The 57,531-nt window shown below is 58.0% G+C and carries 53 protein-coding genes (2 of these 53 cut by a window edge); 13 read left to right on the top strand and 40 right to left on the bottom strand.

What is annotated here, in order from left to right; genetic code table 11:
• The 26 genes from ACYZUA_RS02525 to rpmH all read right to left on the bottom strand — a co-directional run.
• Positions 1-844, bottom strand: partial view of an MFS transporter gene (locus tag ACYZUA_RS02525; protein ID WP_461961954.1) — the 5' portion only. 359 nt of this gene lie to the left of the window's left edge; 844 of the gene's 1,203 nt are visible here — the first part of the coding sequence; it begins with the start codon at positions 842-844; its stop codon lies beyond the left edge, outside the window.
• Positions 844-2,094: an ATP-grasp domain-containing protein gene (locus ACYZUA_RS02520; protein ID WP_461961953.1), complete on the bottom strand. Its 1,251-nt coding sequence runs from the start codon at positions 2,092-2,094 to the stop codon at positions 844-846. The genes ACYZUA_RS02525 and ACYZUA_RS02520 overlap by 1 nt, the downstream gene beginning before the upstream one ends.
• Positions 2,095-2,107: 13 nt before the next feature.
• On the bottom strand, positions 2,108-3,079 hold the full coding sequence (locus tag ACYZUA_RS02515; protein ID WP_461961952.1) for a proline dehydrogenase family protein: 972 nt from the start codon (positions 3,077-3,079) through the stop codon (positions 2,108-2,110).
• 4 nt (positions 3,080-3,083) lie between these two features.
• Entirely contained in the window at positions 3,084-4,148 is a 1,065-nt protein-coding gene (locus tag ACYZUA_RS02510) for a fatty acid desaturase family protein (RefSeq protein ID WP_046044932.1), read from the bottom strand.
• 246 nt (positions 4,149-4,394) lie between these two features.
• Complete coding sequence (locus ACYZUA_RS02505) at positions 4,395-5,111, bottom strand: helix-turn-helix transcriptional regulator (RefSeq protein ID WP_046044931.1); 717 nt, start codon at positions 5,109-5,111, stop codon at positions 4,395-4,397.
• A gap of 500 nt (positions 5,112-5,611) precedes the next feature.
• Entirely contained in the window at positions 5,612-7,444 is a 1,833-nt protein-coding gene (gene glmS, locus ACYZUA_RS02500; protein WP_461961951.1) for a glutamine--fructose-6-phosphate transaminase (isomerizing), read from the bottom strand.
• Position 7,445: 1 nt separating this feature from the next.
• Positions 7,446-8,222, bottom strand: a complete 777-nt coding sequence (locus ACYZUA_RS02495; RefSeq protein WP_461961950.1) for a DeoR/GlpR family DNA-binding transcription regulator — start codon at positions 8,220-8,222, stop codon at positions 7,446-7,448.
• A 224-nt stretch (positions 8,223-8,446) separates the two neighbouring features.
• Complete coding sequence (glmU, locus tag ACYZUA_RS02490) at positions 8,447-9,814, bottom strand: bifunctional UDP-N-acetylglucosamine diphosphorylase/glucosamine-1-phosphate N-acetyltransferase GlmU (protein WP_461961949.1); 1,368 nt, start codon at positions 9,812-9,814, stop codon at positions 8,447-8,449.
• Positions 9,815-9,930: 116 nt separating this feature from the next.
• Positions 9,931-10,356 (bottom strand): F0F1 ATP synthase subunit epsilon, encoded by a 426-nt coding sequence (locus tag ACYZUA_RS02485; protein WP_033059677.1) that lies wholly within the window; start codon positions 10,354-10,356, stop codon positions 9,931-9,933.
• 45 nt (positions 10,357-10,401) lie between these two features.
• Entirely contained in the window at positions 10,402-11,781 is a 1,380-nt protein-coding gene (atpD, locus tag ACYZUA_RS02480) for a F0F1 ATP synthase subunit beta (RefSeq protein WP_461961948.1), read from the bottom strand.
• Positions 11,782-11,808: 27 nt separating this feature from the next.
• The gene (gene atpG, locus ACYZUA_RS02475) at positions 11,809-12,669 is read right to left on the bottom strand and encodes a F0F1 ATP synthase subunit gamma (RefSeq protein ID WP_461961947.1); all 861 of its coding nucleotides are present in this window, start codon (positions 12,667-12,669) and stop codon (positions 11,809-11,811) included.
• Positions 12,670-12,719: 50 nt separating this feature from the next.
• Complete coding sequence (gene atpA, locus ACYZUA_RS02470; protein ID WP_033059681.1) at positions 12,720-14,264, bottom strand: F0F1 ATP synthase subunit alpha; 1,545 nt, start codon at positions 14,262-14,264, stop codon at positions 12,720-12,722.
• A gap of 21 nt (positions 14,265-14,285) precedes the next feature.
• Positions 14,286-14,822, bottom strand: coding sequence for a F0F1 ATP synthase subunit delta (locus ACYZUA_RS02465; RefSeq protein ID WP_008155712.1), 537 nt, complete (start codon positions 14,820-14,822; stop codon positions 14,286-14,288).
• Between the two features lie 12 nt (positions 14,823-14,834).
• The gene (locus ACYZUA_RS02460; RefSeq protein ID WP_008027535.1) at positions 14,835-15,305 is read right to left on the bottom strand and encodes a F0F1 ATP synthase subunit B; all 471 of its coding nucleotides are present in this window, start codon (positions 15,303-15,305) and stop codon (positions 14,835-14,837) included.
• A 56-nt stretch (positions 15,306-15,361) separates the two neighbouring features.
• Positions 15,362-15,619 (bottom strand): F0F1 ATP synthase subunit C, encoded by a 258-nt coding sequence (gene atpE / locus ACYZUA_RS02455; protein ID WP_002555987.1) that lies wholly within the window; start codon positions 15,617-15,619, stop codon positions 15,362-15,364.
• A 133-nt stretch (positions 15,620-15,752) separates the two neighbouring features.
• A complete protein-coding gene (atpB, locus tag ACYZUA_RS02450) occupies positions 15,753-16,622 on the bottom strand; it encodes a F0F1 ATP synthase subunit A (RefSeq protein WP_347803508.1) in 870 nt (289 codons plus the stop codon).
• Between the two features lie 16 nt (positions 16,623-16,638).
• On the bottom strand, positions 16,639-17,046 hold the full coding sequence (locus tag ACYZUA_RS02445; RefSeq protein ID WP_111448179.1) for a F0F1 ATP synthase subunit I: 408 nt from the start codon (positions 17,044-17,046) through the stop codon (positions 16,639-16,641).
• Positions 17,047-17,193: 147 nt separating this feature from the next.
• Positions 17,194-18,066, bottom strand: a complete 873-nt coding sequence (locus ACYZUA_RS02440) for a ParB/RepB/Spo0J family partition protein (protein ID WP_008027541.1) — start codon at positions 18,064-18,066, stop codon at positions 17,194-17,196.
• Between the two features lie 9 nt (positions 18,067-18,075).
• Positions 18,076-18,873 (bottom strand): ParA family protein, encoded by a 798-nt coding sequence (locus ACYZUA_RS02435; protein WP_008155709.1) that lies wholly within the window; start codon positions 18,871-18,873, stop codon positions 18,076-18,078.
• Positions 18,874-18,891: 18 nt separating this feature from the next.
• The gene (rsmG, locus tag ACYZUA_RS02430) at positions 18,892-19,536 is read right to left on the bottom strand and encodes a 16S rRNA (guanine(527)-N(7))-methyltransferase RsmG (protein WP_008155708.1); all 645 of its coding nucleotides are present in this window, start codon (positions 19,534-19,536) and stop codon (positions 18,892-18,894) included.
• Entirely contained in the window at positions 19,533-21,431 is a 1,899-nt protein-coding gene (gene mnmG, locus ACYZUA_RS02425; protein ID WP_461961946.1) for a tRNA uridine-5-carboxymethylaminomethyl(34) synthesis enzyme MnmG, read from the bottom strand. The genes rsmG and mnmG overlap by 4 nt, the downstream gene beginning before the upstream one ends.
• 550 nt (positions 21,432-21,981) lie before the next feature.
• Positions 21,982-23,352, bottom strand: a complete 1,371-nt coding sequence (gene mnmE, locus ACYZUA_RS02420; protein ID WP_461961945.1) for a tRNA uridine-5-carboxymethylaminomethyl(34) synthesis GTPase MnmE — start codon at positions 23,350-23,352, stop codon at positions 21,982-21,984.
• Between the two features lie 79 nt (positions 23,353-23,431).
• Entirely contained in the window at positions 23,432-25,117 is a 1,686-nt protein-coding gene (gene yidC / locus ACYZUA_RS02415) for a membrane protein insertase YidC (protein WP_461961944.1), read from the bottom strand.
• Between the two features lie 2 nt (positions 25,118-25,119).
• Positions 25,120-25,365, bottom strand: a complete 246-nt coding sequence (gene yidD / locus ACYZUA_RS02410; RefSeq protein ID WP_074872215.1) for a membrane protein insertion efficiency factor YidD — start codon at positions 25,363-25,365, stop codon at positions 25,120-25,122.
• Positions 25,358-25,759, bottom strand: a complete 402-nt coding sequence (rnpA, locus tag ACYZUA_RS02405; RefSeq protein WP_031319201.1) for a ribonuclease P protein component — start codon at positions 25,757-25,759, stop codon at positions 25,358-25,360. Before rnpA ends, yidD begins: the two co-directional genes overlap by 8 nt.
• A 16-nt stretch (positions 25,760-25,775) precedes the next feature.
• A complete protein-coding gene (gene rpmH / locus ACYZUA_RS02400; protein WP_003213577.1) occupies positions 25,776-25,910 on the bottom strand; it encodes a 50S ribosomal protein L34 in 135 nt (44 codons plus the stop codon).
• Positions 25,911-26,477: 567 nt separating this feature from the next.
• Here rpmH and dnaA point away from each other — a divergent pair.
• From dnaA to gyrB, 4 genes are read left to right on the top strand one after another with little or no spacing between them, the layout of a single operon-like run.
• The gene (dnaA, locus tag ACYZUA_RS02395; protein WP_461961943.1) at positions 26,478-27,998 is read left to right on the top strand and encodes a chromosomal replication initiator protein DnaA; all 1,521 of its coding nucleotides are present in this window, start codon (positions 26,478-26,480) and stop codon (positions 27,996-27,998) included.
• Between the two features lie 39 nt (positions 27,999-28,037).
• Positions 28,038-29,141, top strand: a complete 1,104-nt coding sequence (dnaN, locus tag ACYZUA_RS02390; RefSeq protein WP_008155702.1) for a DNA polymerase III subunit beta — start codon at positions 28,038-28,040, stop codon at positions 29,139-29,141.
• Between the two features lie 20 nt (positions 29,142-29,161).
• The gene (gene recF, locus ACYZUA_RS02385; RefSeq protein ID WP_461961942.1) at positions 29,162-30,265 is read left to right on the top strand and encodes a DNA replication/repair protein RecF; all 1,104 of its coding nucleotides are present in this window, start codon (positions 29,162-29,164) and stop codon (positions 30,263-30,265) included.
• Between the two features lie 5 nt (positions 30,266-30,270).
• The gene (gene gyrB / locus ACYZUA_RS02380; RefSeq protein ID WP_074872220.1) at positions 30,271-32,688 is read left to right on the top strand and encodes a DNA topoisomerase (ATP-hydrolyzing) subunit B; all 2,418 of its coding nucleotides are present in this window, start codon (positions 30,271-30,273) and stop codon (positions 32,686-32,688) included.
• A gap of 72 nt (positions 32,689-32,760) precedes the next feature.
• Here the strand turns inward: gyrB and ACYZUA_RS02375 are convergent, their stop codons facing one another.
• Positions 32,761-33,480: a response regulator transcription factor gene (locus tag ACYZUA_RS02375; RefSeq protein ID WP_095126813.1), complete on the bottom strand. Its 720-nt coding sequence runs from the start codon at positions 33,478-33,480 to the stop codon at positions 32,761-32,763.
• 796 nt (positions 33,481-34,276) lie between these two features.
• Here ACYZUA_RS02375 and ACYZUA_RS02370 point away from each other — a divergent pair.
• Complete coding sequence (locus tag ACYZUA_RS02370) at positions 34,277-35,206, top strand: FecR family protein (RefSeq protein WP_461963855.1); 930 nt, start codon at positions 34,277-34,279, stop codon at positions 35,204-35,206.
• Between the two features lie 18 nt (positions 35,207-35,224).
• Positions 35,225-37,537, top strand: coding sequence for a CHASE2 domain-containing protein (locus tag ACYZUA_RS02365; RefSeq protein WP_461961941.1), 2,313 nt, complete (start codon positions 35,225-35,227; stop codon positions 37,535-37,537).
• A 182-nt stretch (positions 37,538-37,719) separates the two neighbouring features.
• Here ACYZUA_RS02365 and ACYZUA_RS02360 read toward each other — a convergent pair whose 3' ends face one another.
• The 4 genes from ACYZUA_RS02360 to glyQ all read right to left on the bottom strand — a co-directional run bounded on the left by ACYZUA_RS02360 (position 37,720) and on the right by glyQ (position 42,129).
• Positions 37,720-38,499 (bottom strand): lysophospholipid acyltransferase family protein, encoded by a 780-nt coding sequence (locus ACYZUA_RS02360; protein WP_461961940.1) that lies wholly within the window; start codon positions 38,497-38,499, stop codon positions 37,720-37,722.
• 81 nt (positions 38,500-38,580) lie between these two features.
• A complete protein-coding gene (gmhB, locus tag ACYZUA_RS02355; protein WP_461963853.1) occupies positions 38,581-39,120 on the bottom strand; it encodes a D-glycero-beta-D-manno-heptose 1,7-bisphosphate 7-phosphatase in 540 nt (179 codons plus the stop codon).
• Positions 39,121-39,124: 4 nt separating this feature from the next.
• The gene (glyS, locus tag ACYZUA_RS02350; protein ID WP_461961939.1) at positions 39,125-41,179 is read right to left on the bottom strand and encodes a glycine--tRNA ligase subunit beta; all 2,055 of its coding nucleotides are present in this window, start codon (positions 41,177-41,179) and stop codon (positions 39,125-39,127) included.
• Entirely contained in the window at positions 41,176-42,129 is a 954-nt protein-coding gene (gene glyQ, locus ACYZUA_RS02345; protein WP_322219828.1) for a glycine--tRNA ligase subunit alpha, read from the bottom strand. The genes glyS and glyQ overlap by 4 nt, the downstream gene beginning before the upstream one ends.
• Positions 42,130-42,210: 81 nt before the next feature.
• On the opposite strand from glyQ, the gene ACYZUA_RS02340 reads away from it, so the two are divergent.
• On the top strand, positions 42,211-42,768 hold the full coding sequence (locus tag ACYZUA_RS02340; RefSeq protein ID WP_461961938.1) for a DNA-3-methyladenine glycosylase I: 558 nt from the start codon (positions 42,211-42,213) through the stop codon (positions 42,766-42,768).
• Positions 42,769-42,808: 40 nt separating this feature from the next.
• Complete coding sequence (locus tag ACYZUA_RS02335; protein ID WP_309677107.1) at positions 42,809-43,696, top strand: lysophospholipid acyltransferase; 888 nt, start codon at positions 42,809-42,811, stop codon at positions 43,694-43,696.
• Positions 43,697-43,826: 130 nt separating this feature from the next.
• On the opposite strand, the gene ACYZUA_RS02330 is transcribed toward ACYZUA_RS02335, so the two are convergent.
• The 5 genes from ACYZUA_RS02330 to def form a co-directional block, all read right to left on the bottom strand.
• Entirely contained in the window at positions 43,827-44,138 is a 312-nt protein-coding gene (locus ACYZUA_RS02330) for a tetratricopeptide repeat protein (RefSeq protein ID WP_461961937.1), read from the bottom strand.
• Between the two features lie 160 nt (positions 44,139-44,298).
• Positions 44,299-45,672: a Trk system potassium transporter TrkA gene (gene trkA, locus ACYZUA_RS02325; protein ID WP_461961936.1), complete on the bottom strand. Its 1,374-nt coding sequence runs from the start codon at positions 45,670-45,672 to the stop codon at positions 44,299-44,301.
• 22 nt (positions 45,673-45,694) lie between these two features.
• Positions 45,695-47,005 carry a 16S rRNA (cytosine(967)-C(5))-methyltransferase RsmB gene (gene rsmB / locus ACYZUA_RS02320; protein WP_461961935.1) on the bottom strand — a complete coding sequence of 437 codons (1,311 nt, stop codon included), beginning with the start codon at positions 47,003-47,005 and terminating at the stop codon, positions 45,695-45,697.
• On the bottom strand, positions 47,002-47,961 hold the full coding sequence (fmt, locus tag ACYZUA_RS02315; RefSeq protein WP_461961934.1) for a methionyl-tRNA formyltransferase: 960 nt from the start codon (positions 47,959-47,961) through the stop codon (positions 47,002-47,004). The genes rsmB and fmt overlap by 4 nt, the downstream gene beginning before the upstream one ends.
• Positions 47,962-48,018: 57 nt before the next feature.
• Positions 48,019-48,525: a peptide deformylase gene (def, locus tag ACYZUA_RS02310; RefSeq protein WP_027926190.1), complete on the bottom strand. Its 507-nt coding sequence runs from the start codon at positions 48,523-48,525 to the stop codon at positions 48,019-48,021.
• 172 nt (positions 48,526-48,697) lie between these two features.
• On the opposite strand from def, the gene ACYZUA_RS02305 reads away from it, so the two are divergent.
• The 3 genes from ACYZUA_RS02305 to ACYZUA_RS02295 all read left to right on the top strand — a co-directional run bounded on the left by ACYZUA_RS02305 (position 48,698) and on the right by ACYZUA_RS02295 (position 51,515).
• Positions 48,698-49,723 (top strand): LysM peptidoglycan-binding domain-containing protein, encoded by a 1,026-nt coding sequence (locus ACYZUA_RS02305; RefSeq protein WP_461961933.1) that lies wholly within the window; start codon positions 48,698-48,700, stop codon positions 49,721-49,723.
• 79 nt (positions 49,724-49,802) lie between these two features.
• Positions 49,803-50,903, top strand: coding sequence for a DNA-processing protein DprA (dprA, locus tag ACYZUA_RS02300; RefSeq protein ID WP_461961932.1), 1,101 nt, complete (start codon positions 49,803-49,805; stop codon positions 50,901-50,903).
• 54 nt (positions 50,904-50,957) lie between these two features.
• The gene (locus ACYZUA_RS02295; protein ID WP_461961931.1) at positions 50,958-51,515 is read left to right on the top strand and encodes an L-threonylcarbamoyladenylate synthase; all 558 of its coding nucleotides are present in this window, start codon (positions 50,958-50,960) and stop codon (positions 51,513-51,515) included.
• 112 nt (positions 51,516-51,627) lie between these two features.
• Here ACYZUA_RS02295 and ACYZUA_RS02290 read toward each other — a convergent pair whose 3' ends face one another.
• Entirely contained in the window at positions 51,628-52,605 is a 978-nt protein-coding gene (locus tag ACYZUA_RS02290; protein ID WP_461961930.1) for an NADPH:quinone reductase, read from the bottom strand.
• Between the two features lie 171 nt (positions 52,606-52,776).
• Between ACYZUA_RS02290 and hemF the strand changes: the two genes are divergently transcribed.
• Together hemF and aroE are read left to right on the top strand one after the other, a co-directional pair.
• Positions 52,777-53,691 carry an oxygen-dependent coproporphyrinogen oxidase gene (gene hemF / locus ACYZUA_RS02285; RefSeq protein ID WP_461961929.1) on the top strand — a complete coding sequence of 305 codons (915 nt, stop codon included), beginning with the start codon at positions 52,777-52,779 and terminating at the stop codon, positions 53,689-53,691.
• 13 nt (positions 53,692-53,704) lie between these two features.
• The gene (gene aroE, locus ACYZUA_RS02280) at positions 53,705-54,526 is read left to right on the top strand and encodes a shikimate dehydrogenase (protein WP_461961928.1); all 822 of its coding nucleotides are present in this window, start codon (positions 53,705-53,707) and stop codon (positions 54,524-54,526) included.
• 110 nt (positions 54,527-54,636) lie between these two features.
• On the opposite strand, the gene ACYZUA_RS02275 is transcribed toward aroE, so the two are convergent.
• From ACYZUA_RS02275 to betC, 3 genes are all read right to left on the bottom strand, one after another.
• The gene (locus ACYZUA_RS02275) at positions 54,637-56,205 is read right to left on the bottom strand and encodes a SulP family inorganic anion transporter (protein WP_461961927.1); all 1,569 of its coding nucleotides are present in this window, start codon (positions 56,203-56,205) and stop codon (positions 54,637-54,639) included.
• 263 nt (positions 56,206-56,468) lie between these two features.
• Positions 56,469-57,389 carry a choline ABC transporter substrate-binding protein gene (gene choX / locus ACYZUA_RS02270; protein WP_461961926.1) on the bottom strand — a complete coding sequence of 307 codons (921 nt, stop codon included), beginning with the start codon at positions 57,387-57,389 and terminating at the stop codon, positions 56,469-56,471.
• Between the two features lie 16 nt (positions 57,390-57,405).
• Positions 57,406-57,531 carry the final stretch of a choline-sulfatase gene (gene betC, locus ACYZUA_RS02265; protein WP_461961925.1) on the bottom strand. Its footprint extends 1,389 nt past the window's final position, so only the last 126 of its 1,515 coding nucleotides appear in the window; its start codon lies off the right edge, out of view; the stop codon is at positions 57,406-57,408.

Raw genomic sequence — 57,531 nt, 5'->3', positions numbered from 1 at the left:
ACCGGGTGCTCGACAGGTGCGACATCCGCTGGTTGATCGGCACTTCGAATAGAATCACCAACAGTGCATTGATGAAAAAGATGATACCGACGTAGTACGCCGGCAATTCGGTGTAATTGATGATGTAGGCCGACAGAAAAGTCGGCGGCAGCGCATAGGCAATGTGCACCGGCAATGCCGCCAGCAAAATCACCAGCAAGCGCGAACGCTCATGCAATGTGCTCTCCGGCAACCCATTGCCCTTGCTGACGACCGCAGCCCCTTGAGTCGCCGGCACCGCACGCCCGAACTGCAGGCAGGCGACGAAGGCCACCAGGGACAACGCCGCGTTGATGTAAAATACCGCGTCGGCGTTACTCAGGAAAATCAGGCTGCCCAGCAGTGGCCCGATCGCCATGCCGATGTTGATCGCCAGGCGGTTGCAAGAGAACGCCACTTTGCGCGACTCACTACTGCTGTGGCTGACTGTTTCGGAGAACGTCGCGGGAGTAAATGCCTCGTAGCACCCCCCCCATAGAAACGACAGCACAAACAGCACCGCGGTGTTATCCACCGACGGGATGATCAGCAGCAGCAGCGCGTTGAGCAACAACGAACCGAGGATCACCCGATTGGCGGAACACCGCTTGATCACCCCGCCGATGATCAAGTCCACAAACAATGCACCCGCGCCATAAACGCCCACCAGCAAACCTGCGGTGCCCGCCGATACGGCGTGCTGATGAATCAGGTACGCCGCATAGAAAGGGAACGCCATGGTGCCCATGCGGAACACCAGGGTGATCAGGAACAGCAACTGCAAGCGAGCGCTGAGCCCGCGCAATGCGCGATAAGTGCCCATCATCAGCGGATCACGTAGACGTTGTCTTTGTTCTGGCGGATCAGCTCGTAATCCTGGTCGATATCGCGCTGGCTCTCCGATACCAGGAACACCCGCAGCGGGCTGCTGAGCAGGTCCACGGTCCTTTTCATCAGTTTGCCGGCCTTGTATTTGACGCTCAGCTTATGCACCGAGGGCAGCCCCTCGATCAGGTGGATGGCCTCTTCATTGAAGCCGGTAACCTCACCTTGCAGCGTGGTGTCGGTGTTGATGACGCAAGCTTCCTTGAGCTTGTGGTAGCGCTTGCCAGCGTAGTTTGCCTTGAACGCCTCACCGTCGCAGTACGCCAGGTAGGTAAGCTGTGCCTGGTTGCCGCCCAGGCTGATGTCATGGAACTTGGGTTCCATGTTGCCGTTCAAGCGAGCACCGACTTCCACCAGCGCGGGGCCGGCTTCGGTGAGGATCACTTCCGAATGGGCCGGGCCGTTATTGATACCCAACGCCTTGAGCACCTGCACGATATAGTCCACCAGCACGTTGGCCTCGGCACTGTCCGGGGCAATCAGCACGTCGCGGTCGTAAATGTTCTTGCCGCCGCTGATTTCGCGCTTCACGTAGCGCCAGATCCCACAGACGTAGGCCTGCCCATCACGGCTGACGGTATCGACGATGTACTCCGGGCCTTTGAGGTAGGACTGGCAAAGAATCTCGGTATTGGCCAGGCCGAAGATATCCAGGTTGGACACCACTTCCTCACAAGCACGCTTGACGTCTTCGGCGTTGTGGCAGATCGAAACCCCGTCGGTCGAGGCCGAGCTCAGCGGCTTGATCACGCAGGGAAACACTTGGCCGGCCTCTACCCAGGCCAGCAGCTCGGCGGGGTCCGACGATTTGATCTGGCGTGCCGTCAACAGGCCCGCGGCGGCGACTTTTTTGATCATTTCAAACTTGTCGCGGCGAGCGCGTGAGCCAGCGCTGCCGTTGGAGGTGGACAATTGCAACTGTTCACTCAAGTAGTCGGCAAATGGCACGCCAGGCTCCTGGCCGGCAATGACGGCGACTACGTTGAATTCACGCAGACGTCGCACGATTTCTTCGGCATTGTCGTTGTATGCCAAATTGTGCTCGAACTCCGACAGGTTCGGCCCGAGCATGCTCGGCATCAACTCGGGGGTGCTCTGTACATGGATCAGGCTGAAACCGGCATCCCGGAAATATTGCGGCAGGAAATTACCGCTCGAGTAGACATCCACCAACGCGACGTACTGCTTCATAAGAATGTCCTTTTCAGTAATGAGTGGCGGTTTCAGAGGCCCGTGGCGAAGCCACGTCATCCAGCGCCAGGAAAATGTTCTGCGGAAACTCAGCCACACGGTGCAGCAGATGCAAGTACCAGTTGGTGCCATACACTGCCGATACCCGGGCCCTGACCTGGCCTTGGTCTTTTACCGCCTTGATCAGTTCAGGGCGCACGCCGTGGAGCATCTCCAGCTCGCCGCGGTTGGCGATGTGGCTGGTGAGGATTTCTTCAATCAGCAACGGGTCCTGGGTCGCGAAAGCAAACTGCCCACGGCCGCCATTGATCCGGTCCAACAGCCCCAGGTAACGCTCGTTGAGGGCCTGACCACGGGGCAAAGCAATCGCGGCAGGCTCAGCATAGACGCCTTTGACCAGGCGCACTTTGCAGCCGGTTTCCAGGACCGCCCCCAGGTCATCCGGGGTTCGGTTCAACTGCGCCTGCAGGGTGATCCCCACGTTGGGGAAGCGCCCGCTCAGTTGCAGGAAGATATCGAGGATCGAATCCGTCCATTGGGAGCGCTCCATACTGATGATCACACCCACATTCTTGTCGGCCGCATGGGTCAGGATCTTCGAGCAGTTCTCGATCGCCAGTTCCCGGGAAATGATAGTGCCGACGTTAGACAGGTCGAACCCCAGTTGAGGTGGTTCGCCGAGCTTGGGATGCTGCACGATCAAGTCGATCAGCTTCAGGTATTCGTCGGTTGCAGTGGTCACTTCGGCCAACGTAGTCGCTTCCTCGCCGACGAACTCGACACCCGTGCGATAGCCTTTTCCCAACAGGGCAGCCAGCTTGTCGAGCATCTCCAGGCGGTCTTCGGAAATGATGTAGCGAAGGGCTGCAGGACGCAGGAAATCACGCAGCGTCTCGCTGGCCAGGAACAAGTCACGATAGGTCTTGTTCGCCGCCAGTTTCTTCAGGGCCAGGGTAGCCAGCAAGCTGTTATCAGTAGTGTTCATGGCGTTAAACCCCGGAAGCCTGGTTGAGCATGCGACGTGCGAAACTCGAATCGTCGCCTTGATTGACAATCTTGTGGGCACGGAACTTGGCCGCGTAACTGAGCAGGGTCTCTTTATGGCGGCTATGCCGGTCGCGAGTAAAAATACCGGCCCACATGTTGTCCCAGCGCGCGTACTCAGGGTGTGACATCAGCAGCTTGTGTGCCTTGCGCATATTCCAATGGGGTATCGACGGGTGCAGGTGGTGCACAAGGTGATAGTTATCGTCATGGCGACCAAAAAAGAAGTTTTCCAGCACGTTGCCTTTACGGTTACGGGTCAGCAAGAGCTTATCGGTCTCTACGGCAGGCAGCGGATAATGCTCGGCGAGTTCGATGATCCAGCCTACGGCGACGGCGGTGGTGAATAGCGGTACCAGCCAGAACAGCACCAGTTCAGCGACCACGCCAAACCAGACGGCCACCGCCAGAATCACCGCCCAGTAGGCCCACATCACCCTGCGTTCATTGCGGATGCGGGGGTCCTGGCCCTGGACCCGGTCCTTGACCACGTACTTGATGTACTGAAGGGTCCTGTAGCCGGACAGCGCCATCACCACGTTTTTCAAGAAAAACTCATGCTCGCTCTGTTGCAAGTCGTATAGGCCGCATTTGAGATGAAAATTGTAGTCAGGGTCTTTTTCCGGATGCCCCAAGTGCACATGATGGTTCTTGATGTGCGATGTGCTGTAGGACTGATACAGGTGGAAAACCATGTAGCCCGAGAGAAATGTACCGGCGAACCAGTTAATCGCACGGTTTTTCGCCAAGACCTTGTGGGTTGACTCGTGTAGCACGTTCGTCAGGGCACGTTGGGTGGTACCGATCAGAAATAGCGAAAGCGGATAGAACCAGTAGCTGACACCCAGGGACAGGTAGATGGCAAAGACGATGATTGCGTAGTCCTTACCCAGCGCTATGGCCCAGTGATAGTTATCCTTCTTGCACAGATGCTTGAGCATTCCGAAGGTTTCACGGGAAATACCCGCAGCGTATTCGCCAACAGGCCCTTTGTTTTTATCGACCAGCATAATCACTCCATAATTAAGCGGCACGCTGCAACACCAGGCTCATTGCTGGGCTAAGGTTTTTTCAGGTGTTGCGGCTATTGTTTTTTTGCCTGAGCTAGACTCATCGGCTGCAAAAAAACTAAAGCACCGCTTGATCGCGAACAAGCTGCCCTTTTAGACAGGTAGGGCCAAATCACGCGCGCACGCACGCCAGCCGGTAAAAATTCACCGGCTGGCGTGGCATTGGCAGATGGGAGTGCCTGCTGATCAGGCCTGTTCGCGGATGTAGCCCAGTTGCAAGGCTTTGCGAATTGCGGACTTTCCGTTGGTGACATCCAACTTGCTGAAGATATTCTTCATATGGAACTTGACGGTGCGCGGGCTCATTGAAACCAAGAGCGCTATTTCGTTATAGGTCTTGCCCAGGCTGGTCCAGGACAACACCTCCGTTTCCCGAGGCGTGAGTACAGTTTCCTGTAAAACTGGGGCGCGCACGGCTACGTCGCTTTCCAAGGCCTCGTCGTAGACCGAGACCAGCAGCATCTGCAGCTCACTTTTGTTAGCCAGCACTCTCTCGCGAAACTGCTGGTGTTCGCCGAAGCTGCACAGGTTGAGGATGGAATAAAAACCCCGATTGCCATGCACGATAAAACTGGCTCCCTCACCGACGGGTGCACAGGGCCCCGGCACCGGGACCGCTTCTGCTGCGGGCGCGAGAATGTTTTCATCGCTCCAGAAAAACGGTTTTATGCGGCGCTTGGACAAAGACAGTAATTGACCGCGTTGGTAGAAGTCATCCGCAGAGTCACCGCGGTCCAGCGCATCGGGATAATTGGTGATGATTTCCGCTTCATCCAGCGTCGGCCCACACTGATAAACCTCGAAATGCCCAAGGCCACGTCTGCTCAGCTCGGCATCGAGCAATTGGTGCACGTCGACGGATTGCATGGGCGCGTTGTTATTGGTTGGACTATCGCTTCGCATGAATATCATCCCTGATAAGTGACAACGACGGAGGCTAGCGATCTGGCGGAGGCGCTTTAATCCTGAAGCGCCTCATCAGAGTCGACCCGCGCTGTAGGAAATTTCCCAAATCAAAGGCAAGAATGAAACATGCCCTACCAGCCTTGTCCAGTGCTGCTTCCGACAAGGAGCCGACAGTGGGCAGGCGAGGCCCGTTCTGGTCCCCTTCTGGCTTGTAACTACCTTCGAGCGCATTGGCTTGCGAGGTGACGATTGAACCTGGCTCATCTGGCTAACCGGACTACCTAAATGACGTGGCAGTGCCCCGGGAGGAGCATTGCTGATAGAGAGGAGGGATCCCACGCTGCCGAGTCGCAGCACAGGGTATTAAGAATCACAACCTCACAAAAAGATTGTGAACCTCATTGACGATTGCGGTTGCTTCCCCGACGTAGGGAAGCGACCGCAACCGTGACAACCTTTATTTATTGCAGACAAATGTTCCATCACCTGTGGATAACTTATTCCACCGTCACCGACTTCGCCAGATTCCGTGGCTGGTCAACGTCGGTGCCTTTCAACACGGCAACGTAATACGAAAGCAACTGCAGCGGAATGGTGTAGAGAATCGGCGACAGGATGTTGTGGATGTGTGGCATTTGCACAACGTGCGTGCCTTCGCCATTGGTCATGCCGGCCTGCTCGTCTGCGAAGACGATCAGCTCGCCGCCACGGGCGCGGACTTCCTGGAGGTTGGATTTCAACTTCTCCAGCAGTTCGTTGTTCGGTGCCACGGTGACCACTGGCATGTCGTTATCCACAAGCGCCAACGGACCGTGTTTCAGCTCGCCGGCCGGATAGGCTTCGGCGTGGATGTAGGAGATTTCCTTGAGCTTGAGCGCCCCTTCCATCGCCACCGGGAATTGCGCGCCACGACCGAGGAACAGCGTGTGGTTTTTCTCGGCGAACAGTTCGGCGATTTTTTCGACGGTGCCGTCCATGGCCAGGGCTTCGCCGAGGCGGGCTGGCAGACGACGCAGTTCTTCAACCAATGTGGCTTCGACGCCGTTGGCCAACGTGCCTTGAACCTGACCCAAGGACAGGGTCAACAACAGCAGACCGACCAGCTGTGTGGTAAAGGCTTTGGTCGAGGCCACGCCGATTTCGCGACCGGCCTGGGTCAGCAGTGTCAGATCGGATTCACGCACCAAGGAGCTGATGCCGACGTTGCAAATCGCCAGGCTGGCGAGGTAACCCAACTCTTTGGCGTTACGCAGGGCAGCCAGGGTGTCGGCGGTTTCGCCGGACTGGGAGATGGTCACGAACAGGGTGTCGGCCTGCACCACCACCTTGCGGTAGCGGAATTCGCTGGCAACTTCGACCTGGCAAGGGATGCCGGCCAGTTCTTCGAGCCAGTAACGGGCAACCATGCCGGCGTGGTAACTGGTGCCGCACGCGACAATCTGCACGTTACGCACTTTGGCGAACAGCTCGGCCGCCTGTGGACCGAACGCTTGCACCAGCACTTGATTCTGGCTAATGCGACCTTCCAGGGTGCGCTGCACCACGGCCGGTTGCTCGTGAATTTCCTTGAGCATGTAGTGGCGGTATTCGCCCTTGTCGGCGGCTTCGGCACCATCGCGGTACTGCACCGACTCACGTTCAACCACCTGGCCGCTAACGTCCCAGATCTGCACGCTGTCGCGGCGAATTTCGGCGATATCCCCTTCTTCCAGGTACATGAAACGGTCAGTGACCTGGCGCAGGGCCAACTGATCGGAAGCCAGGAAGTTTTCACCCATGCCCAGACCAATGACCAGCGGGCTGCCGCTGCGGGCGGCAACCAGACGATCCGGTTGCTGAGCATTGATGACCGCCAGACCGTAAGCACCATGCAGCTCTTGCACGGTCGCTTTCAGGGCTACTGTCAGGTCGGGTTGCAGCTTGAGTTTCTCATGCAGCAAATGCGCGATGACTTCAGTGTCGGTGTCCGAGGTGAACACGTGACCCAAGGCTTTCAGTTGCTCGCGCAGGGCTTCGTGATTCTCGATGATGCCGTTGTGCACCACCGCCAGATCACCCGAAAAATGCGGGTGAGCGTTGCGCTCGCACGGCGCACCGTGAGTGGCCCAGCGGGTGTGGGCAATACCCAGGCGGCCGACCAGCGGTTCTTCGGCCAACGCCATTTCCAATTCACTGACCTTGCCCGGGCGACGCAGGCGCTCAAGCTTTTGGTCATGGGTATAGACCGCTACACCTGCACTGTCATAGCCACGGTATTCCAGGCGTTTCAGGCCTTCGAGCAAGATGGCGGTGATATTACGTTCTGCGACTGCGCCGACAATTCCACACATGCTATTTCTCCTGATTGACAGCCGCGAGAATCAAGTTGATTCCGCGGGCCTGAATCTGATCCCGTGCCTCGAGCGGCAAGCGATCATCGGTAATAAGGGTATGGAAGCTGCTCCAGGGCAGCTCCAGGTTGGGGATCTTGCGGCCGATCTTGTCGGCCTCCACCATGACAACCACTTCCCGGGCGACTTCAGCCATGACTCGGCTCAGCCCCAACAGTTCGTTGAAGGTGGTGGTACCGCGAACCAGGTCGATGCCGTCGGCACCGATGAACAACTGGTCGAAATCGTAAGAGCGCAGGACCTGCTCGGCCACCTGCCCCTGAAAGGACTCGGAATTCGGGTCCCAGGTACCGCCGGTCATCAACAGCACCGGCTCATGCTCAAGTTCGCTCAAGGCATTGGCGACATGCAAGGAGTTGGTCATCACGACTAGGCCCGGTTGCTGGCCGAGTTCCGGAATCATCGCCGCCGTGGTGCTGCCACTGTCGATGATGATTCGCGCATGCTCGCGAATCCGCTCAACGGCGGCGCGAGCGATGGCCTGTTTGTATTTGGACACCGGCTGACCAAGGTCGGCCACCAGCTCTTGAGGCAGGGTGATCGCTCCGCCATAGCGGCGCAACAGCAAACCGTTGCTCTCTAGCGCCGCGAGATCCTTGCGGATCGTAACTTCCGACGTTTCGAAGCGCTTTGCGAGCTCATCCACACTGACTTCGCCCTGCTCATTGAGCAAGGCGAGGATGTTGTGACGGCGTTGAGGTGTATTGCGTTTCGACATGGCTGTTAAGTTTCGATTCGAAAGATAGCGGAAGCAATCAAAACCTATCGACGAAACTTCGTCAAGGGTGGGGCGATAAAAAGACCTGTGGATAAAAGCATCGCGGGCAAGCCTTGCTCCTAGTTTTAGGTTGTTCACATAAATGTGTGAACGACGCTGACCTGTAGGAGCATGGCTTGCCCGCGAAGGCGATCTCAAGACCGCCGCATGAGCTTGTGGATAACTCAGCTCTTCTTGATTTTCTCAGGCCGCTTCCAGCCATCGATATTCTTCTGCCGCGCACGGCCCACGGCCAACTGCGCGTTATCCACATTCTGCGTAATGGTCGAACCAGCAGCAGTGGTTGCACCGGAAGAGATATCCACAGGCGCTACCAACGAGTTATTGGAGCCGATGAACACATCTTCACCCAGCACGGTTTTCCACTTATTGGCGCCATCGTAGTTGCAGGTAATGGTGCCCGCGCCGATGTTGGTACGCGCGCCAATCTCGGCATCACCCAGATAGGTCAAATGACCGGCCTTGGCGCCTTCGCCCAAGTGAGCGTTTTTCAACTCAACAAAGTTACCCACATGGGCGCGTGCTTCCAGCACAGTACCTGGACGCAAACGAGCGAACGGGCCGGCATCGCTGCCTTCGCCGAGAACTGCGCCTTCGATGTGGCTGTTAGCCTTGATCACCACACCTTTGCGCAAGGTACTGTCCTTGATCACACAGTTCGGGCCGATTACCACGTCATCCTCGATAACGACCTTGCCTTCGAGGATCACGTTGATGTCGATCAGCACGTCGCGGCCGACGGTGATTTCACCGCGCACATCAAAACGAGCCGGGTCACGCAGGGTCACGCCTTGAGCCATCAAACGACGGCCGGCGCGCAGCTGATAGTGACGCTCAAGCTCGGAAAGCTGCTTGCGATCGTTAGCGCCCTGCACTTCCATGGCGTCATGCGGTTGCTCGGTGGCCACCACCAGACCGTCGCTCACCGCCATGGCGATCACGTCGGTCAGGTAGTACTCGCCTTGGGCGTTGTTGTTCGAGAGACGGCTCATCCAGCCAGCCAACTGCGCGAACGGCAGCGCCAGAATGCCGGTGTTGCCTTCAGTGATCGCACGTTCGGCTTCGTTGGCGTCTTTCTGCTCGACGATGGCAGTCACTTTGCCGTCAGCGTTGCGGACGATGCGGCCATAGCCGGTTGGGTCGTCCAGTTCGACTGTCAGCAAACCAAGTTGCTGCGGCGCTACTTGCTTGAGCAGACGCTGCAGGGTCTCGACTTCGATCAATGGCACGTCACCATAAAGAATCAGGACGGTGTCGGACTCAATAAAAGGAACCGCTTGAGCTACCGCGTGGCCAGTCCCAAGCTGTTTGTCCTGCAGGACGAAATTAAGATCATCAGCCGCCAGACGCTCACGCACTGCATCGGCGCCATGGCCAATCACTACGTGGATGCGCTTTGGATCAAGTTGCCGGGCGCTGTGGATAACATGGCCGAGCATCGAGTTGCCGGCAATCGGGTGCAGTACTTTCGGCAGTGCCGAACGCATGCGAGTGCCTTGACCAGCAGCGAGGATAACGATTTCTAAAGACATGACTGGCTACCAATCCTGGGTGGTCAGCGGCTGCGACCAGGTTATGAATATCTAAAAAGAAAAAAGGGTAGCCGAGGCTACCCTTTTTAATCAATCGCACAACAAGTAGTGGCCTATTAGTGGCCGAACTTCTTGCGGATCTGCTGGACGGTGCGCAGCTGAGCTGTAGCCTCGGCCAGACGTGCGGCGGCAGAACCGTAATCGAATTCTGCACCACGGTCATGCAAGGCCTTCTCGGCAGCCTTGACGGCTTCCTGAGCGGAGGCTTCGTCCAGGTCGGCAGCACGTTGCACAGTGTCGGCAAGTACCTTGACCATGTTCGGCTGAACCTCGAGGAAACCGCCGGAGATGTAATACACCTCCTCTTCCCCGCCCTGCTTGATCAGGCGGATCGGGCCCGGCTTGAGATTAGTGATCAGCGGCGCGTGACCCAGGGCGATACCAAGATCACCCAGTGCACCGTGCGCAACCACCATCTCGACCAGGCCGGAGAAGATTTCCCCTTCCGCGCTGACGATATCGCAATGGACTGTCATAGCCATCTGATTGCCTCAACCTAAATTAGCGCCCGTTGCCGGGCGCCGGGATTACAGTTTCTTGGCTTTCTCGATCGCTTCTTCGATGCCGCCGACCATGTAGAACGCTTGTTCTGGCAGGTGGTCGTAGTCACCGTTGAGGATGCCTTTGAAGCCAGCAATGGTGTCTTTCAGGGAAACGTATTTACCCGAAGCACCGGTGAAGACTTCAGCCACGAAGAACGGCTGCGACAAGAAACGCTGGATCTTACGAGCACGGTTTACCAACTGCTTGTCGGCTTCCGACAGCTCGTCCATACCCAGGATCGCAATGATGTCCTTCAGTTCTTTGTAACGCTGCAGAACATACTGTACGCCGCGAGCGGTGTCGTAGTGGTCCTGGCCGATTACGTTCGGGTCCAGCTGGCGCGAAGTCGAGTCGAGTGGATCGACCGCTGGGTAGATACCCAGGGAAGCGATGTCACGGGACAGAACGACGGTGGCGTCCAAGTGGGCGAAAGTGGTCGCTGGCGACGGGTCAGTCAAGTCATCCGCAGGTACGTATACCGCTTGGATCGAGGTGATCGAGCCGTTTTTGGTCGAAGTGATACGCTCTTGCAGAGTACCCATCTCTTCGGCCAGGGTCGGCTGGTAACCTACTGCGGAAGGCATACGGCCCAGCAGTGCGGATACTTCAGTACCGGCCAGGGTGTAACGATAGATGTTGTCGACGAACAGCAGAACGTCGTTACCTTCGTCACGGAACTTCTCGGCCATGGTCAGGCCGGTCAGTGCTACGCGCAGACGGTTACCCGGCGGCTCGTTCATCTGACCGTAAACCAGTGCCACTTTGTCCAGAACGTTGGAATCCTTCATCTCGTGGTAGAAGTCGTTACCCTCACGAGTACGCTCACCCACACCGGCGAACACGGAATAACCGCTGTGCTCGATGGCGATGTTACGGATCAGTTCCATCATGTTTACGGTTTTGCCTACACCGGCACCACCGAACAGACCGACTTTACCACCCTTGGCGAACGGGCAAACCAGGTCGATAACCTTGATGCCGGTTTCCAGCAGGTCGTTGCCGCCAGCTTGTTCAGCGAAGGTTGGCGCAGGACGGTGAATGCCCCAGCGCTCTTCGGTGTCAATCGGGCCAGCTTCGTCGATCGGGTTGCCCAGTACGTCCATGATCCGGCCCAGGGTCGCTTTACCGACCGGTACGGAGATGGCTGCGCCAGAGTCGTTGACTTCCAGACCGCGCTTCAAGCCTTCGGTGGAACCCATCGCAATGGTACGAACCACGCCGTCGCCCAGCTGTTGCTGAACTTCCAGAGTGGTCCCTGCCGCGCTTTGTACCAACAGTGCGTTGTAGATGCTCGGTACGCTGTCGCGTGGAAATTCCACGTCGATAACGGCGCCGATGATTTGAACGATACGTCCGCTACTCATAGCTGGATCCTCTGAATATTTGAACCGTTAAACCGCGGCAGCGCCGCCGACGATTTCCGAGATCTCTTGGGTGATCGCAGCCTGACGCGCCTTGTTGTAGACCAGCTGCAAATCGCTGATCAAATCACCGGCGTTGTCGGTAGCGTTCTTCATCGCGATCATCCGCGCAGCTTGTTCAGCCGCGTTGTTCTCGACCACCGCCTGGTAGACCTGCGACTCGACGTAGCGGACCATCAAGCCGTCAAGCAGCTCTTTGGCATCCGGTTCGTAGAGATAGTCCCAGTGGTGCTTGAGTTCTTGATCTGCGGTTGCCACCAGTGGAATCAACTGCTCCACGGTAGGCAATTGCGTCATGGTGTTGACGAACTTGTTGGACACCACGGACAGGCGATCAATACGGCCGTCCAGGTAGGCATCCAGCATCACCTTGACGCTGCCAATCAGATCATTGATCGACGGCTCTTCACCCAGGTGACTGATAGCTGCAACGACGTTACCGCCGAAGTTGCGGAAGAAAGCCGCACCCTTGCTACCAACAACACACAGATCGATCTCGACGCCGTTTTCGCGGTTTACCGCCATGTCCTTGACCAGGGCCTTGAACAGGTTGGTGTTCAAGCCACCACACAGACCACGGTCACTGCTCACTACGACATAACCGACGCGCTTGATTTCACGCTCGATCATGAAGGGGTGGCGATATTCCGGGTTGGCGTTGGCCAAATGACCAATAACCTGGCGGATGCGCTCCGCGTAAGGACGGCTAGCAGCCATGCGCATTTGTGCCTTGCGCATTTTACTGACCGCCACTTTTTCCATGGCGCTGGTAATCTTTTGCGTGCTTTTGATGCTCGCAATCTTACTGCGAATCTCTTTTGCGCCTGCCATGTAACACCTATCAGGTTAGCAAGCGGGAGCCTTGCGGCTCCCGCTGCGGCTTACCAGGTTTGGGTGGCCTTGAACTTCTCGATACCGGCTTTCATGCCAGCGTCGATTTCGTCATTGAAGTCACCCTTCACGTTGATCTTCGCCATCAATTCGGCGTGATCGCGGTTGAAGAAAGCAATCAGCGCTTGTTCGAAGCTGCCGATCTTGGCGATTTCAACGTCAGTCAGGAACCCACGCTCAGCGGCATACAGCGACAGCGCCATGTCAGCGATCGACATTGGTGCGTATTGCTTCTGCTTCATCAGCTCGGTAACGCGCTGACCATGCTCAAGTTGCTTACGGGTCGCTTCGTCCAGGTCAGAAGCGAACTGGGCGAATGCCGCCAGTTCACGGTACTGAGCCAGAGCGGTACGGATACCACCGGAGAGCTTCTTGATGATCTTGGTCTGAGCGGCACCACCCACACGGGATACCGAAACACCGGCGTTCACAGCAGGACGGATCCCGGAGTTGAACATGGCCGATTCCAGGAAGATCTGACCGTCGGTGATGGAAATCACGTTGGTCGGAACGAACGCGGAAACGTCGCCAGCCTGGGTTTCGATGATCGGCAGTGCGGTCAGGGAACCGGTTTTGCCGGTCACTGCGCCGTTGGTGAACTTCTCTACGTACTCTTCCGAAACGCGGGATGCGCGCTCCAGCAGACGGGAGTGGAGATAGAACACGTCGCCTGGGTAAGCTTCGCGGCCTGGTGGACGGCGCAGCAGCAGGGAAATCTGGCGGTAAGCCACTGCTTGCTTGGACAGATCGTCATAAACGATCAGCGCGTCTTCACCGCGGTCGCGGAAGAATTCACCCATGGTGCAACCGGAGTACGGTGCCAGGAACTGCAGTGCTGCAGATTCCGAAGCGCTCGCGGCAACGACGATGGTGTTAGCCAGTGCGCCGTTTTCTTCCAGCTTGCGAACCACGTTAGCGATGGTCGATTGTTTCTGACCGATAGCTACGTAGACGCAGAAAATACCGCTGTTTTTCTGGTTGATGATCGCGTCGATCGCCAGAGCGGTTTTACCGATCTGACGGTCACCGATGATCAGCTCACGCTGGCCACGGCCGACAGGAATCATGGCATCGACAGCCTTGTAGCCAGTCTGTACAGGCTGGTCTACCGACTTACGCCAGATCACGCCTGGAGCAACTTTCTCGACCGCATCGGTCTCGGTGTTGTTCAGCGGACCTTTGCCGTCAACTGGGTTACCCAGTGCGTCGACTACGCGACCCAGCAGTTCCTTACCAACCGGAACTTCGAGGATGCGGCCAGTGCACTTGGCGCTCATGCCTTCAGCCAGAGACTGATAAGAGCCCAATACAACGGCACCTACGGAGTCTTGCTCCAGGTTGAGAGCCATACCGAAGACGCCGCCCGGAAACTCGATCATCTCGCCGTACATTACGTCGGCCAGACCGTGAATCCGCACGATACCGTCAGATACGCTGACGACAGTGCCTTCGTTACGGGCTTGGGAGGTCACATCGAGCTTGTCGATGCGGCCCTTGATAATTTCACTTATTTCGGAAGGATTGAGTTGCTGCATTGCTCTGCTGCCCCTTCAAACTCAAGATTTCAATGCTTCGGCAAGGTTCGCGAGTTTGCCGCGAACCGAGCCATCGATTACCAGGTCGCCGGCGCGGATGACAATGCCCCCAATAAGGGATTTGTCTTCCTCGACTTGCAGGCGCACTTCCCGGTTGAGTCGTGCACTGAGAACCTTGGCGAGTTTGTCTTGCTGTTCTTGGTTCAATGCAAAAGCACTGGTGACTTCAACGTCTACCGATTTCTCTTGTTCGGCCTTGTACAGGTCAAACAGAGCGGCAATCTCCGGCAACAGCGGGAGACGGTCGTTTTCGGCAACGACGTTAATGAAGTTCTGTGCCTTCACATCAAACTTGTCGCCGCACACGTCAATAAACGTGGCGGCCTTGTCTGCGCTCGTCAGTCGCGGGGCCTTGAGCACGCGCTGCATGGTGTCGTCTTGCGACACTGCTGCAGCCAGGCCGAGCATGGCTGACCAAGAGGCCAGTTGCTGGTGGGCCTGGGCGTGCTCGAAGGCTGCCTTAGCGTAAGGTCGGGCCAACGTGGTCAATTCTGCCATGATCGCCCTCGCTTAAATTTCAGCAGCCAGTTTGTTTACCAGCTCCGCGTGCGCGTTTTGATCGATTGTGGCACCCAGGATCTTCTCGGCGCCGCCAACGGCCAGAGCACCCAATTGGGCACGCAGCGCGTCTTTGACACTGTTCAGTTCCTGCTCGATCTCGGCCTGAGCCTGAACCTTCACACGGTCAGCGTCGATACGGGCTTTTTCAACAGCCTCTTCGACGATCTGGTTACCGCGTTTCTTGGCTTGCTCAATGATTTCGGCTGCCTGAGCCTTAGCTTCGCGCAGTTGTTGACCCGCTTTATCTTGGGCCAACTCCAGGTCGCGAGCTGCTCGGGCGGCAGCGTCCAGTCCATCCGCGATCTTCTTCTGACGTTCGTGCAAAGCCGCGATGACCGGAGGCCACACGAACTTCATGCAAAACAGTACAAAAATGAAGAACGCAACGGACTGGCCAATCAGGGTTGCATTAATGTTCACGCCAACACCTCGCTCGTTCGTTGCACATCACACCAATTACTCGAAGGTTCGAGTAATTAGCCAGCGAGTTGACCAACGAATGGGTTCGCGAAGGTGAAGAACAGAGCGATACCAACACCGATCATGGTTACGGCGTCGAGCAGACCGGCAACGATGAACATTTTGACTTGCAGCATTGGAACCATCTCTGGCTGACGCGCTGCGCCTTCCAGGAACTTGCCACCCAACAGGCCGAAACCAATTGCGGTACCCAGTGCGCCCAGGCCGATCAACAGTGCAACAGCGATAGCGGTTAGACCAACTACAGTTTCCATCTTTCCTCCCGACTTTTACGTCGTATGGTTTAGGTTTTTTAGATTTTAAAGCGGTAAAACAAATCGTTTCATAGCCCTGTTCGGGCACCCACTCGTTTGACCGAGTGGGACATCAGACCAGTCGAGACTGGTCTTAATGGTTCTCTTCGTGCGCCATCGACAGGTAAACGATGGTCAGCATCATGAAGATAAACGCCTGCAGGGTGATGATCAGGATGTGGAACACAGCCCACGCCCACTGCAGAACTACGCCCAGGCCGCTAAGCCAGAGCAGACCACTGCCGAACATCACAGCGATCAGAATGAAGACCAGTTCGCCGGCGTACATGTTGCCGAACAGACGCAGTGCCAGAGAGATTGGCTTGGCGATCAGTGTCACGAACTCCAGCAGGAAGTTCACCGGGATCAGCAGGGCTTGAAGAAAGATGTTCTTGCTGCCGAAAGGGTGCAGGGTCAGTTCGCCGATGAAGCCGCCGATGCCCTTGACCTTGATGCTGTAGAAAATGATCAACGCGAACACCGACAGGGCCATGCCCAGGGTAGCGTTCGGGTCAGTGGTCGATACGGCACGGAACGGAATGTGCGAATCGCCAGTGATCAGGATGGCCAACTGAGGAATCCAGTCGACCGGGATCAGGTCGACGGCGTTCATCAGGAAGACCCAGACGAAGATGGTCAGTGCCAGCGGTGCAATCACCGGGCTACGGCCATGGAAGCTGTCTTTCACGCTGCCATCGACGAATTCGACCAATACTTCAACGAAGTTCTGCAAAGCACCAGGCTGACCGGAAGTCGCCTTCTTTGCCGCCATGCGGAAAAGAAGAACGAAGATCAGACCCAACGCGACCGACCAGCCGAGAGTATCGACGTGGAAAGCCCAGAAGCCCATTTCTTTGGCTTCTGCTGCGGTGTGGGCAAAACCCCACCCGCCAGTTGGGTGCTGACCGAAGGTCAGGTTCTGCAAGTGGTGCTGGATATAGCCCGAAGCGGTTGTCTCTGCCATGGTTGCCTCAAACGCCCTAAGGTCTCGAAAGTCTTGTTTTCATCAGCAGGGGCGCGAACCAGCTGACCAGTTGGGTCAACACGAAGACGCCGAATACAGCTAGCGGCGCCAATGGCTTCACACCTGCAAACGTCAATGCAAAGAGCACTGCCGTCAAAATTAACTTGCCCGCCTCACCGGCATAAAAAGACCGGACGATGGCTTGAGCTGCTCGGGCGCCGGAAAACCGAAATGCCCTGTGAGCGAAATAAACATTGGGTAGCAAGGCTATCAGGCCTCCGCAGAGTCCTGAGTACCCGGCTACGACTCCATGCCAGTACCAAAGCGCCAAAGCGGCCAGTACCAAAACGACAAATTGAGCCAGTAGGACCGGAAAAACTGCCAGGCGATGGAACGGCAAGCGGTTTGGCGTGCGGCTTTCCATCGTTTTGCTCCCCAATGATCGGCTGCCAGAATTCAATAACTTGGCATAATTTGTGCCGACAAAATGCGCGCAGAGTATAGGGGCGGTTCTGCCCCTATTCAACTGTCAGGTAGTGATTTCCGACTGCACGCTACATGAGGAAATGTTTCAGCGGATGTGTGCAAGTACACCTTGAAGCTCATCCAGGGAGTTGTAACCGATCACCAACTGCCCCTTCCCCTTTTTACCGTGGCGGATCTGCACCGCAGAGCCTAGGCGCTCAGCCAGACGCTGTTCGAGTCGAGCAATATCCGGGTCCGGCTTTACCGGTTCAGCAGGTTCCTGTTTACCACTCAACCACTGGCGAACCAGTGCTTCAGTCTGGCGTACAGTCAGCCCCCGTGCGACAACATGTCGCGCCCCTTCAACCTGTTGATTTTCCGGTAAACCGAGCAAAGCACGGGCATGACCCATTTCCAGGTCGCCGTGGGACAACATGGTTTTGATGACTTCCGGCAACGCGATCAAGCGTAGCAGGTTGGCCACGGTCACGCGGGATTTGCCCACCGCTTCTGCCACTTGTTGCTGCGTCAGCTGGAATTCCTGCTGCAAACGCTGCAAAGCCACCGCTTCTTCGATCGGATTGAGGTCTTCGCGCTGGATGTTCTCGATCAGCGCCATGGCGATCGCGGTTTCATCCGGTACATCGCGAACCATCGCCGGGATGGTTTCCTGGCCGGCCTGCTGGCTGGCGCGCCAGCGGCGTTCACCGGCGATGATTTCGAAGCGACCGCTGCCAATCGGACGAACCACGATCGGCTGCATCACGCCCTGAGCCTTGATCGACTGCGCCAGCTCTTCCAGCGCCTGAGGGTCCATGTCCCGACGCGGCTGATACTTGCCGCGCTGGATCAGGTCCAGGGGCAGGTGCTGCAGCTCACGCTGATCAGCCTGCACCGCCTGTTCTTCCAGCGAGCTGACAGTCGGACCACTCAGCAGTGCATCCAGTCCACGTCCGAGACCTCGTTTCTTGACGGCCATGGGGATTCCTTAAGTTGCCTGAGCAGCGGCAGTGCGTGAGTTTTTGCGTTGACGACGAACCATCTCGCCCGCCAATGCCAGATAGGCAATGGCGCCCCGCGATGATTTGTCATACGCCAGCGCCGGCATGCCATAGCTTGGTGCTTCGGCCAGGCGGATGTTGCGCGGAATCACCGTGTCATAGAGCTGCTCGCCGAAGTGTTCCTTGAGCTGCGCCGAAACATCGTTCATCAGGCTCAGGCGCGGGTCATACATGGTCCGCAACAGGCCTTCGACTTTCAGGTTCGGGTTCAGCAACTCAGCGATGCGCTTGATGTTATCCACAAGGTCGCTCAAACCTTCGAGCGCGAAGTACTCGCACTGCATGGGGATAATCACCCCGTCGGCGGCGACCAAAGCGTTCAGCGTGAGCATCGACAACGACGGCGGACAGTCGATCAAAATGTAATCGTAGTTTTCACGGATCGGCGCCAACGCACTGCGCAGGCGGCTTTCCTTCATCTGCATTTCCAGCAGAACCACTTCGGCCGCGGTCAGGTCGCGGTTGGCCGGCAGCAGCTGGTAACCACCGTGCTCGGAATAGTGCATGGCCTGGGCCAGGTCGCATTCGCCGATCAGCAGGTCGTAGACCGAGTTTTCCAGGCCGTGCTTATCCACACCGCTACCCATGGTGGCGTTGCCTTGTGGATCGAGATCGATCAACAGCACCCGACGCTTGGTAGCGACCAGGGAAGCTGCGAGGTTGATGCAGGTGGTGGTCTTGCCCACACCACCCTTTTGGTTCGCTATCGCGAATACCTTAGCCATTCTTGCTTGTGTTCCCAATCATGCCGTGCGGCGCAGTATCAGCAGATGGCGTTGGCCTTGGCAACCGGGTACGGCCAGGGCGTGTTCGCTATCGAGGTGGAAGTCTGCCGGCAATGCTACCAGCTCATCGGCGGGATGAACGCCCTTCATTGCCAGCCAACGTGTTTCGGTGTCGCCGAGGTGGCGAGTCCAGTTGCTGAAGTTCTCCATGCTGCTGAACGCCCGGGAGATGATCCCGTTGAATGGCTGAGCAGGCTGAAAAGCTTCGACGCGACTGTGGATAACTTGCAGGTTATCCAGTTTGAGTTCGAGTTTGACCTGGGTCAGGAAGCGGGTTTTCTTGCCGTTGCTGTCGAGGCAAGTGACTTGGGACTCTGGAAACAGGATGGCCAACGGAATACCCGGCATGCCACCACCGCTGCCGACGTCCAGCCAGCGACCGTTTTCGACGAACGACATCACGCTCAAACTATCGAGCAAATGACGGGAAACCATTTCATCCGGATCGCGTACGGCAGTCAGGTTGTAAGCCTTGTTCCATTTTATCAACAGGGCCAGATAACCCAGCAGCTGGGCATGCTGGGTTTCTGTCAGCGTGACACCAAGCTGGCGAGCACCTGTGGATAACTCTTCTGCGTGTTGTGAGGTGACCAACGAACTCAAGCGCTTTGCTCCAACTGACGGCCCGCGCCGCGTTTTTTCAAATGAATCATCAACAGCGAAATCGCTGCCGGCGTCACACCCGGGATACGCGACGCCTGGCCCAAAGTCTCTGGACGAGTCGCACCGAGTTTGCTCTGGATCTCTTTGGAGAGACCGGAAATATTCGTGTAATCGATATCCACAGGCAGTTTTGTGTCTTCGCTGGCCCGCAGCCGTGCGATTTCATCCTGCTGGCGATCGATGTAGCCGGCGTATTTGGTCTTGATTTCGACCTGCTCGGCGACTTGTGGATCTTCTGCGCCACCACCGGTCACGGCGATCAGACCAGCGTAGTCGATTTCCGGACGGCTCAGCAGGTTGAGCAAGTTGTACTCGTGGGTCAGCGGCGTGCCGAACTTCTCGGAAATCGCATCGCCTTGCTCGGTGCCCGGGCGAACCCAAGTACTTTTCAGGCGTTGCTCTTCCAGCGTGATGCTCTCGCGTTTGGTGCAGAACGCAGCCCAACGCGCGTCATCCACCAGACCCAGTTCGCGACCTTTTTCGGTCAAGCGCAGGTCGGCGTTGTCTTCGCGCAGGATCAGGCGGTATTCGGCGCGGGACGTGAACATCCGATACGGTTCCTGGGTACCCAAAGTAATCAGGTCATCGACCAACACTCCGATGTACGCCTCGTCGCGACGCGGGCACCAGGCATCTTTGCCCTGAGCACGCAGTGCGGCGTTGGCCCCGGCCAGCAAACCCTGGGCGCCGGCTTCTTCGTAACCGGTGGTGCCGTTGATTTGCCCGGCGAAGAACAGACCGGCGATGACTTTGGTTTCCAGGTTGTACTTCAGGTCACGCGGGTCGAAGTAGTCGTATTCGATGGCGTAACCCGGACGAACGATATGCGCGTTTTCCATGCCGCGAATCGATTGCACGATCTGCAGTTGCACGTCGAACGGCAGGGATGTGGATATCCCGTTCGGGTACAGCTCGTTGGTGGTCAGGCCTTCCGGTTCGATGAAGACCTGATGACTTTCCTTGTCGGCAAAGCGATGGATCTTGTCTTCGATCGACGGGCAGTAACGCGGGCCGATCCCTTCGATCAAACCTGCATCGGAATACATCGGCGAACGATCAAGGTTCGCGGCAATGATTTCGTGGGTACGGGCGTTGGTGTGGGTAATCCAGCAGCTGACCTGTTTCGGATGCTGCTCTTTGGAACCCATGAACGACATCACCGGGATCGGTGTATCGCCTGCTTGCTCGGTCATCACCGAGAAATCCACAGAACGACCGTCGATTCGCGGTGGCGTACCGGTTTTCAGGCGTCCGACGCGCAATGGCAATTCGCGTAAACGGTGAGCCAGGGCAATCGACGGCGGATCACCGGCGCGGCCACCGGAAAAATTCTGCATTCCGATGTGGATAAGTCCACCGAGGAAGGTGCCAGTGGTCAACACCACGGAATCCGCCAAGAAACGCAGGCCCATTTGGGTGACAACACCACGCACTTGCTCCTGCTCGACGATCAGGTCGTCAGCGGCTTGTTGAAATATCCACAGGTTCGGTTGGTTTTCCAGGGCTTCGCGGACAGCGGCCTTGTACAGAACCCGGTCTGCCTGAGCGCGGGTTGCACGCACGGCGGGGCCTTTGCGGCTGTTCAACACGCGAAACTGGATACCACCCTTATCGGTGGCCATGGCCATCGTGCCGCCGAGGGCATCGATTTCCTTGACCAGATGGCTTTTGCCGATCCCACCGATAGCGGGGTTGCAACTCATGGCACCGAGGGTTTCCACGTTATGCGTCAGCAACAGGGTTTTTGCACCCATGCGTGCTGAGGCCAGTGCTGCCTCGGTACCGGCATGACCGCCGCCGATGACGATCACTTCAAAACGGGAAGGGAAATCCACCACGCACCTCGTGCCTGCTTCAGTTAGGTAATCAGGAATAGTTTGAGCTCAGGTTTTGGACCTGGGCGGCAAGTATAGGGACTTCGCCCTTCCTAAAGAACCCTTTGCACAAAATTTAACCAGCTGTGGAGAAGTCGCGGTTATAGAAATTAAAAAGAAAGAAATTTATTAAATCTTTGTTTTTATGTTTATTTCTACTGAGCCACATTTCTGTGGATAGATCTCTACAGGCCTTTATATTCAATATGTACAGAGATTCAAAACCCTGTGGTCATGTGCCAAGGAGGCCCTTGGATAACCGGTTTAAGCCTGTGGATGAAAGGGGTGCTTATCCACAGGGGCGGTTATCTTCAGTTTTGAGGCCCTGTTATCAACTGCCCTTAGAGGCAGTTATTCACAGGGCTTAATCCACAGAAAACGGCTGAATAAGCAAATCCAGAGAACGGGAAATCCGCTCAAGCAGAAAGAATCTGCTCAGCACTGGAAGAGAATCCAGGAAAAGGAGGGAACAGACAGGCACGAATGGCCTGTCTGTGGACAACGGGGAAGATTATTTACCGATACAGAAGCTGGAAAAGATCCGTCCCAACAAGTCATCGGAGCTGAATGCACCGGTGATTTCACCCAAAGAGTGCTGGGCTTGTCGCAAATCCTCGGCTAGTAGTTCACCGGCACCCGCCAGGGTCAGCTGTGCTCGGCCGTGCTCAAGGAAAGCACTGGCGTGACGCAACGCTTCAAGGTGACGCCTGCGAGCACTGAAGCTGCTTTCCGAGGTCTGTTCGTAGCCCATGCAGGCCTTGAGATGGTCACGCAGCAATTCCAGCCCTTCACCTGCAGATTTGGCGCTCAGGCTGATGGTGACGTGGCCATCCTCGCTAATTTCCAGGGCAATGGCTTCGCCCGTGAGGTCTGCCTTGTTTCGGATCAGTGTGACTTTCGCCGGATCGGGACGGATTTCCAGAAATTCTGGCCATAACGCGAACGGATCATGTGCCTCAGGAGCGGTTGCATCGACCACCAACAGGACTCGATCAGCCTCGCCAATTGCTTTCAGCGCCCGTTCGACACCGATTTTTTCTACCTGGTCGTCGGTATCTCGCAGGCCAGCGGTGTCGACCACGTGCAGCGGCATACCATCGATGTGGATATGTTCACGAAGAATGTCCCGGGTGGTGCCGGCGATCTCGGTGACGATCGCGGCCTCACGACCGGCCAATGCATTCAACAGACTGGATTTACCGGCATTTGGCCGACCGGCGATCACCACGGTCATCCCGTCACGCAGCAAAGCACCCTGCCCGGCTTCACGTAGTACGGTGGATAACTCGTCACGTACTTTGTCGAGCATGCTCAGTACATGACCATCGGCGAGGAAATCGATTTCTTCTTCAGGGAAGTCGATCGCCGCTTCGACATAGATGCGCAGGCCAATCAATTGCTCGGTGAGGTTATGCACACGCTCGGAAAATGCGCCCTGCAAGGAACGCAGGGCATTTCGTGCAGCCTGTGCAGAACTTGCCTCGATCAAGTCGGCAATCGCCTCGGCCTGAGCCAGGTCGAGTTTATCGTTGAGGAACGCGCGCTCGCTGAATTCACCCGGCCGGGCCAACCGACAGCCCAGTTCCAGGCAACGCTTGAGTAGCATATCCAGAACTATCGGACCGCCGTGGCCCTGGAGCTCCAGCACATCTTCGCCGGTGAACGAGTTCGGGCCCGGAAAATACAGGGCAATGCCTTGATCCAGCACCTCATCGTTTTCACTGAGGAATGGACCGTAGTGGGCAAACCTTGGCTTGAGTTCACGACCGCTGAAGGCCTTGGCCGCAACACTTGCCAGTGGCCCGGAAATACGGACGATGCCCACTCCCCCGCGACCTTGAGCGGTGGCGACGGCGGCGATGGTTTCACGAGGAACGCTCATAAACCGATATCCAGACAAAAGTGACAGATAGCAAAACGCCCCACTAGGGGGCGTTTTGAGTGGTTATTCACAGTGTAAATCAGGCAGCTGCTTTGGTAGCTGCTTCGATCTTACGCGTGATGTACCACTGTTGGGCGATGGACAACACGTTGTTCACTACCCAGTACAGCACCAGACCTGCTGGGAACCACAAGAAGAAGAAGGTGAAGATGATTGGCATCATTTTCATGACCTTCGCCTGCATCGGATCCGGAGGAGTCGGGTTCAACTGCTGCTGGATGAACATGGTTACGCCCATGATGATCGGCAGAATGAAGAACGGATCCTTGATCGACAGGTCAGTAATCCACAGCATGAACGGCGCTTGGCGCATTTCAACGCTTTCCAGCAGAACCCAGTACAGCGAAAGGAAAACCGGCATCTGCACGAGGATTGGCAAGCAACCACCCAGCGGATTGATCTTCTCTTTCTTGTACAGCTCCATCATGGATTGCGACATTTTCTGCCGGTCATCACCATGTTGCTCTTTCAGCGCAGCCAGTTTCGGTGCCACTGCACGCATACGCGCCATGGATTTGTAGCTGGCAGCCGACAGCGGGAAGAAGATCCCTTTGATCAGCATGGTCAGGAAGATGATCGACCAGCCCCAGTTACCGACCAGCGCGTGGATGTGTTGCAGCAGCCAGAAGATTGGCTGGGCAATGAACCACAGAATGCCGTAGTCGACGGTCAGTTCCAGACCTGGGGACAACTCTTTCAGCACAGCCTGACTTTTCGGACCGGCGTAGAGAACAGCGCTGGTCTCGGCTTTTGCACCTGGCGCGACAGTCATTGCCGGTGCGGTGTAGCCGATGATGTAGTTGCCTTTGCTGTCTTTACGGGTCTGGACGAGGTTGTTCTCGCCTTTCGCCGGAATCCACGCGGTCACGAAGTAGTGCTGCAACCATGCAACCCAACCACCGTTAACGGTTTCTTTCAGCTGAGCCTTGTCCATGTCGCTCATCGACACTTTCTTGTACGGCTCGTTACTTGTCCACAGGGCGGCGCCCAGGTAAGTCGCGGTGCCGGTGGCGGTGCTGGAAGAAGGATCGGAGCTGGCATCGCGCTTCAGTTGCGCGAACATTGCCCCGGACCAGGGCTGAGCGCTCTGGTTATCGATCAGGTAGGAAACGGTTACGTTATACAGGCCACGTTTCAATGTGAAACGCTTGATGTAGTTGACGCCGTCCTTGCTGAACTTCAGGTCCGCAACCAATTGGTCTTGACCGTCAGCCAGTTGATAAATTTTCTTCTCCGAGGAGTAAACCGGACGACCGGCAGGACTTGCGTCCGGGCCGTTGGTGCCGATCAGGCCACTCTGAGCCAGATAAGTCCGCTCGTTGCCGTTATCGAACAGCTGGAATGGAATTTCCGGATGGTCCTGGCGACGTGGATACAGCGGCAGCGTCAACTGCGCAACATCACCACCTTGTGGATCGATTGCCAGGTTGAGCACATCCGTTTTGATCTGGATGAGGTCTTTGCTTGCAGCTACTGGTGTTTCAGCAGGTGCAGTTGCACTGGTATCGCTTGCGGCGCGTGGAATGTCGTCACTGACAGAAGCATTATTGCCAGTCGCCGTATCCGGTAGGCCCGGTGCGGTAGTACTGGAAGCAACATTCTGAGTCGGCAGGGCAGCCTGGCCATAGTCCTGGTTCCATTTAAGAACCATAACGTAGGACACGATTGCCAGGGCGACGATCAGGATCGTGCGTTTGATATCCATGATTACTCGGCCATCGAAGAAGAACGGGAGGTAGGGATAGATGGAACCGGGTCATAACCACCGGGATTCCACGGATGACAGCGACCTAAACGACGAAAGGCCAGCCAGCCACCGCGCAGAAGGCCATGATTTTCTATGGCTTCATACGCGTAGCAGGAACAACTGGGGTAGAAACGACAGTGACTGGCCATCAGAGGACTAATGGCATAGCGATAAAACTGGATCGGAACGAGTGCCAGTTTACGCATCGGGACTGTCTACCCCTACAGTTTCGGTTTTGACTGCTGGTACCGGCGTGCTGCGTGCCAGACGCTTCCAGAGTTTGCCGAAATGCTGAATCAATTCGGGGTTTTCTACGTCACCCAAACCTTTGCGCGCGACGATAACGATGTCCCAGCCGGCCAGTGAGTCCTGGTTCAGACGGAACGATTCGCGCATCAGACGTTTGAGGCGATTGCGCTCGACGGAGAGCTTTACGCTCTTTTTCCCGATAACCAGCCCGAGACGGGGGTGATCGAGATCGTTGTTGCGCGCAAGGAGCAGGAGATTTTTCCCCGGAACCTTGCCGGTAGGGGAGTCAAAGACTGCCTTGAAATGCCGGGGAGTAAGCAGACGCTTTTCCCGACTGAAGTCCTGACTCACCTCCAGTGCCGGATTATCAAACTGCCAGACGCGCACGACCTTTGGCGCGACGACGCGACAGGACGGCACGACCGTTCTTGGTAGCCATGCGAGCACGGAAACCGTGGGTACGAGCGCGTTTGATAGTGCTTGGTTGGAAAGTACGTTTCATTGTCGTGTTACCTGGTTCGTCCACAACGGGCCGGAATGGCCCCCGTTTTAAGAGACCGGGGATTCTAGAGAAAGCAAGCCTCTAGGTCAATTTCCAACCAGCGTTTCCTTATAAATAGATCTCCTGGCGTTTTTCCTGTCGAGCTCCCTGGCTAGATATAGAAATTAAGAAAGAAAGTATTTAAAGCTTTTCTGTAAAGCTTATAAAAGCTAGGGGCACGATCATCTGTGGATAACTGCCATAAGCCCTTTAAAGTCGTGATGTACAGAGAATGACAACTACGGTGGAAAACGGTGGTAACCCTGTGCTGCGCTGTCGGATAAGCTGTGTGTGAAAGGGGTACTTATCCACAGGGTGGTTATCCACCGAGTTTCCCCCCCACTTGTACAAAGACCTTAGACCTGGTTATCCACAGAGCTTATGCACAGACCGTTGGTCGTCTTTTTTTCGTATAAATCACTGATTCTTCATGGGCGGTGCACAACCTTCGTGTGGATAAGTCGGGGCTTGGTCGGCTACAATGGCGGCTTGTTTTTGCCTCACCGGCTTTCAACTTAGGGGATATCCGTGTCAGTGGAACTTTGGCAGCAGTGCGTGGAGCTTTTGCGCGATGAGCTGCCTGCCCAACAATTCAACACTTGGATCCGTCCACTACAGGTCGAAGCCGAAGGCGACGAGTTGCGTGTCTACGCACCGAATCGTTTTGTTCTCGACTGGGTCAACGAAAAGTACCTGGGCCGCGTCCTTGAACTGCTGGATGAGCATGGCAATGGCATGGCGCCGGCGCTGTCCTTATTAATAGGCAGCAAACGCAGTTCGGTACCGCGTGCCGCCCCGAATGCTCCGTTGGCCGCCGCTGCTTCACAGGCTCAGGCCGCTCAAGCACCTGTCAGCGCCATGGCGCCAGCTCAGGTAGCCGCTCCGACCAAGCGAGCGACGCAAAAAGTTACCGAGGTTAATGAAGAGCCATCGCGCGACAGCTTCGACCCGATGGCCGGGGCCAGTTCGCAACAGGCACCAATTCGCGCCGAACAGCGTACGGTGCAGGTCGAAGGTGCGCTCAAGCACACCAGCTACCTGAACCGCACCTTCACCTTCGAAAACTTCGTCGAGGGCAAGTCCAACCAACTGGCCCGGGCTGCGGCCTGGCAAGTGGCGGACAATCCCAAGCACGGTTACAACCCGCTCTTCCTTTATGGTGGCGTCGGCTTGGGTAAAACCCACTTGATGCACGCGGTGGGTAACCACCTATTAAAGAAGAATCCGAATGCCAAGGTTGTGTACCTGCATTCCGAGCGGTTCGTGGCCGATATGGTCAAGGCCCTGCAGCTGAACGCCATCAACGAGTTCAAGCGCTTCTACCGTTCGGTGGATGCGTTGCTGATCGATGACATTCAGTTCTTCGCTCGCAAAGAACGTTCCCAGGAAGAGTTTTTCCACACCTTCAACGCCCTGCTTGAAGGTGGTCAGCAGGTCATTCTCACCAGTGACCGCTACCCGAAAGAAATCGAAGGCCTTGAAGAGCGCCTGAAATCCCGCTTCGGCTGGGGCCTGACGGTAGCCGTCGAGCCGCCGGAGCTGGAAACCCGCGTGGCGATCTTGATGAAAAAGGCCGACCAGGCCAAAGTCGATCTGCCCCATGACGCGGCGTTCTTCATTGCCCAGCGTATACGCTCCAACGTCCGTGAGCTGGAAGGCGCGCTCAAACGCGTGATCGCCCACTCGCACTTCATGGGCCGCGACATCACCATCGAGCTGATTCGCGAATCCCTGAAAGACTTGTTGGCGCTGCAAGACAAATTGGTCTCTGTGGATAACATTCAGCGCACGGTCGCCGAGTACTACAAGATCAAGATCTCCGACCTGCTGTCCAAGCGTCGTTCACGCTCGGTCGCACGTCCGCGTCAGGTTGCAATGGCATTGTCCAAAGAGTTGACTAACCACAGCCTGCCGGAAATCGGCGATGTGTTTGGCGGCCGGGACCACACGACTGTTTTGCACGCCTGCCGCAAGATCAACGAACTTAAGGAATCCGACGCGGACATCCGCGAGGACTACAAGAACCTGCTGCGTACACTGACCACTTGATGAACACCAGCGCAGCTTATTAAGGCAAGGGACTAGACCATGCATTTCACCATTCAACGCGAAGCCCTGTTGAAACCCCTGCAACTGGTCGCAGGCGTCGTCGAGCGCCGACAGACCTTGCCGGTGCTCTCCAACGTGCTGCTGGTTGTCGAAGGCCAGCAATTGTCGCTGACCGGTACCGACCTGGAAGTCGAGCTGGTCGGTCGTGTACAACTCGAAGAGCCTGCCGATCCAGGTTCCATCACTGTGCCTGCGCGCAAGCTGATGGACATCTGCAAAAGCTTGCCGAACGATGCGCTGATCGACATCAAGGTCGACGAGCAGAAGCTCGTGGTGAAGGCCGGCCGTAGCCGCTTCACCCTGTCGACCCTGCCGGCCAATGACTTCCCGACTGTGGAAGAAGGCCCCGGCTCGCTGACGTGCAGCCTTGAGCAAAGCAAACTGCGCCGTTTGATCGAACGCACCAGCTTCGCCATGGCCCAGCAGGACGTGCGTTACTACCTCAACGGCATGCTGCTGGAAGTTTCCGAAGGCATCATCCGCGCCGTGGCCACCGACGGTCACCGTCTGGCCATGTGCTCGATGAAGGCCGATATCGGTCAGCCGGATCGCCACCAGGTCATCGTGCCACGTAAAGGCATCCTTGAGCTGGCCCGCCTCCTGACTGAGCCGGACGGCATCGTCAGTATCGTACTGGGTCAGCACCACATTCGTGCGACCACTGGCGAGTTCACTTTCACCTCAAAACTGGTCGACGGCAAATTCCCGGACTACGAGCGTGTTCTGCCCAAAGGTGGCGACAAGCTGGTACTCGGCGATCGACAGGCCCTGCGTGAAGCGTTCAGCCGCACCGCGATTCTGTCCAACGAGAAGTACCGCGGCATCCGTCTGCAACTGGCCAACGGTCAGCTGAAGATCCAGGCGAACAACCCGGAACAGGAAGAAGCGGAAGAAGAAGTGGGCGTCGAGTACAACGGCGGCAATCTGGAAATCGGTTTCAACGTGAGCTATCTGCTCGACGTACTGGGCGTCATGACGACTGAGCAGGTTCGTTTGATCCTGTCCGACTCCAACAGCAGTGCGTTGGTGCAAGAGTCTGACAACGACGACTCGGCTTACGTTGTCATGCCGATGCGTCTGTAATCATGCTCAGCAGAAGCTAGATGTCCTTAAGTCGCGTCTCGGTCACCGCGGTGCGCAATCTGCACCCGGTGACCTTCTCCCCCTCCCCCCGAATCAATATTCTTTACGGCGCCAACGGCAGCGGCAAAACCAGTGTTCTGGAAGCCATTCATCTGCTGGGGCTTGCCCGTTCCTTTCGTAGCGCCCGCCTGTTACCGGTCATCCAGTACGATCAGATAGCCTGTACGGTATTTGGTCAGGTGGAGTTGGCCGAGGGGGGGCACAGCGCTTTGGGAATCTCCCGCGACCGTCAAGGCGAGTTCCAGATTCGCATCGACGGGCAGAATGCCCGTAGCGCGGCGCAACTGGCGGAAATCCTGCCGCTGCAACTGATCAACCCTGATAGCTTCCGCTTGCTGGAAGGCGCACCGAAGATTCGCCGGCAGTTTCTCGACTGGGGTGTGTTCCACGTGGAACCACGATTCATGTCCACCTGGCAGCGCTTGCAGAAGGCCCTGCGCCAGAGAAACTCTTGGCTGCGGCATGGTACACTTGACGCCGTTTCGCAAGCGGTTTGGGACAGGGAACTGTGCCAGGCCAGCGCTGAAATTGATGAATACCGCCGCGCTTATATCAAAGCCTTGAAACCAGTCTTTGAACAGACCTTGAGCGAACTGGTTGAGCTCGAGGGCTTAACGCTCAGCTATTACCGAGGTTGGGACAAAGACCGCGAGCTGAGTGCAGTGCTCGCCGGGTCCCTTCAGCGGGATCAGCAAATGGGTCATACCCAAGCCGGACCACAGCGTGCTGATTTGCGTCTTAGATTGGGCACACATAACGCCGCGGACATCTTGTCTCGCGGTCAGCAGAAGCTGGTGGTCTGTGCATTGCGGATTGCCCAAGGGCACTTGGTCAGCCAGGCCCGACGCGGCCAGTGTATTTATCTGGTGGATGACCTGCCGTCCGAACTGGACGAGCACCACCGCCGCGCGCTTTGCCGCTTGCTGGAAGACTTACGCTGCCAGGTGTTTATCACCTGTGTAGATCACGAATTATTGAGGGAAGGCTGGCAGACGGAAACGCCAGTCGCTCTGTTCCACGTGGAACAGGGCCGTATCACCCAGACCCACGACCATCGGGAGTGAAGGCATTGAGCGAAGAAAATACGTACGACTCAACGAGCATTAAAGTGCTGAAAGGCCTGGATGCCGTACGCAAACGTCCCGGTATGTACATTGGTGACACCGACGATGGCAGCGGTCTCCACCACATGGTGTTCGAAGTGGTCGATAACTCGATCGACGAAGCTCTCGCCGGCCACTGCGACGACATCAGCATCATCATCCACCCGGACGAATCCATCACCGTTCGCGACAACGGTCGTGGCATCCCGGTAGATGTGCACAAAGAAGAAGGCGTCTCGGCAGCTGAAGTCATCATGACCGTGCTGCACGCGGGCGGTAAGTTCGACGACAACTCCTATAAAGTATCCGGCGGCCTGCACGGTGTAGGTGTGTCGGTTGTGAACGCCCTGTCTGAAGAGCTGGTCCTGACCGTTCGCCGCAGCGGCAAGATCTGGGAACAGACCTACATTCATGGTGTTCCAAAAGAACCGATGAAAATCGTCGGTGAAAGCGAAACCACCGGCACCCAGATTCACTTCAAACCGTCCGACCTGACGTTCAAGAACATCCACTTCAGCTGGGACATCCTGGCCAAGCGGATTCGTGAACTGTCCTTCCTCAACTCCGGTGTCGGCATCGTCCTCAAGGATGAGCGCAGTGGTAAGGAAGAACTGTTCAAGTACGAAGGTGGCCTGCGTGCATTCGTTGAATACCTGAACACCAACAAGACCCCGGTCAACCAGGTGTTCCACTTCAACATCCAGCGTGAAGACGGCATCGGCGTGGAAATCGCCCTGCAGTGGAACGACAGCTTCAACGAGAACCTGTTGTGCTTCACCAACAACATTCCACAGCGAGATGGCGGTACTCACCTGGTGGGTTTCCGTTCCGCACTGACGCGTAACCTGAACACCTACATCGAAGCCGAAGGTCTGGCGAAGAAGCACAAAGTCGCGACCACCGGTGACGATGCCCGTGAAGGCCTGACCGCGATTATCTCGGTAAAAGTGCCGGATCCGAAGTTCAGCTCCCAGACCAAAGACAAGCTGGTTTCTTCCGAAGTGAAGACCGCGGTCGAACAGGAAATGGGCAAGTACTTCTCCGACTTCCTGCTGGAAAACCCGAACGAAGCCAAACTGGTCGTCGGCAAGATGATCGATGCGGCTCGCGCTCGTGAAGCGGCGCGTAAAGCCCGTGAGATGACCCGTCGTAAAGGCGCGCTGGATATCGCCGGCCTGCCGGGCAAACTGGCTGACTGCCAGGAAAAAGACCCTGCCCTTTCCGAACTGTACCTCGTGGAAGGTGACTCTGCTGGCGGCTCCGCCAAGCAGGGACGCAACCGTCGGACCCAAGCCATCCTGCCTCTCAAGGGCAAGATCCTGAACGTCGAGAAAGCGCGCTTCGACAAGATGATCTCTTCGCAAGAAGTGGGCACCTTGATCACCGCGCTGGGCTGCGGCATTGGCCGCGATGAGTACAACATCGCGAAGCTGCGTTACCACAACATCATCATCATGACCGATGCTGACGTCGACGGTTCGCACATCCGTACCCTGTTGCTGACCTTCTTCTTCCGTCAGTTGCCGGAGCTGATCGAGCGCGGCTACATCTACATCGCCCAGCCGCCACTGTACAAGGTCAAGAAAGGCAAGCAAGAGCAATACATCAAAGACGACGACGCCATGGAAGAGTACATGACGCAGTCGGCCCTGGAAGATGCGAGCCTGCACCTGAACGAGGAAGCCCCGGGTATTTCCGGCCCCGCCCTCGAGCGTCTGGTGAATGATTTCCGTCTGGTAATGAAAACGCTCAAACGTCTGTCGCGCCTGTATCCACAGGAGCTGACCGAGCACTTCATCTACCTGCCAGCCGTTAGCCTGGAGCAATTGTCCGATCACGCAGCGATGCAGGATTGGATGGCCCAGTACGAAGTTCGCCTGCGCACCGTGGAGAAGTCCGGCCTGGTTTACAAAGCCAGCCTGCGTGAAGACCGTGAACGTAACGTCTGGCTGCCTGAGGTCGAACTGATCTCCCACGGCTTGTCGAACTACGTCACCTTCAACCGCGACTTCTTCGGCAGCAACGATTACAAGACTGTTGTTTCTCTGGGCGCTCAACTGAGCACCTTGCTGGACGACGGCGCGTATATCCAGCGTGGCGAGCGCAAGAAGCCGGTCACCGAGTTCAAGGAAGCCCTTGAATGGCTGATGGCCGAAAGCACCAAGCGTCACACCATCCAGCGATACAAAGGTCTGGGCGAAATGAACCCGGATCAGCTGTGGGAAACCACCATGGACCCAAGCCAGCGCCGGATGCTCAAAGTGACCATCGAAGACGCCATTGGCGCGGACCAGATCTTCAACACCCTGATGGGTGATGCGGTCGAGCCTCGTCGTGACTTCATCGAAAGCAACGCCCTGGCGGTTTCCAACCTGGACTTCTGATCCGGCAGGACCGCTAAAACAAAAAAGGCCAACGCTTAGCGTTGGCCTTTTTTATTGATCATCGAAATGTCGTTATTCGCTAGCAGTGGCCACGCTCTCAAGCCGATACCCATACCCGTAAATCGTCAGCAGTTGCCAACCGCGATCAGCCGTCAGGCCTAACTTGTTGCGCAGGCGATAAATATGAGTGTCTAGCGGGCGTGAGGAGACTATTTCTTCATGGGTCCAAAAGCGTTCATACAAGTATTCACGGGACAAAGGTCGGCCCAGATTGGCGAACAGGCAGCGAGCGAGACGGTATTCCCGTTCGGTCAGGCTGATGGGGGTGGAGGCGCGGGTGACGGTGAGTTCGGCGTCGTCGAACTCGAGGTCATTGAAGGTCAGTATTTCGGTGGCGGCCGCGCGTTGCAGTCCATGTCGACGAAGCACTGCGCTGACCCGAGCCATCAGCTCGTTGGGACGAAACGGTTTGCTCACGTAATCGTCGGCCCCGGCGTTCAATGCCTGGACGATATCGCTTTCGGTATCGCGACTGGTGAGCATGATCGCCGCCGGTGGCACGTCCATGTGTTCACGGGTCCAGCGCAACAATGCCAGGCCACTGATATCAGGCAGCTGCCAATCGAGGATCAGTAGATCGAAGGTTTCCCGCCGGAGTTGCCGGAGTAAGTCCTCTCCCCGCTCGAAACAATGCAGCGTCCACGCCTGCTCTCCCGTGACGGGGATCTGTCGCAGTGTCTGTTCCACCCGGCGGAGTTCGGCGGGCTCGTCATCCAGTATTGCGACACGCATGCCGAGTGTTTCCTTCATCTCGTAAGTGCAAAGTAAAAATTCCTACGGGAGTTTAGGCTGATTGATTGAATCTGAACAATTGTGGCGAATGGCTGCGAAGGCCCCAAGTATGGGTACGCTGGTGTCACTTCGCCGGGGACTGTGGGAAAGATGCGTCTAAAAATGCTCTCTAATGGATTCACAAGATTGGCAGCGTTGATGTTGGCGGCTGGCCTCGGACTGGGATGCACCACGGTTCAGTCGATTCCAAAAGTCGACCAAGGGGCTTTAGCGCGTTACTTCGGCCCAACGGAGACAAACACAGTGATGGGAGACTCGCCAGGCTATGCCCCGATGCATTCCTCTCAGATGGAATCCGTACAGCTCGACATCCCTTCAACACAACAACGTTGGGTGTTTTAGCCTTGGATCAATTCTGAACAAATATGGAGAATCGGCTCGCAAGGTTACTTATGCCGGTAAATTCGTCGTCGCTGAGCGGCACAGGGGCATTGGGATGTGCTCCGACGCAGGGAGCGTCAAGCCAACCTGGCAGGACCGTCGATCGCCGGTTTTCGACGGTCCCCAGTTCAGGGGAAAACACACGGAGTGCCTGCTCGGTTCCGACACAGGGATGTGTCATCTCATATCCTTTGCTCCCATGGCTATCTGCCAGAGCGTCCGGTCAGGTATCGTGCGTCAAGCGCGTGCGTTCCCGGCATGATTTCTACAAGAGCATAAAAAGCAATCCATGAACCCCATGACCTTATTGCTCCCACGCCGTTCTGGTGTCTGTCTTTTAGTGGTTGCCGGCCTGATGGGATTGTTCACCCAGGGTGCATCAGCCGCTGTCGCTTCGACAAAACGTCTGCCTTATATCGATGAAAACCAACAATGTCGTGGACAACCGCTGCCGGCGACTGTCGAGCATCTGACCGGCGAAGCCTGGAAGCTGGACGCCAAGGGCAAGCAGACGCCACTGCAGGAAGGCATGTCGATCGACGAGCAGGAAGGGGTCAAGACCTCGCCCTCGGCGTTTGTCAGCCTGTCCTTGGGGGATGGCTCGCGGGTGGTGTTGCCCTCCAGTTCCCAGATCACCCTGCACCTCAATGAAGAACATTCGATCCCTCAGGTCATTCTTGAGCAGGGCCAGGTTGAGTCGTATGTGATCAAACGTGCCAGCGACCATGATCGCTTTCAGATCGTCACGCCGGTCGGTGTACTGGGCGTGCGGGGCACGCACTTTCGGGTGCGCAACGATGACAGTGGCGAGGCGCTGCTGGAGGTTCTGAATGGACACGTGGCGGTCAACCGTGATGAGCAAACCTCGGGCTCCCGCCCTCCCCGGTCGGTTGCCAAACGGACTCAGAGCTCTGAAGCTGACGAGGTCCAGGTCATGGCCCGTCAAGGTTTGCGTATTCAGAAACAGGGCACGCTGACGCCAATTGACTTGTTACCCGCCCCGCGTTTGTTGGGGCAAGCCGGTCAGACGGGTAATGTGCCGGTCTGGCAATTGATCATGAAACCCATCGAAGGGGCCACGCGTTATCGGGCGCAAGTGGCTACCGACACAGCCTTTATGGACATCAGGCAAGAGCAGTTTTCCAGTACACCAGAGGTCAAATTCAGCGGGCTGAAAGCGTTTTTCTACCATGTTCGCCTGTCGGCCTATGACGCTCAGGGGTTAGAGGGAGAGACCGGGGTGTATGACATTTTCTATTACCCCAGGACCCCTCGTGTCCAATAGCGCCCTGGCCGACGACCGATGAAGAACCGGCCAAAGAAGGATGACCGCGAGCCGACCCAGGCTCAGCGGCTATTTCGGCGAATGGTCCGCGAGTGGCTGTGGGTCTGTCTGATTCTGTTGCCGCTGACGGCTATGCTGTCCACGACTCAGGGCCTGACCCTGAGCAATCTGCTGTATGACAACCTGCGCCGGCTGAGTCCGCTGCAGGTGGACCCGCGAATACTCATCGTCACGATCGACGACTACAGCTTGCAGCAGCTTGGCCAATGGCCGTGGTCGCGGGCCATGCACGCGCAATTGCTGGATCGGCTCAGCGCCGCGAACGTTAAAGGCGTGCTGTTCGACGTTATCTTCAGCGAGCCCGATAGCCATCCCGACAACGATCAGCTGTTGGCTCAGGCGGCTTGTCGGGCCGGGAATGTTTTCGTGCCGCTATTGCGCGAAGGCGTCGCACGTTATGGGCAACCCTTGGGGGAAATTGAACCGGTGGCTGCGCTGAGCCATTGCGCCAAAGGCATCGGGCACATCAATGCCGAAGCGGATGCCGACGGAATTGTACGCAGCGTGTATCTAAGCGAAGGACCGACGCAAAACCCCCGTCCGCAACTGGCCTGGCTGCTGTACGAAGAAACCCTTGCCGATAAGGGAAATGTACCGATGCCTGGTACCCCGGCTCTGCCATCGGCGCAAGGCTGGCAGCGAGCCCACGAAATACGGATTCCTTTCATCCGTTCCGACGCGGGCTTTCCCAGCGTGCCCTACGTCAGCGTATTGCGCGGCGAAGTCCCGCCCGAGTTGCTGCGTGATCGCCTGATTCTGATCGGCTCGACCGCTCCAGGCCTGGGCGACCGCTACGTGACACCGCAATCGGCCAGCCTCGGCACCACTCCGGGCATCGAGATTCAGGCGAATATCCTCAACGGGCTACTGCAACAGCGCAACATCGTGGCTCTCGATCAGCGCTTGGCGGCGTTGCTATCGGTGGTGATTGTCGGTGAGTTACTGGGCCTGCTGTTGGTGCGTCCGCGCCGCGCCCTATGGCTGACTTTGGGTGCAATGACGGCCGCTTTACTGGGTTCGGGTGTACTGATGCGGCTTGGCTGGTGGTGGTCACCGGCTGCGAGCCTGCTAGGGATGATGCTGGGCTACCTGATCTGGAATTGGCGAAGGCTGAACGCAGTGCTCGCCTATTTCGGCTGGGAACTGGCGCGCCTGGACAGCGAGCCAAAAGTCTTTCCCGAGCGTCGTCGCGCCCAGGCCCCGGCCGGTGATGTGCTGCAAGGGCAAATCGTGGCGCTGGAGCAGGCCATGAGCCGGACCCGCGATACCCGACGTTTCATTGCCGATGGACTTGAATACCTGCCGGTGGCGACGCTGATCAGCGATCCGCAAGGGCGCATTCTGCTGGCCAATCGCAAGGCTCGAGAGGTGTTTAGTCGTAGCCTGGTGGGCGAGGACATGCTCGAGCAACTGAGCGACCTGGGTTACCCGGTGCCGTCCAACGGAATGCCATCTGCGTTGTCGACCCTGGAGCCGCTGGAGTTTCGTGACACTCAGGCACGTAGTCTGCGTCTGGACCTGGCACCCCTGTTGCCAGCCGAGGGCGATTCGGTGATTGGCTGGCTACTGAGCCTCACTGACTTGAGCGTCGAGCGCGACGCCGAGGAACAACGAGCCGTGTTGTTGCGCTTTTTGTCCCATGACCTCAGAGCCCCCCACTCGGCGATTCTGGCCTTGCTCGATGTTCAGCGGCATGAGGTGTCCGGCGACATTCAAGTGTTCAGCCAGATCGAGTTACAAGTGCGCAAAGCACTGAACCTGACCGAGGCTTTTGTGCAGTTGGCAAAAGCCGAATCCGAGGCCTATCAGTTTCAGCCGAGCCTGTTCGCCATGTTGTTGCTCGATACCTTCGACCAGGCCTCGAGCATCGCGCATATGAAGAACATTCAGTTGCTGCATGACCTCGACGAAGACGCGGAAGCGCTGGTCCTGGCTGATCAATCGCTTCTGGCACGGGCACTGTTCAACCTGCTGGAAAACGCCATCAAGTACAGTCCGGCGGGCTCGCGAATCTCAGTGCGGGTGAGTTGTGCCGAGGGTTGGTTACTGTGCGAAATCGCCGATCAGGGCCGAGGGATTGCTATGGATGAACTTCCCGAGTTGTTCAGTCAGTATCGGCGTTTTACCTCGGCTCACGGCAGCGACGGCCTGGGGCTGGGTTTGTCCATGGTCAAGGCGGTAGTCGACCGTCATGGCGGGAGAATTTCCTGTCATAGCGTAGTGGGGCAAGGCACGACATTCAGTGTCCAGTTACCGCTAATGAGCGAGTGATCAGACGCTTTCCAACAGGCATAAAAAAACCGGCTATATCAGCCGGTTTTTTTACGTCCGAAAAAAACTTATGCACCTTTTTCGGCTTTTTATGAGTTTATAAAATATGTATGTAAATCATAAACCTACGAACTAAATCCGACGCATTTCAAGTAAACGGTACACAGGTTATCCACAAAATCTCAGACAGCCACTGGGTCAGTAGCAGCCGGAGCTTGCGGGGCGGGTGGCAGCGAACCCATTTCACGTTGCATCTGCTCGTTCCAGGCCTGGACCCGATCATTCAGCTCGGCAACCGCGCGTGGTCCGCTACCCTCGGCATACATGGGCACGCCGATGATCACGGTAATAACGCCCTGCTTCTTCGCCCAACCGGTTTTCGGCCAGAACTTGCCAGCATTGTGCGCAATTGGCAGCACGGGAAGTGCGGCGTTGACGGCTAACGCGGTACCACCCCGAGAGAATTTTCCGATAGTGCCGTACGGAACGCGCGTTCCCTCTGGGAATATCAGAACCCAGACACCATCCTTCAGCAGTTCATCGCCCTTCTTCGCCACATGCTTGAGCGCCGCTTTCGGATTGTCGCGGTCGATGGCAATCGGTCGCAGCATGGCCATGGCCCAGCCAAAAAACGGAACGAAGAGCAGTTCGCGCTTAAGTACCTGGCTCAATGGCTCAAAGTAGGCGGATAGAAAGAACGTCTCCCACGTGCTCTGGTGGTTCGACTGAATCACGCAGGGCTGGTCGGGCACGTTCTCGGCGCCCTTCACTTCGTAGCTGATGCCCAGAAAGACTTTGCTCAGCCACAAGGCGCAGCGGCACCAGTACACATTGATGAAGCGATAGCGCGCCTTGAACGGCAGAAAAGGCGCGATAAAAAAGCTCAGGCTGCACCAAAGCAAAGAGCTGCTGCCCAGCAACAGATAAAAGAGGAACGTTCTGATGGCCTGCAGTATCGACATGGTGACGTTTACCGTGCGGGCTCTGCCCGTCTATATAAAGCGCAATCCCGATCAATCCTTGGTCAGGAATCTCGAAACGCTCTAATTGTGGATAAGTTCTGCGGCAATCGCCGCCAGATCGTCAAAAATCAAGGTGCCTGCCGGTAGGGTCTTGCCCAAAGTCTTTTCGCCTTTCCCGGTCTTTACCAAAACTGGCTGAGAATCGACGGCTTTGGCGGCATTCAGGTCACCAAGGGTATCGCCGACGAACCAAAGATTGGTCAGCGATACGTTGTAATGCGCGGCGATGGTTTTCAACATCCCGGGTTTTGGTTTGCGGCAATCGCAGCCATCGTCCGGCCCGTGCGGGCAATAGACGATCAGCCCGACTTCACCGCCCTGCTCCGCTACCAACGAGCGCAAGCGCTCGTGCATGGCGTCCAGGGTGGCGATGTCGTAATAGCCGCGAGCGATGCCCGACTGGTTGGTAGCCACCGCTACCGTCCAGCCGGCCTTGCTCAACTGCGCGATGGCTTCGATCGAACCCGGGAGCGGAATCCACTCCTCCACCGACTTGATGTAAGCGTCGGAGTCGTAATTGATCACCCCGTCCCGATCGAGAATCAGCAGTTTCAACAGCAGCCCCTTAGCCCAGCAGCGAAATGTCGGCGACGCCGAGGAACAGCCCACGCAGACGCGCCAGCAACGCATAACGGTTGGCGCGGACCTTGGCATCTTCCGCATTGACCATTACGGCTTCGAAGAACGCATCCACCGGCTCGCGCAAGGCAGCCAGACGTGCCAGCGATTCGCTGTACTGACGCGCCGCCGCCATCGGCTGGATAGCCTGGTCAGCTTGCTGGATCGCCGAGTACAGGGAGAACTCGTTGGCGTTGTCGAAGTACTTGGCTTCAACGACCGAAGGAACAGAGCCTTCGACCTTGCTCAGCAAGTTCGAAACACGCTTGTTCACCGCGGCCAGGGCAGCGGCTTCCGGCAATTTGCGGAACGCCTCTACCGCTTGGACGCGCTGATCGAAGTCCAGCGCCGAACCCGGTTTCAGGGCACGCACCGACAGGTAAGTCCCGACATCCACGCCTTCGTCTTCGTAACGGGCACGCAGACGGTCGAAGATGAACTCCAGCACCGAATCGTTGAGGCCAGCAGCCTTGATCTTGGTACCGAACGCATTCACGGCAAACGCCACGGCATCGTTCAGGTCCAGATCGAGCTTCTTGTCGATCAGGATGCGCAATACACCCAGAGCAGCACGGCGCAGGGCATACGGGTCTTTGCTCCCGGTAGGCAGCATGCCGATACCGAAAATACCCACCAGCGTGTCGAGCTTGTCGGCGATGGCCACGGCCGCACCGGTCAGGGTGGTCGGCAGTTCAGCGCCAGCACCGCGCGGCATGTACTGCTCGTTCAGTGCCAGTGCAACTTCTTCCGGCTCGCCGTCGTTGAGGGCGTAGTAGTAACCGGCGACACCTTGCATCTCCGGGAACTCACCGACCATCTCGGTCGACAGGTCGCACTTGGACAGCAGGCCGGCACGGGAAGCCCACGCGGCGTTGCCGCCAATGCGTTGGGCGATGAACGCAGCGAGTTTGGATACGCGCTCGGCCTTGTCGTAGACGCTGCCGAGTTTTTCCTGGAACACCACGTTCTGCAGACGCAGATTGAAATCTTCGAGTTTCTGTTTCTTGTCTTGCTTGAAGAAGAACTCGGCGTCGGTCAGGCGTGGGCGAACCACTTTCTCGTTACCGGCGATGATCTGCTGCGGGTCTTTGCTTTCGATGTTGGCCACGGTAATGAAACGTGGCAGCAACTTGCCGTCGGCATCCAGCAGGCAGAAGTACTTCTGGTTGTCCTGCATGGTGGTGATCAGGGCTTCTTGCGGCACGTCGAGGAAACGTTCTTCGAACGAGCACACCAGCGGCACCGGCCATTCAACCAGCGCGGTCACTTCGTCGAGCAGCGCAGGCGGCACGATCGCCGTCCCTTCCTGCATCGTCGCCAGCTCTTCGACGCGCTTGCTGATCAACTCGCGACGCTCATTGGCATCGGCCAATACGTAAGCGGCACGCAAGTCGGTCAAGTAGTTGGCCGGCGAGGTGATGCGCACGCTTTCCGGATGATGGAAGCGGTGACCACGGGAATCGCGACCCGCCTTTTGGGCGAGGATGGTGCAGTCGATGACCTGGTCACCGAGCAGCATCACCAGCCATTGAGTCGGGCGAACGAACTCTTCCTTGCGAGCACCCCAGCGCATGCGCTTGGGAATCGGCAGGTCGTTCAGGGAATCTTCGACGATGGTCGGCAGCAGGCTCGCGGTTGGCTTGCCGGCGATGCTTTGGCTGTAGCGCAGTTTCGGGCCGCTCTGATCGATTTCACTCAGGTCGACGCCGCACTTCTTGGCGAAGCCCAGGGCCGCTTGAGTCGGGTTGCCTTCGGCATCGAACGCGGCCTGACGTGGCGGACCATCGAGGTTAATGCTGCGATCCGGCTGCTGAGTCGCCAGATCGGTGATCAGCACAGCCAGACGACGTGGCGCGGCGTAGACGGTTTTGGTCTCGTAGTTCAGGCCAGCGGCTTGCAGGCCTTTGTCGATACCGGCCAGGAACGCGTCGGCCAAGGTGTTCAGGGCTTTGGGTGGCAGTTCTTCGGTGCCCAGTTCAACCAGAAAATCTTGAGCACTCATTGTGCAGCCTCCAGCTTGGCCAGTACTTCATCACGCAGGTCCGGGGTCGCCATCGGGAAGCCCAGCTTGGCGCGAGCCAGCAGATAGGCTTGCGCAACGGATCGCGCCAGGGTGCGGACACGCAGAATGTATTGCTGACGCGCGGTCACCGAGATCGCCCGGCGCGCATCCAGCAGGTTGAAGGTATGGGAGGCCTTCAACACCATTTCGTAGCTTGGCAACGGCAGCGGCTGGTCGAGTTCGATCAGGCGCTTGGCTTCGCTTTCGTAGAAATCGAACAGTTCGAACAGCTTCTCGACGTTGGCGTGTTCGAAGTTATAGGTCGACTGCTCCACTTCGTTCTGGTGGAACACATCGCCGTAAGTCACTTTGCCGAACGCGCCGTCAGCCCAGACCAGGTCGTAGACCGAGTCCACGCCTTGCAGGTACATGGCCAAGCGCTCAAGACCGTAAGTGATCTCGCCGGTCACCGGGTAGCACTCGATGCCGCCCGCTTGCTGGAAGTAAGTGAACTGCGTCACTTCCATGCCGTTGAGCCAGACTTCCCAGCCCAGACCCCAGGCGCCCAGCGTTGGCGATTCCCAGTTGTCTTCAACGAAGCGAATGTCGTGGACCAATGGGTCCAGGCCGACATGCTTGAGGGAGCCCAGGTACAGTTCCTGGAAGTTGTCCGGGTTCGGCTTCAGGACTACCTGGAACTGGTAGTAGTGCTGCAGACGGTTCGGGTTTTCGCCGTAGCGGCCGTCAGTCGGGCGACGACTGGGCTGCACATAAGCGGCGTTCCAGGTTTCCGGGCCAATGGCGCGCAGAAACGTGGCAGTGTGGAAAGTCCCGGCGCCTACTTCCATATCGTAGGGCTGAAGTACCACACAACCTTGCTCGGCCCAGTATTGCTGGAGGGCGAGGATCAAGTCTTGGAAGGTACGCACGGCTGGCGTAGGCTGGCTCACGAAATTCACCTGTTTCTTGGGCTGCGATTTAAAGAGCGGGAGTATACCCGATTCGGTCCTGCGCACGCCCCCTGGAGCCTTATGCCACGCTGCTTTTGGTGTTCCGAAGATCCGCTGTACATGGCTTATCACGATCAGGAGTGGGGCACGCCGCTACGCGATGCGCAGGGTTTGTTCGAGTTGCTTTTGCTCGAAGGGTTCCAGGCCGGCCTTTCCTGGATCACTGTGCTGCGTAAGCGTGAGCACTATCGTCAGGTAATGTTCGGCTTCGACGTACAACGCGTGGCGCAAATGAGCGACGCCGAAATCGAAGAATTGATGCTCGATCCGGGCATCATTCGCAATCGCCTGAAGCTCAATGCGGCCCGGCGCAATGCCCAGGCCTGGCTGGCGCTGGAGGATCCGGTGGAGTTTCTCTGGTCCTTCGTCGACGGCAAGCCTGTGATCAATCATTTCAAGGATCGCAGTGAAGTCCCGGCCGTGACGCCGACCGCCGTGGAGATGAGCAAAGGCCTGAAAAAGGCCGGCTTCACGTTCGTCGGCCCGACCATTTGTTACGCGCTGATGCAGGCCTCGGGCATGGTCATGGACCACACCCAGAATTGCGATCGCTACGCGACACTGGCGAACGGCGGTTAGAATAGCCGCCTCGCGCACAGCACAAGATCAGGAGTGACCTGTGGATAAGTTTAAAGGCGCCTTGCTGGTAGGCGCTCTGCGGTTGTTTGCCCTGCTTCCGTGGCGGGCAGTGCAGGCAGTGGGCTCGGCCATCGGCTGGGTCATGTGGAAAACCCCCAACCGTTCCCGCGATGTGGTGCGGATCAACCTCGCCAAGTGTTTCCCGGACATGGACCCGGCTGAGCGTGAGCGTCTGGTAGGCCAGAGCCTCAAAGACATCGGCAAGTCCCTGACCGAAAGCGCCTGCGCCTGGATCTGGCCGGCCCAGCGCTCCATCGATCTGGTGCGTGAAGTCGAAGGTCTCGACGTATTAAAGGACGCCCTCGCCTCCGGCAAAGGTGTCGTCGGCATCACCAGTCACCTGGGCAATTGGGAAGTGTTGAACCACTTCTATTGCAACCAGTGCAAACCGATCATTTTCTATCGCCCGCCGAAGTTGAAGGCTGTGGATGATTTGCTGCGCAAGCAACGGGTGCAATTGGGCAATCGGGTAGCTGCTTCCACCAAGGAAGGCATCCTCAGCGTCATCAAGGAAGTGCGCAAAGGGGGTGCAGTGGGCATTCCCGCCGACCCGGAACCGTCCGAATCCGCCGGAATCTTCGTGCCGTTCTTCGCCACCCAGGCCCTGACCAGCAAATTTGTACCGAACATGCTCGCTGGCGGCAAAGCGGTCGGCGTGTTCCTGCATGCGCTACGTCTGCCGGACGGTTCGGGTTACAAAGTGATCCTCGAAGCCGCGCCAGAGGCCATGTACAGCACCGATACCGAAACGTCCTGCGCAGCCATGAGCCAAGTGGTCGAGCGCTATGTGCGGGCGTATCCGAGCCAGTATATGTGGAGCATGAAGCGCTTCAAGAAGCGTCCGCCGGGTGAAGAACGCTGGTACTGAGACACAGGATGATCTAACGCTTTGGTCCCTTGTGGGAGCGAGCCTGCTCGCGATGAGGGCGGTACATTCAACATCAATATTGGCTGACCCGCCGCTATCGCGAGCAGGCTCGCTCCCACAGTGTTTTGTGTCAGATCTGACGCTCAAGCTTCTTCAGAAATACCGTCATTTCCTTTTCGGCCTGCTTGTCGCCATGGGCGCGAGCGGCTTCCAGGCCCTGTTCCCACGCCTGACGTGCGGATGCGAAATCCTTCAGCCCCAGATGGGCCTTGCCCAATAGCTTCCAGGCGGCTGAATACTTCGGATCAAATTCGACGCAACGCTGGAAATGTTCGGCGGCCTTGGCGTATTCCCCAAGATCCAGATAACCCTTGCCCAGGCCGAAGCGCAGCAATGAGTTATCCACACCCTTGGCGAGCATTTTTTCCAGGGATTCGAGCATCGGTATTTCCTGTGAGTGATGGGTGGTTTCCAGATCGCCATCGCGGGCAAGCCTTGCTCCTACGGGGCCGCGCCGTACACATAACATCCGAACGACAAAAAATCCTGTAGGAGCAAGGCTTGTCCGCGATGAGGCCTTCCGCGTCACAACAGGACCTGGATCAGAAGAAACTGAGTCCCACATGGAACAGCTTTTCCACATCCCGAATATGCTTCTTATCCACAAGGAACAGAATCACATGGTCACCCGCCGCGATCACCGTGTTGTCGTGGGCAATGATCACCTCTTCGTCACGGATGATTGCGCCGATGGTGGTGCCCGGCGGCAAGCCGATGTTCTCAATGGACTTGCCGATGACCTTACTCGACCTCTCATCACCGTGGGCGATCGCCTCGATGGCTTCGGCTGCGCCTCGGCGCAATGAATGCACGCTGACGATATCGCCGCGACGCACATGCGCCAGCAAGGTGCCGATGGTTGCCAATTGCGGGCTGATGGCGATGTCGATGTCGCCGCCCTGGATCAGGTCGACATAGGCCGGGTTATTGATGATGGTCATCACCTTCTTCGCGCCCAGGCGCTTGGCCAGCAGCGACGACATGATGTTGGCTTCGTCGTCGTTGGTCAGTGCCAGGAAAAGGTCAGCGTCGGCGATGTTCTCTTCCATCAGCAAGTCGCGGTCGGAGGCACTGCCCTGCAACACCACGGTGCTGTCGAGGGTGTCCGAGAGATGACGGCAGCGCGCCGGGTTCATCTCGATGATCTTCACCTGATAGCGGCTTTCGATGGCCTCGGCCAGACGTTCACCGATCTGCCCGCCGCCCGCGATGACGATGCGCTTGTAGCTTTCATCGAGACGGCGCATTTCGCTCATCACGGCGCGAATATTCGCCTTGGCGGCGATGAAAAAGACTTCGTCGTCCGCCTCGATCACCGTATCGCCCTGCGGCAGGATCGGCCGATCACGACGGAAAATCGCCGCGACACGGGTTTCGACATTCGGCATGTGCTCACGCAACTGTCGCAGTTGCTGACCCACCAGCGGGCCGCCGTAGTACGCCTTGACCGCCACCAATTGCGCTTTGCCTTCGGCGAAGTCGATCACCTGCAACGCGCCCGGGTGCTGGATCAGGCGCTTGATGTAATTGGTGACCACTTGCTCCGGGCTGATCAGCACGTCCACCGGAATCGCTTCGTTGTCGAACAGCTCGGAGCGAGTCAGGTAGGCGGCTTCGCGAACCCGGGCGATTTTGGTCGGCGTGTGGAACAGGGTGTGGGCAACCTGGCAGGCCACCATGTTGGTTTCGTCGCTGTTGGTCACCGCCACCAGCATGTCGGCGTCGTCCGCGCCGGCCTGACGCAGCACCGTCGGCAGTGAGCCGCGGCCTTGCACGGTGCGGATGTCCAGCCGATCGCCGAGGTCACGCAGGCGTTCGCTGTCGGTGTCGACCACGGTGATGTCGTTGGCCTCGCTGGCCAAGTGTTCTGCCAGCGAGCCGCCGACTTGCCCTGCGCCGAGGATGATGATTTTCATCCAGTCACTCCTTTAAAACCGGTTAACCGCGCGCGGCGGCGATCTTGATCAGCTTGGCGTAGTAGAACCCGTCATGGCCGCCTTCCTGGACCAGCAATTGGCGACCGTGAGGTTGCTTGATACCTGCTTGAGTGGCGAGGTCCAGTTCACGGGCGCCCGGCGTGCGAGCGAGGAAGGCTTCGATCACTTCAGTGTTCTCGGTCGGCAGCGTCGAGCAGGTGGCGTAAAGCAGGATGCCGCCGACCTCCAAAGTTATCCACATGGCATCGAGCAGTTCGCCCTGGAGAACCGCGAGTGCGGCGATGTCATCGGGTTGGCGAGTCAGCTTGATGTCCGGGTGACGACGAATCACACCGGTGGCCGAGCATGGCGCGTCCAGCAGAATGCGCTGGAACGGCTTGCCATCCCACCAAGTCGCGGTGTCGCGGCCGTCGGCGGCGATCAGTTCGGCGCTCAGGCCCAGGCGTGCGAGGTTTTCCCGCACTCGCACCAGACGCTTGGCTTCCAGGTCCACTGCCACCACGCCGGCAAGTGCCGGCTCGGCTTCAAGGATGTGGCAAGTCTTGCCGCCCGGTGCGCAGCAGGCGTCCAGCACCCGTTGGCCCGGGGCCAGGTCGAGCAGATTGGCGGCCAGTTGCGCGGCTTCGTCCTGCACGCTGATCCAGCCTTCGGCGAAACCCGGCAGGCTGCGCACGTCGGCGGCGGCGTCGAGAATAATGCCATCCTGACTGTAAACACATGGCGTGGCGGCAATGCCGGCGTCGGTCAGCAACCCGAGGTAAGCATCGCGGCTGTGATGAAGACGGTTGACCCGCAAGATCATCGGCGGATGCGCGTTGTTTGCCGCACAGATGGATTCCCATTGTTCAGGCCAGAAGGCTTTCAGGGATTTTTGCAGCCAACGCGGGTGAGCGGTGCGCACCACCGGATCGTGTTCCAGCTCGGCCAGCAGCGCTTCGCTTTCACGCTGGGCGCGGCGCAACACGGCGTTGAGCAAGGCCTTGGCCCAAGGCTTTTTCAGCTTGTCGGCGCAACCCACGGTTTCACCGATGGCGGCATGGGCCGGAACCCGGGTGTAGAGCAACTGGTAGAGACCGACCAGCAACAGCGCTTCGACATCGGCGTCGGCTGCCTTGAACGGTTTCTGCAGCAACTTGGCCGCCAGCGCCGACAAACGCGGCTGCCAGCGCGCGGTGCCGAACGCCAGGTCTTGGGTGAAGCCGCGGTCGCGGTCTTCGACCTTGTCCATTTGCGTCGGCAGGGAGCTGTTGAGTGAGGCTTTTCCGTTAAGAACAGCGGCGAGTGCCTTGGCGGCGGCCAGACGTGGATTCATTGAGCGTCCGCCGCTTGACCGAGGACGGTGCCGACGGCGAATTTCTCACGACGGCTGTTGAACAAGTCACTGAAGTTCAGCGCCTTGCCGCCGGGCAATTGCAGACGAGTCAGACACAAGGCTTGCCCACCGGAGGCGACGATCAAACCGTCCTTGCTGGCGCTGAGGATTTCCCCCGGTGCGCCCTGCCCTTCGGCGAGGCTCGCGGCCAGGACTTTCAGCGCTTCGCCGTTCAGCGTGCTGTGGCAGATAGGCCATGGATTGAAGGCGCGGACCAGCCGTTCCAACTCAACCGCCGGACGGCTCCAGTCGATGCGCGCTTCGTCCTTGTTCAATTTGTGAGCATAAGTGGCGAGGCTGTCGTCCTGCACTTCGCCTTCCAGCGTGCCGGCGGCGAGGCCGGCAATCGCCTGAATCACCGCTGGCGGGCCCATTTCCGCCAGACGGTCGTGGAGGCTGCCACCGGTGTCTTCACCGGTGATCGGCGTAGTGACTTTCAGCAGCATCGGCCCGGTGTCGAGGCCCAGCTCCATGCGCATGACGGTGACGCCGCTTTCGCTGTCGCCCGCTTCAACGGCACGCTGGATCGGCGCCGCACCGCGCCAGCGTGGCAGCAAGGAGGCGTGGCTGTTGATGCAGCCCAGGCGTGGAATATCCAGCACCACTTGCGGCAGGATCAGGCCGTAGGCGACCACCACCAGCAAGTCCGGCTTGAGCGCGGCCAGTTCAGCCTGAGCGTCTTCGTTGCGCAGGGTTGGCGGTTGCAACACAGGAATGTTGTTTTCCAGAGCCAGCTGCTTGACCGGGCTTGGCATCAGTTTTTGCCCGCGACCCGCCGGACGGTCCGGTTGGGTGTAGACCGCGACGATCTCGTAAGGGCTGTCGAGCAGGGCCTTGAGGTGTTCGGCGGCGAATTCCGGGGTGCCGGCAAAGACGATGCGCAGTGGCTCAGTCATTCAAAAGGTCTCGCAAAAGAAAAAGGCTTGCCGCAGCAAGCCTTTGAAAGGAGGGCATCAAGCGTTCTGGCGATGGAGCTTTTCCAGTTTCTTCTTGATTCGGTCGCGTTTGAGACTGGACAGGTAGTCAACGAACAATTTGCCATTCAGGTGGTCGCATTCATGCTGGATGCACACGGCGAGCAGGCCTTCGGCGATCAGTTCGTAAGGCTGGCCGTCGCGGTCCAGGGCCTTGATCTTGACCTTCTGTGGGCGATCGACGTTTTCGTAGAAGCCCGGTACCGAGAGGCAGCCTTCCTGATATTGCTCCATCTCGTCGGTCAGGGTTTCGAACTCGGGGTTGATGAACACCCGTGGTTCGCTGCGGTCTTCGGAGAGGTCCATCACGACGATACGTTTGTGCACGTTGACCTGGGTCGCGGCGAGGCCGATGCCTGGCGCTTCATACATTGTTTCAAACATGTCATCGACCAACTGACGCACTTCGTCGTCCACTACGGCCACTGGTTTGGCGATAGTGCGCAGGCGCGAGTCGGGAAATTCGAGGATGTCTAAAATGGCCATAAGCTCAATTGCTGCACATGTGAGGTAATGTCGGGTCGATGGCCTGGCGGGTCCGAAGATGCAGGCTACCGTTGTAAAACGTAGCTTCCTGTTCTTTTTGGTAAAGAGTCGGGAGCGAGCCACGAGGGCTCTGGCGTTCTACGCGAATGCACATAATAAAGGGATTCACCGCATGAGGAAATCACTACTCGCCTTGCTCCTTCTGGCCTCGGCCGGTTTGGCGCACGGGCAAGTGCAACTCAAGGAAGGTTTTCCACAGCAATACACCGTGGTATCCGGTGACACACTTTGGGACATATCGGGGAAATACCTTCGTGAACCGTGGAAATGGCCGGAGCTCTGGCAGGCCAATCCACAGATCGAAAACCCCAATCTCATCTACCCCGGCGACTCGCTGTCGCTGGTCTACGTCAACGGGCAGCCACGCCTGACCCTCAACCGCGGCGCTTCCAGGGGCACCATCAAGCTGTCGCCACGCATCCGCAGCAGCCCGGTTGCCGATGCTATCCCGAGCATTCCGCTGCAATCGATCAACAGCTTTTTGCTGAGCAACCGCATCATCGACAAGGTCGAGGACTTCGACAAGGCGCCTTATATCGTCGCCGGTGATGCCGAACGCGTGCTCAGTGGCACCGGTGACCGAATCTTCGCTCGCGGCCACTTCGACCCGGCTCAGCCGGTTTACGGCATCTTCCGTCAGGGCAAGGTCTACACCGATCCTGTCAGTAAAGAATTTTTGGGGATCAATGCCGACGACATCGGCGGCGGCGAGATTGTGGCCACCGAAGGCGACGTCGCCACCCTGGCGCTGCAACGCACCACTCAGGAAGTCCGCCTCGGCGACCGCTTGTTCAGCGGTGAAGAGCGCTCGATCAACTCGACCTTCATGCCCAGTGCGCCAAAAACCGAGATCAACGGGTTGATCATCGACGTGCCGCGCGGGGTTACCCAAATTGGCGCGCTGGATGTGGTCACGCTGAACAAGGGGAAGCGCGATGGCCTGGCCGAAGGCAACGTGTTGGTGGTGATGAAAACCGGCGAAACCGTGCGTGACCGGATCACTGGCCAGCCACTGAAAATCCCGGATGAGCGCGCCGGTTTACTGATGGTTTTCCGCACTTACGACAAGCTCAGCTACGGGCTGGTGCTCTATGCATCACGCTCCCTGGCGGTGCTGGACAAGGTGCGAAATCCTTAACAGGCTCCACAAGTTACCAACAGAGTTATCCACAGCTTATTCCCGTTTGAACGGGGCTCATAACGATCAAGGATGATCCATGTCGCTGTCTGCTTTTGCACCGGTTTCCCCTGCGGAACTGGAAGCTCGTTTACGTTTGCATCGCCTGCCGGAACTCGGCCCTGCGCGGTTCAAGAAATTGCTTGAGGCCTTCGGCTCAGCGTCCAAGGCTATCAGCGCGCCGGCAAGTGCCTGGCGTTCGTTGGGTTTGCCCCTCGCTTGCGCGGAGGCCAGGCGCTCCAGTGAAATCCGTGATGGCGCGAGCCATGCATTGGCCTGGTTAGAGCGTCCGGGCCAGCATTTACTGATGTGGGACCAACCTGACTACCCGGCACTGCTGGCGGAAATCAGTGATGCGCCGCCGCTGTTATTCGTGGCGGGCGATCCAGGCATTCTGGAAAAACCGCAGTTGGCGATGGTCGGCAGCCGTCGCGCTTCGCGGCCGGGCATGGACACCGCCGCTGCTTTTTCCCGCAGTCTGGCCGGCGCCGGTTTTGTCATTACCAGCGGTTTGGCGCTGGGCATTGATGCCGCCGCGCATCAAGCCGCTCTGGACGTGGGCGGGCGAACGGTTGGTGTACTTGGCACGGGACTTGAAAAGTTTTATCCACAGCGCAATCGACGGCTGGCAGACGCCATGATCGCCTCGGGCAGCGCGGTGCTTTCGGAGTTCCCGCTGGACGCCGGGCCGACCGCCAGCAACTTCCCCCGGCGCAATCGAATCATCAGCGGTTTATCCCTGGGCGTGCTGGTGGTCGAGGCGAGCGTCGCCAGCGGTTCGTTGATCACCGCGAGGCTGGCGGCGGAACAGGGCCGTGAGGTATATGCGATTCCAGGGTCGATCCACCACCCGGGCGCAAAGGGTTGTCATCAACTGATCCGCGACGGCGCGGTGCTGGTAGAAACCATCGAGCATATCTTCGAAGCCTTGCGTGGCTGGCAACGGTTGCCGTTATCCACAGAGACACCAGCGGTGACACATCCGTTGCTCATGCTGCTGCATGCCGCGCCGCACACCAGTGAAGCGTTGTCCGTCACCAGCGGCTGGGCCTTGCCAAAAGTGCTGGCAGCGCTGACAGAGCTGGAAATGGACGGCCGGGCGGTCTGCGAAAGCGGGCGCTGGTTTGCGCGGGTGAGCTAGGTTTTATAAGGAAGATCGGTAAACTGCGCAGAGCCTTATTCCGGAGAGTTTTTCATGGTCAACAATTGGCGTGTGCAACAAGCCGCACAAGCCGTTCGCGCAGGGGCAGTGATTGCCTATCCAACCGAAGCGGTCTGGGGCCTGGGTTGCGATCCGTGGGACGAAGAGGCGGTTTATCGTCTGTTGACGATCAAGGGCCGGTCTGCTGAAAAGGGCCTGATTCTGGTCGCAGACAACATTCGTCAGTTCGACTTCCTGTTCGAAGACTTCCCGGAACTGTGGATGGATCGCATGGCCAGCACCTGGCCGGGGCCGAACACCTGGTTGGTGCCGCATCAGAATTTGTTGCCGCAGTGGATTACCGGCGTGCATGAAACGGTGGCGCTGCGGGTTAGCGATCATCCGCTGGTGCGGGATTTGTGCGCGTTGGTCGGGCCGCTGGTGTCGACCTCGGCCAATCCACAGGGCCGGCCGGCGGCTCGCACACGGATTCGCGTGGAGCAATATTTCCGTGGGCAGGTGGATTACGTGTTGGGCGGGAATCTGGGTGGGCGCAAGAATCCGAGCGTTATCCGGGATCTCGCGACCGGCCACGTTGTGCGCCCGGATTAGGACCGCGTCATCGTTCATCGCGGGCAAGCCTTGCTCCTACAGGTCCGCGCCGTACACATAACGCGTGCACGACTCAGACCTGTAGGAGCAAGGCTTGCCCGCGATGGCGTCCTCAAGGCAACAAAACAGTCGAGCCAGTCGTACGCCGAGCCGACAACTCGGTCTGCGCCTTCGCCGCTTCGGCCAATGGATATTTCTGGCTGATGTCCACTTTCAGCTTGCCGCTGATGATCATCTCGAACAGCTCATCCGCCATACGCTGCAGGTTCTCGGCGTTATTGGCGTAGGTCGCCAGGGTCGGCCGGGTCACGTACAGCGAACCCTTCGCCGAGAGAATTCCCAGGTTCACCCCGTCTACCGCACCTGATGCATTGCCAAAGCTCACCACCAGACCGCGAGGCGCCACGCTATCAAGCGAAGTCAGCCAGGTGTCCTTGCCCACGCCGTCATACACCACCGGGACTTTTTTCCCCTCAGTCAATTCCAGTACGCGCTGTGCGACGTTTTCATGGCTGTAATCGATGGTCGCCCAAGCACCGTTGGCCTTGGCCAGTGCGGCTTTCTCCGGTGAGCTGACCGTGCCGATCAACTTCACGCCCAAGGCCTTGGCCCACTGGCAGGCCAGGGAGCCGACGCCACCGGCCGCAGCGTGAAAGAGGATGGTTTCGCCACCCTTGAGTTCATAGGTCTGACGCAGCAGGTATTGAACGGTCAGGCCCTTGAGCATTACGCCGGCAGCCTGTTCGAAGCTGATCGCGTCCGGCAGATGCACCAGATTGGCCTCCGGCAACACGTGAACGTCGCTGTAGGCGCCCAACGGACCGCTGCCGTACGCCACGCGATCACCCACTTTGAACCGGGTGACGTCACTGCCCACCGCCTCGACCACGCCCGCGCCTTCCGAGCCCAGGCCCGATGGCAGGGCTGGCGGCGCATAGAGACCGCTGCGGTAATAGGTGTCGATGAAGTTCAGGCCGATGGCCTTGTTGGTCACGCGAACCTGTTGCGGGCCGGGCTCGGCGGGTTGGTAATCGACATACTCGAGCACTTCGGGGCCGCCATGGGCGCGGAACTGGATACGCTTAGCCATCAGAACTCTCCTTAGGTCTTGGCTACTGGATTTGTAGCGCGAAGCTCCCTATCGAACTCCCATGCTTGATCTTCGTCAACTGCGACGGGGCAAGGTGCAGTGTTATCCTACGCAGCAATTTGCCGCCGGCCATTAAGCGCCGCGTAGCTTTGCCCGATTCAAGGTGATGACATGACAACCCGCACCGAGGCCGTGAAAGCCTACCTGCTCGACCTGCAAGACCGCATTTGCGCGGCCCTCGAAGCTGAAGACGGCGGCACGCAGTTCGTCGAAGACGCCTGGACCCGGCCCGCCGGTGGTGGCGGTCGCACCCGGGTGATCGAAAATGGCACGGTCATTGAAAAGGGCGGCGTCAACTTTTCCCACGTCTTCGGCAGCGGTCTTCCACCCTCCGCCAGCGCCCATCGGCCAGAACTGGCCGGCCGTGGCTTCGAAGCGCTGGGCGTCTCTCTGGTTATTCACCCGCACAACCCGCATGTGCCGACGTCCCACGCCAACGTGCGCTTTTTCATCGCTGAAAAAGAAGGCGAAGAACCGGTCTGGTGGTTTGGCGGTGGCTTTGACCTGACGCCTTATTACGGCAATGAAGAAGACTGCGTGCATTGGCACCGCGTCGCCGAGCAGGCCTGCGCGCCGTTCGGTCCGGATGTTTACCCGCGCTACAAGGCTTGGTGCGACAGCTATTTCCACATCAAGCATCGCCACGAGCCGCGCGGCATTGGCGGTCTGTTCTTCGATGATTTGAACGAGTGGGACTTCGACACCAGCTTCGCTTTCATGCGCGCCATCGGTGACGCGTTCATCGACGCCTACCTGCCGATCGTGCAGCGCCGCAAAAACGATGCGTTTACCGCCAAACAGCGTGAGTTCCAGGAATTCCGCCGTGGGCGCTACGTTGAATTCAATCTGGTCTACGACCGCGGCACGCTGTTCGGTCTGCAATCGGGCGGGCGTACCGAGTCGATCCTGATGTCCCTGCCACCGCAAGTACGCTGGAGCTACGACTGGAAAGCCGAGCCGGGCAGCGAAGAAGCACGGCTGACCGAGTACTTCCTGCAAGACCGCGATTGGTTGGCCAAGGCCTGAACGAGGAATCCTGATGGACCGTTATGTCGTATTCGGTAACCCGATTGGCCACAGCAAGTCGCCGCTGATCCACCGTCTGTTCGCCGAGCAGACGGCTCAGAAGCTGGACTACAGCACGTTGCTGGCGCCCCTCGACGATTTTTCCACCTGCGCCCGGACGTTTTTCCTCGAAGGTCGCGGGGCGAATGTGACGGTGCCGTTCAAGGAAGAGGCCTATCGTCTGGCGAACAGTCTGACGGCGCGGGCGCAGCGGGCTGGTGCGGTGAACACCCTGAGCAAACTCGCTGATGGCAGCCTGCTGGGCGACAACACCGATGGCGCCGGACTGGTGCGGGACCTGACGGTCAACGCCGGTTTCAGCCTCAAGGGCAAACGCATCCTGCTGCTCGGTGCTGGCGGCGCAGTGCGCGGTGCGCTGGAGCCGTTGCTGGCCGAGCAACCCGCCTCGGTGGTCATCGCCAACCGCACGGTGGAAAAAGCCGAACTGTTGGCGGAATTGTTCGCGGACCTGGGACCCGTGTCGGCCAGTGGTTTTGATTGGCTGAAGGAGTCGGTTGACCTGATCATCAACGCGACGTCCGCCAGTCTGTCAGGGGATGTACCGCCGATTGCCAGCAGTTTGATCGAGCCGGGCAAGACGGTTTGCTACGACATGATGTACGGCAAGGAGCCGACCTCGTTCTGCCGTTGGGCCAGTGAACAGGGCGCGGCGGTGTCGATGGATGGCTTGGGGATGCTCGCCGAACAAGCGGCAGAAGCCTTCTTCCTGTGGCGCGGTGTGCGGCCGGACACCGCGCCGGTGCTGGCCGAACTTCGCCGCCAATTGGCCCTGTAGGAGCAAGCGGTGCGGCGACCCGACTTGCCCGCGATAAACGATTACGCGGTGTGCCTGATACGCCGCGGCGCCTCAATCGCGGGCAAGCCATGCTCCTACAGGGTGTGTGTTCAGTCCTCAAACCGGATCGGGCATTTCTCCGCCCCTTCCAGCTTCCTCAATTCTTCCACGACCTGCGGCCGCGCGCGCCGCAGGGTCAGGCTTCGATCCTGGCGCAGCAGCCGTCGCGCTTCCTGGTGCAGCATCTCCACGCCTGAATAGTCGATGAAGTTGATCTGCTGCGCTTCGATCACCACGCGCGCGCCGTGCATCCGTTGCAGGCGTACTTGCAGGTAATGGCTGGCGCCAAAAAAGATCGAACCGCCAACCCGCAGAATGTCTTCATCCCCATCCTGCCAATGCTGGACTCGCGGTTGCGAAGTGCGTTTGAGGTAGAAGAACAGCGAAGCCAGCACCCCGGCGTAGATCGCGGTCTGCAATTCCAGCAGCAGCGTGGCGACACAGGTCAGCGCCATGACCAGGAACTCGGCGCGGCTGACCCGCAACAACGCGCGAATGCCGCGATGATCCACCAGCCCCCAGGCAATCAACAGAATGCTGCCGGCCATGGCCGGGATCGGAATGTGCGCGATCAAATTCGCGCCGAAGATGGCGAACAGCGCCACCCATACCGCCGAAAAAACGCCAGCCATCGGCGAGCAGGCACCCGCTTCGTAGCTCAGGCCCGAGCGGGTGAAGGAACCGGCTGACAGCGATCCGGAAAAAAACGCGCCGACCATGTTCGATAAACCCTGGGCACGGACCTCTTGGTTGGCGTCGAGTAACTGTTGTGAGCGGGCCGACAAGGATCGGGCAATCGACAGACTGGTGACCAGCCCGAGCATGCCCACCGCCACCGCGCTGGGTAACAAACGCAGAATCAGGTCCAGATCCAGCGGCAACGGACTGAAGGGCGGCAGCCGCCCGACAAACGCGCTGACCAACTTCACATGACCGAACATCGATGGCCAGAGCCAGACCAGCAATCCGCTCAGCACCAGGGTGATCAATAGCGTCGGCCAGCGCGGCAGGAGCAATTTCAGGATCACGCCCACCACGACCGTCGCCAGGCCCAGCATGAACGACGGTTTATCCACTTCGCCAAGATGACTGAACAGCATCATCAAGCTGTTCAGCGCTGTTGCCTGGTTGGGCACGTCCAGCCCCAATAGATTTGGCAGTTGGCCGATGGCGATCACCACCGCCGCGCCGAGGGTGAAACCCAGCACCACCGAGTGCGAGACGAAATTCACCAAGGCGCCGAAGCGCAGCAAACCGAGCAGCCACTGAAAAATCCCGGCAAGCAGTGTCAGCAACAGGATCAGGGTGACGTAGTCCTCTGACGCCGGAACGGCCAGAGGACTGACGCTGGCGTACAAGACAATAGAAATCGCCGCCGTAGGACCGCAGATCAAGTGCCACGAAGAACCCCACAGACAGGCGATCAGCACCGGGATAATCGCCGCATACAGACCGTATTCAGGTGGGAGACCGGCGATCAGCGCGTAGGCAATGGATTGCGGCAACGCGAGAATCGCGCCGCTGAGGCCGACGATCAGGTCACGCCCGACGCTGGCGCGGGTCTGCCGGGGCATCCAGCTGAGGAAGGGGAAGAGCGAATGGCGGCTTGGGAAGGCCATGGGTCCTCTCGGGTGAGATTTTGCGCAAGGGTAGCAGGGTGTGAGGGGTGTCAGATGAATCCACCCCTCACCCTAACCCTCTCCCCAAGGGGTAGAGGGGACTGACCGAGGTGTTTTTTCGAGCTACATCGACCTGAAATATCGAGTCGAACTCAGGTCTGAAAAACACCGGAGATCTGCTCCCTTTCCCCCTCTCCCCTATGGGGAGAGGGTTGGGGTGAGGGGTCGATCCTGAGCCAGACAGAGAATCCAGCACTACTCGATCAAAGCTTCGCCTTCACCGCCCCCAACGCATCCTTCCCATCCACTGTCTTCACCCCATCCAGCCACTTATCCAGCACCGCCGGATTAGCCTTGATCCACGCCTTGGCCGCCTCAGCATTGCTGACCTTCTTGTTCACCACCTCGGCCATGATGCTGTTCTCCATGTCCTGGGTGAAACTCAGGTTGGTCAGCAGTTTGCCGACGTTCGGGCAGGCCTGTGCATAACCTTTGCGGGTCAGGGTGTAAACGCTACCGGTGTCGCCGAAGTACTTCTCGCCGCCCTTGAGGTAATGCATTTTCAGTTGCACGTTCATCGGATGTGGGGTCCAGCCGAGGAAGGTCACGAACTTCTGTTTTTTCACCGCGCGAGACACTTCGGCCAGCATGGCCTGTTCGCTGGACTCGACCAGTTTCCACTGGCCCATGTCGAAGTCGTTCTTCTTGATGATTTCCTGCAAGGAGAGGTTGGCGGGAGCACCGGAGCCGATGCCGTAGATCTTTTTGTCGAACTTGTCGGCGTATTTGTTCAGGTCGGAAAAGTTATGCACACCCGCGTCCCAGACATAATCGGGGACCGCGAGGGTGAATTCTGTGCCGTCGAGGTTCTTCGCCAGTTGCGTGACATCGCCGGTGGCCACGAACTTGTCGTAGAAGCCCTGTTGCGCCGGCATCCAGTTACCGAGAAACACGTCGACCTGGCCATCTTTCAAGCCGCCAAAGGTGATCGGCACCGCCAGGGTGTCGATCTTGGCCTTGTAGCCCATGCCGTCCAGCAGAAACCCGGTGATGGCGTTGGTCGCGGCGATGTCGCTCCAGCCAGGGTCGGCCATTTTCACCGTCTCGCAACTCTGATCGGCATACGCCGATGCACTGCCCAGAGCCAGAAGCCCGACCGTCATTACTGTGGATAACCTACGCATGGCATTCCCCTTAACATTATTGGTTTTGGCAGGGTTGTGGATAACGTGCTTTACGCTCCAGATCGTCGAGGTCGATGTGGTTGCGCATGTATTGCTGACTGGCGTCCACCAGGGGCTGGTGATCCCAACTCTTCAGCTTGCC

It is taken from the genome of Pseudomonas sp. LS2P72 (genome assembly GCF_054897865.1).
This window is presented reverse-complemented; position numbering and strand designations above follow the sequence as displayed.

Excerpts from the sequence above, each read along its gene's own strand:
- choX (WP_461961926.1), bottom strand. The coding sequence starts at position 57,389 with ATGCGTAGGTTATCCACAGTAATGACGGTCGGGCTTCTGGCTCTGGGC.
- ACYZUA_RS02440 (WP_008027541.1), bottom strand. The coding sequence starts at position 18,066 with ATGGCCGTCAAGAAACGAGGTCTCGGACGTGGACTGGATGCACTGCTG.
- hemF (WP_461961929.1), top strand. The coding sequence starts at position 52,777 with ATGACAACCCGCACCGAGGCCGTGAAAGCCTACCTGCTCGACCTGCAA.
- ACYZUA_RS02510 (WP_046044932.1), bottom strand. The coding sequence starts at position 4,148 with ATGCTGGTCGATAAAAACAAAGGGCCTGTTGGCGAATACGCTGCGGGT.
- trkA (WP_461961936.1), bottom strand. The coding sequence starts at position 45,672 with ATGAAAATCATCATCCTCGGCGCAGGGCAAGTCGGCGGCTCGCTGGCA.
- ACYZUA_RS02370 (WP_461963855.1), top strand. The coding sequence starts at position 34,277 with ATGGGATTGTTCACCCAGGGTGCATCAGCCGCTGTCGCTTCGACAAAA.
- rsmB (WP_461961935.1), bottom strand. The coding sequence starts at position 47,005 with ATGAATCCACGTCTGGCCGCCGCCAAGGCACTCGCCGCTGTTCTTAAC.
- dnaN (WP_008155702.1), top strand. The coding sequence starts at position 28,038 with ATGCATTTCACCATTCAACGCGAAGCCCTGTTGAAACCCCTGCAACTG.
- atpD (WP_461961948.1), bottom strand. The coding sequence starts at position 11,781 with ATGAGTAGCGGACGTATCGTTCAAATCATCGGCGCCGTTATCGACGTG.
- ACYZUA_RS02340 (WP_461961938.1), top strand. The coding sequence starts at position 42,211 with ATGCCACGCTGCTTTTGGTGTTCCGAAGATCCGCTGTACATGGCTTAT.
- rpmH (WP_003213577.1), bottom strand. The coding sequence starts at position 25,910 with ATGAAACGTACTTTCCAACCAAGCACTATCAAACGCGCTCGTACCCAC.
- ACYZUA_RS02360 (WP_461961940.1), bottom strand. The coding sequence starts at position 38,499 with ATGTCGATACTGCAGGCCATCAGAACGTTCCTCTTTTATCTGTTGCTG.
- atpB (WP_347803508.1), bottom strand. The coding sequence starts at position 16,622 with ATGGCAGAGACAACCGCTTCGGGCTATATCCAGCACCACTTGCAGAAC.
- glmS (WP_461961951.1), bottom strand. The coding sequence starts at position 7,444 with ATGTGTGGAATTGTCGGCGCAGTCGCAGAACGTAATATCACCGCCATC.
- ACYZUA_RS02375 (WP_095126813.1), bottom strand. The coding sequence starts at position 33,480 with ATGCGTGTCGCAATACTGGATGACGAGCCCGCCGAACTCCGCCGGGTG.
- ACYZUA_RS02465 (WP_008155712.1), bottom strand. The coding sequence starts at position 14,822 with ATGGCAGAATTGACCACGTTGGCCCGACCTTACGCTAAGGCAGCCTTC.
- aroE (WP_461961928.1), top strand. The coding sequence starts at position 53,705 with ATGGACCGTTATGTCGTATTCGGTAACCCGATTGGCCACAGCAAGTCG.
- ACYZUA_RS02515 (WP_461961952.1), bottom strand. The coding sequence starts at position 3,079 with ATGAACACTACTGATAACAGCTTGCTGGCTACCCTGGCCCTGAAGAAA.
- ACYZUA_RS02290 (WP_461961930.1), bottom strand. The coding sequence starts at position 52,605 with ATGGCTAAGCGTATCCAGTTCCGCGCCCATGGCGGCCCCGAAGTGCTC.
- yidD (WP_074872215.1), bottom strand. The coding sequence starts at position 25,365 with ATGCGTAAACTGGCACTCGTTCCGATCCAGTTTTATCGCTATGCCATT.
- ACYZUA_RS02445 (WP_111448179.1), bottom strand. The coding sequence starts at position 17,046 with ATGGAAAGCCGCACGCCAAACCGCTTGCCGTTCCATCGCCTGGCAGTT.
- glmU (WP_461961949.1), bottom strand. The coding sequence starts at position 9,814 with ATGTCTTTAGAAATCGTTATCCTCGCTGCTGGTCAAGGCACTCGCATG.
- def (WP_027926190.1), bottom strand. The coding sequence starts at position 48,525 with ATGGCCATTTTAGACATCCTCGAATTTCCCGACTCGCGCCTGCGCACT.
- ACYZUA_RS02275 (WP_461961927.1), bottom strand. The coding sequence starts at position 56,205 with ATGGCCTTCCCAAGCCGCCATTCGCTCTTCCCCTTCCTCAGCTGGATG.
- atpG (WP_461961947.1), bottom strand. The coding sequence starts at position 12,669 with ATGGCAGGCGCAAAAGAGATTCGCAGTAAGATTGCGAGCATCAAAAGC.
- fmt (WP_461961934.1), bottom strand. The coding sequence starts at position 47,961 with ATGACTGAGCCACTGCGCATCGTCTTTGCCGGCACCCCGGAATTCGCC.
- ACYZUA_RS02305 (WP_461961933.1), top strand. The coding sequence starts at position 48,698 with ATGAGGAAATCACTACTCGCCTTGCTCCTTCTGGCCTCGGCCGGTTTG.
- recF (WP_461961942.1), top strand. The coding sequence starts at position 29,162 with ATGTCCTTAAGTCGCGTCTCGGTCACCGCGGTGCGCAATCTGCACCCG.
- ACYZUA_RS02295 (WP_461961931.1), top strand. The coding sequence starts at position 50,958 with ATGGTCAACAATTGGCGTGTGCAACAAGCCGCACAAGCCGTTCGCGCA.
- dprA (WP_461961932.1), top strand. The coding sequence starts at position 49,803 with ATGTCGCTGTCTGCTTTTGCACCGGTTTCCCCTGCGGAACTGGAAGCT.
- ACYZUA_RS02485 (WP_033059677.1), bottom strand. The coding sequence starts at position 10,356 with ATGGCTATGACAGTCCATTGCGATATCGTCAGCGCGGAAGGGGAAATC.
- mnmE (WP_461961945.1), bottom strand. The coding sequence starts at position 23,352 with ATGAGCGTTCCTCGTGAAACCATCGCCGCCGTCGCCACCGCTCAAGGT.
- ACYZUA_RS02520 (WP_461961953.1), bottom strand. The coding sequence starts at position 2,094 with ATGAAGCAGTACGTCGCGTTGGTGGATGTCTACTCGAGCGGTAATTTC.
- ACYZUA_RS02495 (WP_461961950.1), bottom strand. The coding sequence starts at position 8,222 with ATGTCGAAACGCAATACACCTCAACGCCGTCACAACATCCTCGCCTTG.
- ACYZUA_RS02330 (WP_461961937.1), bottom strand. The coding sequence starts at position 44,138 with ATGCTCGAATCCCTGGAAAAAATGCTCGCCAAGGGTGTGGATAACTCA.
- glyS (WP_461961939.1), bottom strand. The coding sequence starts at position 41,179 with ATGAGTGCTCAAGATTTTCTGGTTGAACTGGGCACCGAAGAACTGCCA.
- ACYZUA_RS02365 (WP_461961941.1), top strand. The coding sequence starts at position 35,225 with ATGAAGAACCGGCCAAAGAAGGATGACCGCGAGCCGACCCAGGCTCAG.
- ACYZUA_RS02435 (WP_008155709.1), bottom strand. The coding sequence starts at position 18,873 with ATGGCTAAGGTATTCGCGATAGCGAACCAAAAGGGTGGTGTGGGCAAG.
- ACYZUA_RS02505 (WP_046044931.1), bottom strand. The coding sequence starts at position 5,111 with ATGCGAAGCGATAGTCCAACCAATAACAACGCGCCCATGCAATCCGTC.
- yidC (WP_461961944.1), bottom strand. The coding sequence starts at position 25,117 with ATGGATATCAAACGCACGATCCTGATCGTCGCCCTGGCAATCGTGTCC.
- atpA (WP_033059681.1), bottom strand. The coding sequence starts at position 14,264 with ATGCAGCAACTCAATCCTTCCGAAATAAGTGAAATTATCAAGGGCCGC.
- atpE (WP_002555987.1), bottom strand. The coding sequence starts at position 15,619 with ATGGAAACTGTAGTTGGTCTAACCGCTATCGCTGTTGCACTGTTGATC.